Source organism: Cryobacterium algoricola (assembly GCF_004402485.1).
Taxonomy (GTDB): Bacteria; Actinomycetota; Actinomycetes; order Actinomycetales; family Microbacteriaceae; genus Cryobacterium; species Cryobacterium algoricola.
This window is the reverse complement of record NZ_SOFG01000018.1, coordinates 1-53,909: the sequence shown is the minus strand read 5'-3', so window position 1 is coordinate 53,909 and position 53,909 is coordinate 1. Positions and strand designations below refer to the sequence as shown.

Below are 53,909 nucleotides of genomic sequence, written 5' to 3'. Positions count from 1 at the left end.
GGCGGCTCGGGCCCTCGGGTCGTCGTCGTCGACGCCCTCGCGGTGTGCCACCAGGAGCGCCAGCACCTGCTCGCGCTCGCGGCCGAGCCCGATCACCCGGGAGAGCAGGCGCGGCTCCCGCTCGATCGCGGCGAAGAAATCGGTGTGCTCGGCCACGCCGAGCCCCGTCAGCGCCATCTGTTCGATGGCGAACTCAACGAGGTCGTCGAGCACGGCCGGCCACCCTCGGGAGCCCCGGGCGGTGAAGTGCTCGGCGAGCCGACGTGCCTCATCGGTCTCGTCCATGCCGATGACGGCTTCGTCCTTGGAGGGGAAGTAGTTGAAGAAGGTGCGCCGGGAGATCCCGACCTCGGCGCAGAGCTCCTCGATCGTGAAACCGTTGAGGCCGCGCTCGGCCGTGAGTCGGCGGGAGACGGCGGTGAGTCGCAGGGCCGTCGCCGCCATGCGGTCGGAGCGCCCCGGCGTTGTTGCACTATCAATCATAAAGTGCAGTATTGCACTATATGGCTCTGAGTGCAATATGTGACCGCGCGCGCGTCCTACCGGTCGAAAGAGTCCACGAAGGCGACGCTCGCCGCAGAGATTTCGGCGCGCGCAGCATCCTGGGAGGTGGACGGCTCGCCGTCGCCGGACTGTGGACCGTAGTCGCCGAAGAACGCGTGCACGCCACCCTCGATCGCCAGGAATCGCGCATCCGCCGGCAGCGACGCCTTCGACGCGGTGACCTTCTCCGGAGTCGCCAGGCCGTCGTTCGTGCCGGAGATCGACAGCACCCGGGCATCGAGCCCGCTCAGGTCGTTCGCCGGGTATGACGCGAAGAACATCAGCCCGACGACCGGGTCGGTCGAAGCGCCGGCGAAGGACTGGGCGTCCATCGCCGCGACCGTCCCGCCGAGCGAGTGGCCGCCGATGACCCAGCGGGTTACCGGCGGATGCCCGGCGCGCGCCGAACCGAATGCTCCCGTCGAGAGGAACGCAATCCCGACGGGCTGCTTGGGGATGACGACGACGTGGCCGGCTTCGGCGAGCGGGCGCAGGACGGCTGCGTAGGCGCGAGCGTCGACGCGCGCGCCGGACTGGAAGAACACCCCGACGTCGCTCGCAGCTCCCGTCGGTTGCAGCACGATCTGGTCGGCGGTCTCGGTCACGGTCACGCTGGTGTCCGAGTCCATCGCGGACAGGGCCGGCTCGACGGCCGTCGACGGCACGAGCCACCAGGCCAGTGCGATCACCCCGAGCGAGAGCACGACGAGGACGCCGCGAATTCCCTTCCACCGGCGGTGGCGCACCACTCGCACGAGCCAGGAGCGCACGGCGATCGCCAGGCTGACGGCGAAGGCGAGCACGAGCAGGATCAGGTATGCCGGGTGGCCGTGGATGAGCATCGGTCCCGTCGATACCGCCGCCCAGACCGTGACGACCACGCCGAGCGTCGCCACGACCCGGGTGATCCAGAAGAAGACCGCGTCGGCTCGGGTGGCCGCGGCCCCGTTCGCTCGCCGAATACCGCTCGCGTCGCTCATGGAGAAATTATCCCCCTGGCGCTCCGCGCGAAGTTACCTAATAGTATTAGGTAGAAGTCTAATGACATTAGTCACAAGGAGTAATGCAATGGCACGCGCAGGACTGACCGCGGAGCGCCTCACCCAGGCGGGCGCCGAACTCGCCGACAAGGTCGGATTCGACCAGGTCACGCTCTCGGCGCTGGCCAGGCTTTTCGACGTCAAGGTCGCGAGCCTCTATTCGCACGTCACCAACTCCCACGATCTCAAGACCAGGATCGCCCTGCTCGCGCTGCAGGAGCTCGCCGACCGGGCAGCGGATGCCGTGGCCGGCCGGGCGGGCAAGGACGCCCTGGTCGCGCTCGGCAACGTCTACCGCGACTACGCCCGCGAACATCCCGGCCGTTACGCCGCCATGCACTTCCGGCTCGACCGGGAGACGGCGATCGCCAGCGCCGGCGTCCGGCACTCCCAGATGACTCGTGCGATCCTGCGCGGCTACGACCTCACGGAACCGGACCAGACGCACGCCGTCCGGCTGCTCGGCAGCGTCTTCCACGGCTTCGCGACTCTCGAGCTCGAGGGCGGCTTCGGCAACAGCTCCCCCGATTCCCAGGAGTCCTGGACCCGCACGCTGGACGCCCTCGACGCCCTGCTGCGTGCCTGGCCGGCGCCCGAATAACGCCACGCACCTGCCGTCCGGCACCCGCACCACCTCCCCACACCGGCATTCCCCGACCAGAAGGCTTACAAGATGTCCACCCAGCACGACTGGATCAGCACCCCGATCACCGCCGATCTCCTCCGCGGCGCCCTCGATCTGGAACGGACCGGTCACGGTCTGCTCCCTCACCGCCTGCCGGCCTGGGCGCGAGCGCACGCGGACGCGCAACTGTCCGGCGCGGAGTCGCAGCCCTCCGGGGTCCGGCTCGCCTTCCGCACCGGTGCCACCGAACTCGAGCTCGACGTACTGCCCACGAAGCTCGTCTACCTGGGCGGCCCACCACGCCCGGTCGGTGTGTACGAGCTGCTCGTCGACGGCCGACTGTCCGGCCGGGCCAGCGCGACGACCGGCATCACGGTCACCGTCGACATGTCCACCGGCGCCACCACGAACCATCTCGGCCCGGTCAGCACCCTCCGGTTCACCAGCCTCCCGGACCACCTCACCAACATCGAGATCTGGCTCCCGCACAACGAACGAACCGAACTCGTCGCGCTCCGCTCCAACGCGCCCATCGAGCCCGCACCCGCGACAGGCAACCGGGTCTGGCTGCACCATGGCAGCTCGATCAGCCACGGCTCCAACGCGGAGAACCCCACCGAAACCTGGCCGGCGCTCGCGGCAGCCAGCGGCGCTGTCGACCTGGTCAACCTCGGCTTCGGTGGCAGCGCACTCCTCGATCCTTTCGTCGCCCGCACCATGCGCGACACCCCCGCCGACCTGATCAGCGTCAAGATCGGCATCAACCTGGTCAATCTGGACCTGATGCGCCTGCGCGCCTTCGCCCCGGCCGTGAACGGCTTCCTCGACACCATCCGCGACGGCCACCCCACGACACCGCTGCTGCTGATCTCCCCCATCCTCTGCCCCATCCACGAGGACACTCCGGGACCCGGCGCGTTCGACCTCACCGCGCTGGCCGAGGGTCGCCTGCAGTTCGTCGCCACCGGGGACCCGGCCGAGACATCCGCCGGGAAGCTCACGCTCACCGTGATCAGGGCGGAGCTGGCACGCATCGCACTGCAGCGCGTTGCGACGGATCCGAACCTGCACTACCTCGACGGACTCGACCTCTACGGCGAGGAGGACTTCGCCGAATTCCCGCTGCCGGACCGGCTGCACCCGGACGCCGCGACGCACCTTCGCATCGGCGAGCGTTTCGCCCGCCTCGCCTTCGGCCCCGAGGGGGCCTTCGCCGCCTGAGCAGCGCCTATCGGCCGGAACGGGAGTCGGAATACACTCCAGCCATGTACGCCGTGAGCTTCTACGAAGTGAATGAAGAGAACTTCAGTCGCGTCCGTGAGGTCTACCCGCGACATCGCGCGTATCTTGACGAGTTCGCGCTCGGGGGCGAGGTCGTCATGATCGGTACCTTCGCGGATCCAGCAAAGGACGGCTCGATGGCGATCTTCCGATCGCGTGCGGCCGCCGAACGATTCCGGGCCGATGATCCCTTCGTCCTGGAGGGCCTCGTCGGTGCATCGCGAATCCTCGACTGGGACCCGCTGGAATTCCGCGCGGTCTGACTGCGCAGGCCGGTCCGGGCCGAGTAGCCCGGACCGTGCCGGGCGCGTTACGCCTGGTCGTGGATCGTGACGACGTAGCCGTCCGGGTCGCTGAACGAGAACGTCAGGCCGAACGGGCCGGGGGCCGGGGCGCTGACGATCGGAACTCCCGCCTCGACGAGGACGTCGTGCACGGCCTGCGCGTCGTCGGCATGCAGCCAGAGCGCGACCCCGGCGCCGGCCCACGGCCGCACCGCAGTGGGGTCGAACCCCGGCATCGGTTCCCGAACGGCGAATGCGATCGGCTCGGTGGCGAAGACGACGGCGTGGGGCGGGCTCACCGGCGCGCGGCGCAACCCGAGCAGCGTCTCGTAGAAGTTCGCCGACCTTTCAAGGTCGCTCACCTGCAGGGCTAGAAAATCGGGTCCGGTGACAGTCATGGTTGCTTCTCCTCGTCGAATCCCGCGTGTCAGGATCCTTACATACCCATTGTGTGTCAGGATGCTGACATGAGTCAAGTGGAGAGAGTCGGCGATCTCGCCGAGTCGGTGGGTTACCTGCTCAAGCAGGCGGCGACGGCACTGCATGCCTCGATGGACGCGGTTCTGCGCCCGCAGGGCCTGACCGTGTCGCAGTACTCGGTGCTCGAGTTGCTCGGCCATGAGCCGGAGCAATCGAACGCGGGCCTCGCCCGGGGCGCGTTCGTCACCCGCCAGTCGATGAACGAGGTCCTGCGCGGCCTCCAGGATCGCGGCCTGGTCGCCCGCCCCGACGTCGCCGAACGCGGGCGAGCGCGGCCGACGCACCTCACCCCGGCGGGCCAGGCCGCGCTGGAGAATGCGAGCGCCGCGGTCGCCCGGGTCGAAAAACGGATGCTGTCGCCCCTCTCGACCACGGAACATACGGAACTCATCGCACGGCTGATCGCCTGCCGGGATGCCCTCACCGGCGACGGCGCTCCCACCGGTTGAGACGCCGCGCGGTAGCGTTGGACCATGGCTGAACTGTCCGAGACACGTGTCGCCGTCTACATCGATTTCGACAACATCATCATTTCCCAATACGACAACGTGCATGGTCGTGGCGCCTTCATCAAGGAGAAGGCCCGCACCGCAACGGGCAAGACCGCGGAACGGCTGCAGGAAGCCACCGTCAATATCGGCGCGGTGCTCGACTTCGCCTCGTCGTTCGGGGCCGTCGCGATCAGCCGCGCCTATGCGGACTGGGCGGCACCCGCGAACACGCGGTACCAGAAACAGCTCGTCGACCGCGCGGTCGACCTCGTGCAGCTCTTCAACACCTCCGGAACCAAGAACGGCGCGGACATCCGCCTCGCCATCGACGTCGTCGAGGACCTCTTCCGGCTGCAGGACATCTCGCACGTCGTGATCGTCGCGGGAGACTCGGACTACATCCCGCTCGCCCAGAGCGCACGCCGCCTGGGCCGCACGGTGATCGGAATCGGTGTGCAGGGTTCGACCAGTGCGGCGTTCAAGAACGCCTGCGACGAGTTCTCCTACTATCACGACCTCGTTGAGGACCTCGGGGAGGAGCTTGCCGAGGATCTCGTCGAGGACGTCGCAGAAGACGTCCCGCACTCCACTCGGACGGTGGCCGTCGAGCCGCCCGCACCGGACCTGGCGAAGGAGGCCCGCAAGCTCCTCATGCGCGCGCTTCGTGGACGGGCGAACGACGACGTCGACGGCTGGATGGCAGCATCCGCCCTCAAACAACAGATGAAGCGGCTCGACCCCGGCTTCGATGAGAAGAAGATCGGGTTCAAGTCGTTCACCGACTTCCTCAAGGCCCAGCGCTCCATCGCGGAGTTGCAGGAAGACGGCCAGGCGCGCCGCGCCCGGTTGCGCAACCGGGCCTGACGGTCGGGCGCGGCTGCGACTGCGACTGCGACCGCGACCGCGACCGCGGCGGCCTATGCGAACGTCGCGTCGAGGGCCGCGCGCAGGTCGGCGATCAGGTCGAGCGGATCCTCGAGTCCGACCGAGAATCGAAGGTGCCCGAACTCGCGGAATGGCGCAGGGTACGCCGCCACCCGCGGCCCGCTCGAGCCGACATGAACGATCAGGGACTCGTCATGGCCGAGCGACACGGCTGAGGTGATGACCCGAAGCTGGGCGACGAATCGATTCTGCGTCTCCGGATCGCCGGCGACGGCGAACGCCAGCATCGCACCACAGCCTCGTCCGGCGAACTGCCGCCTGGCGAGTTCATGCTGCGGATGGCTCTCGAGCCCGGGGAAGGCGACGAACGCGATCCGCGGGTCGGAGTCGAGGAACTCGGCGACCAGCTGGGCCGATTCGAGATGCTGCCGGAGCCTCAGCGGCAGCGTCACCGACCCGCGAGTGATCAGCCACGCATTGAACGGCGAGATCACCCCGCCGACGTCGACCATCGCATCCGCTTTGATCAGCTGGATCAGCTTCCGGGAGCCGATGACCGCGCCGCCCATCGCGTCGCCGTGTCCATTGATGTACTTCGTCAGGGAGTGCACGACCAGGTCGGCGCCGTCGGCGAGCGGGCGGTAGAACGGGGGCGGTGTGAAGGTGGAGTCCACAACGAGCAGGGCCCCGCCCTGGTGGGCGATCGTCGCCAGGGCCTCGATGTCGGCGACCCGGGTCGTCGGGTTCGCGATCGCCTCGGTGTGCACGATTCGCGTATTGGGCCGAATCGCCGCAGCGACCGCGGCCAGATCACTGATGTCGACGAACGTGGCCTCGATCCCGTACTTGTCGGGAAGCAGTTCCGTGAACAACCGCCACGTTGCCTCGTAGCTGACATCGGCGACCACGACGTGATCTCCGGAGCGCAGATAGGTGAAGAACACCGCGTGCAGTGCCGCAACTCCCGAGGCCAGGACAACGGCGTCCTCGCCGCCCTCCAGCGCCGCGAGCTTCGCCTGCAGGCCCAGTTGGTTCACCCCGGAATTGCGGGTGTAGAGCGGCACGTCCGTGCCGGACCAGCTCACTGCGGACGGGTCTTCCGGCAACGCATACGAGTTGGCCATCACGATCGGGGTGCGAATCGCCCCGGTCCCGGCATCGATCGTGTTGCCGGCGTGCACGGCCAGAGTCGAGTCCTTCAGGGTCAGCGGATCGTGCTTGTCGGGACGAGAGTTCACCATGGCCCCACGCTACGGGAACGCCCCGAACCACGGTGCCTTCGTGTCGTTGGACTCTGCTGAACTCGCCTGGGATCTGGCCGACCGGCACCGAGCCTGACCACGAAAGGTGATCATCCTCCGCTTTCTCTTGTCCTCAACAATGTGCTTCTGACCGGGTTTTCCACAGGCCAACTGTGGGCGTGTGGATGCCGGTGGAATGTCGGTGGTGGTCCGTAGAGTGCCCCCATGACAGTTGAAGAACCCTCAGAATCTCATCTGGACAGCCACATGGACAGCAGTGTGGACAGTCCCGTGTACAGCAGTGTCGACAGCACTGCGGAACCCCCTCCCGACACTCCTCCCGACACCTACCTCGACGCGCAGCACTTCAACCTGGTGGAGCCATCCTTGGCCGAAGTGTATGACGCGATCAAGGAGGCGGACCGGGAGATGAACCGGGCCGCCGCTCGCCGGGCGGCGGCGATCTATACCGCGCAGCGGGTCATCATCGACGTCGGCCGGGCCCGCGCGGAGGCCGCGGTGCAGGCCGGCGGGCGGCGCCCGCCGTGGTCGCCGGAGGAGGCCACGAAGGAGGAGTTCACCTGCGAGGTCGGCGACCTGCTCCGACTCCCGCGGCGCACGACGGAAACCCTGATCGAGGCCAGCCGCACTCTCGCCGAAGAACTCCCCGCAACCCGGGAAGCGTTGTCGAACGGGGCGATCAGTTACCGGCACGCGCAGGTGATCATGGACCAGGCGTGGGGCATCACCGTCGACGGCGACCAGGTTGCGGCCGCCCGGGCCCGCGCCGTGTTCGAGGACGTCCTCGTGCCCGATGCGGAGCTCCTGACCGTGGCGAAGCTCGCCGACCGGGCCCGCAGGGTCCGGGAACGCACCCACCCGGAGACCATCACCGCCCGACACCAGAAAAGCGTCGAGGACCGACACCTGGTGTTTCAGGCCCTCAACGACAGCATGGCGTCCCTGTATGTGACCGGCGACGCGGAGAAGATCCAGGCCGCCTACCACCGCACCCTCGACACCGCCCTGACCCTGCAGGGCCCGGACGAAACCCGCACGCTGACCCAGCTCGCCGCGGACGTACTCACCGATGTCCTGATCGGCGGGGTCACCCCGGACGGGACCGGTGCCGGGGTCGCCGCGCAGGTGAACGTCACCGTCCCCGTCCTCACCCTCCTCGGGAAGAGTGAGGAACCCGGGTACCTGGCCGGGTACGGGCCGATCGACCCCGATACCGCACGGCGCCTGGCGGCGGGGGCGCCGAGTTTCACCCGGCTACTCACCCACCCCGAGACCGGGGTCGTGCTCTCCATGGGACGCGACACCTACAAAGTCCCCGCGGCGCTCAAGAAGTGGCTCGAGGTACGGGACGAAACCTGCACCTTCCCCGGCTGCCGCCGGTCCGCGAAACGCTCCGACGTGGACCACAGCGTCGAATGGCAACACGGCGGTCAGACGGACGCGATGAATCTCGCCCACCTGTGTCCGTATCACCACGCGGTCAAGAGCTACACGAGATGGACACCCCGGCACCTGGGTGACGGTCGTATCGAGTGGACGTCACCGGCCGGGTACCGCTACATCGTGGAACCCTCCGCCGACATGCGACCACCCCGGAAACCCCAACCGCAGCCTAAACCGCCGGCCCCGGCCGTCGACGTCTGGAACCTCAACCCCGAACCCGACGACCCCGACAACCCGAACCCGTTCTAGGGAACTAGGCGCCTCATCTCACAGGGCGTCATACTTCGCGCTTCGCCCCCGCGCCTTGTCCACCGGATACTTCTCTCGCGTCACTGCGAGCTTGTCGAGGATGATCTGGTTCGGATCAGCGCCGATCCGGTCGGCAAGAAGGAGGCAGTAGGTGAGCACGTCGGCCAGTTCTTCCCGAACGCGCTCGGGGCTCGCCTCGGCATCCCACTGAAAGCACTCCAGCAGCTCAGCCGCCTCGATGGAGATGCTCTTCGCGAGGTTCTCCGGAGTATGGAACTTCGCCCAGTCGCGCTCGGCCACGAATGCCGCGATCTCGTCGCCGACGGAAAAGTCCTTCATGTCGTCAACGTATCAGCGATGCCCCGCCCTTCGACGAGGGCTCAGCGGACATGATTCGCATCAGCAGCGTGCCGAAGGTCTCGAGTTCCGTCTCGCTCAGTGGTGAGAACGATTCGCGGAGGACACCTTCGACAAGCTCGCCAGCCTGCACGCGCAACGCCTCGCCCAGAGGAGTCAGGCGATGCCGGGTCGCGCGACCGGGTCCGGCGACTCGCTCGATCAGGCCGCGATCGATCATTCGGCCTGCCAGGGAACCGAAGGCCTGGTCCGTTTGAAATGTGAGCACCGCGAGGTCGTGCAGCGATGCCTCCGGGTTCTGGGAGAGATGCCTGAGGGCGTCCCATTGCACGAGAGTCATTCCGAGCGGGGCGAGGACGGCATCCGCCGTGCGGTGGTGCCGAACCTGGAGCCGCTTGACCGCAAGTCCGATGTCCTTCAACTGGAAATCCATCTCATCATGCTAACCCAGAGAAACAGCTTGTTTATATAAACATGTTGATATAGGTTGACCGACATGACACTCATGCCGGACTCCGCTCCAACGATCACCACTCACACCATCGCCACCGACACGATCCCAGCTGTCGAAGTGACGATCCGTGAGAGAGGCCACGGTCGCATTATTCTCCTTCTCCATGGCGGCGGCGGGCCGCTGACAGTCGCCAGGTTTGCCGACCTCCTCGCCGAACGGAAACCTGCCCGAGTACTGACGCCGACCCACCCCGGCTTCGGCGGCACTGTCCAGCCCGATACGGTGGGCTCGATCAGAGCGCTTGCGGAACTCTACGTCGCTCTCCTCGAGGATCTGGACGTCCACGATGTGACCGTCGTCGGAAATTCCATCGGCGGCTGGGTTGCCGCCGAGATGGCGATCCTGAACAACCCCCGGATCAGCGGTATTGTGCTCGTCGATGCCGTGGGGATTGACGTGCCCGGCCACCCGGTCGCGGACTTCTTCGCGCTGACTTTCCCCCAGATCGCGCAGCTGAGCTACTACCACCCCGCAGCGTTCCAGATCGATCCGAGCACGCTCACGCCTGCGCAACAGGCCCTGATGGCCGGCAATCGAGCCGCACTCGCACGATACGTGGGGACCGAATCGATGTCGGACCCGACTCTCGCCACCCGACTGGGAGAGATCACCACGCCTGCACTGGCGGTCTGGGGCGCAGCCGACCGCATCGTCGACACCGAATACGGCCGCGCCTTCGCGCGGGCGATGCCAACGGCGACCTTTTCGGTCATAGAGAAGTCAGGGCACCTGCCGCAGCTCGAGTCACCCGACGAACTGCTCGCGCACCTCTGGGACTTCGCGACCAGAACACGTTAATGCCAACGTGAGGCTCGGGTTCCCGCCGGAATGACAACAACGAGCTTGCACCGCGGACACCGATGGCAGGATTCGAGACCCTCGGCCGTGTCCACGCCGTCGGCGAGCATCTCGATGCCGCACACGGGACAGAGCGGGCCGTCCCCGTCGAACTCCCACTCACTCATGCGCGGCGGCCGGGCTGACCACACACCACTCGTTGCCCTCGGGGTCCTGCAGCACCTGGAACGATCCGGCGGTGTCGTGATGCGCCTCACCGATGCGGCGCGCTCCGAGCCGTTCGGCCAGGTCTGCGGCCGCCGCAATGTCGTCCACGCGCACGTCCAGGTGCACCCGGTTCTTCACCGTCTTAGTCTCGGGTACCTTCTGGAACGACAGTTGCGTCCAGCCAGGAGGCAGGATGTACCACCAGGCGCGTCACGCCCCCGTGGCTCGCCGCCGAGCACGCTCGCCCAGAACGTGGCGAGCGCCTCGGGGTCCCTGCAGTCGATGACGACCTCATCAATGTGTCCGATCACCCCTCGATCATATTCAGCGGCGTCGCTCGTCTCTCTACGATGGGAGCCATGGCGCACAACGCGGGCAAGCCCATCATGCTTTTCACCACGGTGCAGGATTGGGAGACCTGGCTCGAGGAGAACGTCGACCACGACGGCATCCGCCTGCAACTCGTGAAGAAGAACTCATCCGCACCGGGTATCAGCTATGACGAGGCCCTCGAGGTGGCCCTGTGCTTCGGCTGGATCGATGGCCAGGCCGGCACCCACGACGATGACTATTTTCTGCGCGCCTTCACCCCGCGTCGGGCCCGCAGCCTGTGGTCGCAGCGCAATCGCGACCTCGTGGCCCGGCTCATCGAGACCGGGCGGATGCGACCGGCTGGATTCGCGGAGATCGAGCGCGCCCAGACCGACGGACGGTGGGAAGCCGCCTACCGCCAGAAGGACAGTCCCGTCCCGGAAGACCTTCAGGCCGCCCTCGATGCGAGCCCAGTGGCCGCGGAACTGTTCTCGCGACTCTCGTCGCAGAACCGCTTTGCCATCCTGTTCCGCATCAGCGGTGTGAAACGACCCGCCACCCGCGCCGCGAATATCGCGAAGTACGTCGCCATGCTCGAACGCGGAGAGACGATCTACCCCCAGAAGCTCTGATTCGGGTGCAATCAGCCGAAGAAACTACCGAGTTGGTGCCACCGCGGACCGGACAAACACCAGGGTTCGCTCGGTGACCACGGGCAATGAGGCGCCCGATTCGATCGCGGCCATGGCCGCCTCGAGCACACCCCTGAGCAGACGGGCGGTGATGGTGAGCTCCGGCACCTCGAGGTCGCGCAGTGCCTCGAGGAACGGCGCCGCCTGCTCGCGGTGCAACTCCGAAAGACGCGCCAAGCATTCTGCAGGCAGCTGGGCCGCGGCGAGCGCGGCCGCCGGACGATGCACGCCCTCTGCCGCCAGCCGCAACGTCACCCGCACATAGACGTTGAGCCGTTCCGCCGGAGACGTGACCGAGTCCAGAGCCGACTGGAGCTCGGCATTGCCCCGCGGGAAGGCATCCTCGATCACGGCGGTCAAGATGTCCGCACCGGAGGAAAAGTACTCATAGACGCTGGGACGCGACAAACCGGCTGCAGCGCCGACGGCTGCGGGCGTGACGGCACTGACTCCTCCCTCGATCAGGAGTTCCTTCGCCGCGTTGAGGAGGGCTTCACGTTGTCGAACGCGATGCTCGGCAACGGTCGGGGCTTTGATCCTGGGCATACCCGTCCTCTCGCTCGGCGCCTCGTGACTCTCCAGACTACGAGGTCTGCGCTCACGGGTGCGGACACTGAGAGTAGCGTCAGTGCGTCTTGGCCCCAGCCGGGCCACACACCGGCCGCCAGGACCGGACAACGGATCGCGGGCAGCCCCGGCCCCGGTCGACACCTGCGAGAATCCTGTGATTTTTTGCGTTGCACGCAATAATGCAACTACGCAGCATTGCGCACCGTGCAATAATGCATTCATGAACAATTCTTCCGGCCTTGGGCTCCGCGAGCGCAAGCGTGCGCGGACGTCCGAAGTCATCCACGTCGCCGCGGCGGAACTCGCCCTCGAACGCGGGCTCGACGCCGCGACCATCGAAGCGATCAGCGACCGCGCCGGCGTGTCCACCAGGACGTTCTTCAACTACTTCCCGACCAAGGAAGATGCGGTCCTGGGCATCGACGAGGTCGCCGTCTCGGCCGAGCTCGACAAAGTGCGCGGATGCGACGGGGACCTTTTCCTCGCCCTGTTCGACCTGATCACCGCGCTGTTCGAAGCCACAGGCGGCGGGATCAAGTCCGATCTGAAGCGCGACGTCATCCGGAAATACCCGCACCTGATGACGCGCCAGATGGTGCGCGTCGCCGAACTCGAAGACCGCCTCAGTGCGATCGTCGCGGGCTGGCTGGCGAAGGACGCGCGCTTCGCAGAGCAGACCGAGGCCGAGCACCTCGAAGCGGCTCGCATCATCCTCGGCGTCTCCCTCGCCACCGTGCGAATCACCATGAAGAAATGGGCGAGCGATCCCGATCCGGCCACCGGACCACCGGCATCCGCTGCCCCCCGAGAAACGTACGAGCGCGCCATCGCGACGCTCGGAACTGTAATGGAGAAACTCAGATGACGACCGTCCTCACCCGCCCCAGGCAAGTCGAAGAAGCAGGTGTTCCGTCGACCCGCAGCGTGCTGCTCGTCTTCGCCGGCCTCATGGTCGCGATGCTCCTGTCGTCGCTCGACCAGACCATCTTCAGCACCGCGCTGCCGACCATCGTCGGCGAGCTCAATGGTGTCGAGCACATGCTCTGGGTCACCACCGCATACATCCTCGCCTCGACCATCGTGATGCCCGTCTACGGCAAGCTCGGTGACCTCGTCGGTCGCAAGTGGCTGTTCGTCGGCGCGATCTCGATCTTCCTGGTGGGCAGCGTCATGGGCGGCCTCGCCGATTCCATGGGCACGCTCATCGCCGGCCGCGCCGTTCAGGGCCTCGGTGGCGGCGGGCTGATGATCCTCGCGCTGGCCATCATCGCCGACGTCGTTCCCGCCCGCCAGCGTGGCAAGTACTCCGGCATCATGGGCGCCGTCTTCGCCGTCTCCAGCGTCGCCGGCCCGCTGCTCGGCGGCTACTTCACCGACGGACCCGGCTGGCGCTGGGCGTTCTGGATGAACCTCCCGCTCGGACTCATCGCCATCGCCTCCGCCGTCTTCTTCCTGAAGCTGCCGAAGCGCGAATACTCCAAGCCCCGCATCGACTACCCGGGCATGATCGTCCTCGCCCTCGCCGCGACCAGCCTGGTGCTCTTCACGACCTGGGGCGGCAACACCTATGACTGGGATTCGCCCGTCATCATCGGCCTGATCGTGGCCACGGTCGTGCTTTCCGGTCTCTTCGTGTTCATCGAGAGCCGGGCAGCAGAGCCCGTCATCCCGCTGAAGCTGTTCAGGAACCGCAACTTCAACCTCACCACCGCGGCCGGCCTCATCACCGGTGTCGCCATGTTCGGGGCGCTGGCCTACATGCCGACGTACCTGCAGATGGTCACCGGGGTCGGTGCAACGGATGCCGGCCTGCTCATGATCCCGATGATGGGCGCCCTGCTCATCTCGTCGATCGGCTCCGGCCAGATCGTGTCCCGCACCGGCAAGTACAAGGTCATCCCGATCATCGGCATGTTCATCACGGCCTTGGGTCTGTTCCTGCTCTCCACCCTCACGGCGACCACCGCGATCTGGATCATGTGCGCCTTCCTCGCCGTAATGGGCTTCGGTCTCGGCCTCTCGATGCAGATCCTCACCCTGGTCGTGCAGAACTCGTTCCCGCGGGCCATCGTGGGAACGGCGACGAGCTCGAACAACTTCTTCCGCCAGATCGGCTCGTCCCTGGGCGCCGCGATCGTGGGCAGCCTGTTCGTCTCCCGGTTGACCGACATCCTCTCGGCGAACCTGCCGGCCGGTGGCACGGGTAGCACCGGAACCAACTCGCTCACCCCGGCGCTCGTCGCCGCCCTGCCCGACGCCGCCCGCACGGTCATCGTCAACGCGTACAACGACGCGCTCGCCCCGATCTTCCTGTTCATGGTGCCGCTCGTGCTGGTCGCGGCCGTGCTGCTGATGTTCGTGGTCGAGAAGCCGCTCGCGACCCACATCGACGAGGGCGAGGGCGAGCAGTCGCTGAACAAGGAGATGCTCGACGAGTCACTCTCCGTGGGCGCCAACCCCACCGCGGAGCCGGTCCTCTCGGTACGCACCGGGCTGATCCGGGTCATCGACCCGAGCGACGGCTCCGCACAGGCGACCCGCATCTAGGAGCCGTTCCCAATCCGGGGTTGTCGGCCCTTCGCACCACGCGCTTCTCTGGCTGGGCGAGGGGCTCCCCCGCGTCGAGAACGGCGAGAGCGCGAGCGCTGCGTCGCACCACCGCCGCGGTCCGATTCAGGCGAAGGATGCCTGGATCGCGACGGCCGCCGCTCCCCGCGCCCACGCGGTGAAGCCGGAGCGGTCGACGAGGATGCGCACGGGTGCAGCATCCGGGTCGCGGTCGGCACGCACGGCCTCGAGGATACGCGGCAACTGCCGATCGGCGAGGCCGACTCCTTCGCCGGACAACACGATGGTCTGAACCATGGCGAGGTTGGCGGCTGCGGCGATCAGGCGCCCGAGCGCCCGGGCCGCTGACCCGACGACCTGCGCAGCAACAGGTTCACCGGCATCCGCCAGGTCGAGGAGTTCGTCGTACCCAACGTCGCGGGAAAGCCCGACACGCGCGCTCGCCGTCATGCTCGGGATCGACAGCATGGCCGTCGAGCACCCCCGATGTCCCTCTGCGCACAGCGGGCCGGTCGGGTCGAGGGGAAAGTGCCCGCCTAAGCCAAGACCGGTGTCGCTGTTGACGACGGGTCGGTCATGAATGACGAGCCCATAACCGACCCCCGCGCCGATGGTCAGTACGGCGAAATTCTCCATCCCCTTGGCGATCCCGAACCAGTGCTCGGCCGCCGTAAGCGCAACGACGTCGTTCTCGACGACCACCGGAACACCCAGTGCGTCGTGGAGCATTCCGCCCAGATCGACACCCTTCCAGCCCAGGAAGGGCGCCCGCTCGACCCAGCGCGACCGGCCCACCTGGCCTCCGACCGTCACGCCGATGGCCGTCACGCCGTCCATGCCACCGAGCTCCACCGTGGCCCGCACAATGTCCGCTACGACCTGGAACGGCTCATGGCCGTTGAGCTCGATGACGCATTCGGCTCCGAGGTTCGCCCGGAGATCGGTGGTCACGGCGAAGACCTCTCCGGCGGTGAGCTTGACGCCGATGAACCGCTGGGAATCGACACTCACGTCGAGAGGGCGCACGGGTCGACCGATCGAGCGTTCGATCGTCTCGGGAGCATCGACCAGGAGCCCCTCATCCAGCAATGGCTTGCTGAGGCGCGTGAGCGTCGCCGGCGAGAGCCCGAGCCTGCGGCCGAGTTCGCTCCGAGTGATGGGACCGTGAATAAGCACTTCCCGTGCCAGGTCCCGTGCGGGACCGGTGAGGGCGTCACCCCGATGCGCAGCCGTCACCGCGCCCTCCACTCAGAATATGCAGCCGTCTCAACTGGCTTGTTATTTCCATTATGAATCATAATGATCGGCATTTTCTCTTCCGAATGGCCCCAATTGGAGATCCGATCTCGAATGACCCGGCGCACTGAGCGCAAAACTTGATCTTGACACCTTGTTATTTCCACTATAGAAATAACACATGCACCGCGACAGCACTGTCCTTCACCTCCGCAATGGCGGCACGAGCGTCATCCTCGATTTCGACGGAGGCGGGTTCCCTGCCGTCGTGCACTGGGGCGAGGATCAGGGCGACCTCTCCGAGTACGAGGTCCAGGCGATCGTCGTGGCCTCACTTTCGCAGCGGGTTTCCGGTGGCCTCGATCAGCCGGCTCGACTCACGGTGCTGCCGCAAGAGTCTGCGGGGTGGCAGGGCACCCCCGGTCTTCGCGGCAGCCGGCAGGGCCGCTCGTTCTCGCCGGATTTCGGTGTGACCGGGGTGGAAAGCGGCCCGTCTACGCTCGTCCTGCTGGCGATCGACGCCGATGCCGGCCTGACGATACGTCTCGAACTGGATATCGACTCGGCGGGCGTGCTGAGCCAGACGCTCACGCTGACCAACGCCGGCCTCGATGACTACCAGCTCGAAGACCTCTGCGTCACCGTGCCGTTACCGGCCACAGCGACCGAGATCCTGGACACGAGCGGTCGGCACCTGCGTGAGCGCACGCCGCAACGACACTCCTTCACCATCGGACGGCACGAGCGCGAAAGCCGGAAGGGGCGGCCGGGCGCCGACGCGACACTGCTGCTGAGCGCGGGATCCGCCGGTTTCGGCTTCGAAGCCGGGCTTGTGCACGCGGTCCATCTCGCCTGGAGTGGCAATCACAGGCTCGCCGCGGAAAAGCTCGTCACCGGGTCCGTCTTCCTCCAGGCCGGCGAGCTCCTCGCTCCCGGCGAGATCCGACTCACGCCCGGTCAGAGCTACACCACGCCCACGGTCATCGCGGCCTGGGGCCACGGCCTCAACGAACTGAGTGCCCGCATCCACACCCGGCTCCGTGCCCGCCCCACGCACCCGGCCACCGCGCGTCCGGTCACTCTGAACACCTGGGAGGCCGTCTACTTCGACCACGACCTCGATCGCCTGCTCGGGCTCGCGGATGCCGCCGCCCGGGTCGGCGTGGAACGGTACGTCCTCGACGACGGCTGGTTCCGCGGGCGTCGCGACGACACGAGCGGACTGGGCGACTGGTACGTCGACGACGGAGTCTGGCCCGATGGACTCTCCCCGCTCATCGAACGGGTGACCGGACTCGGCATGCAGTTCGGGCTGTGGGTGGAGCCGGAGATGGTCAATCCCGATTCCGAACTCGCCCGAGCGCACCCCGAGTGGATCCTGCAGCCCGGCGGCCGCTTCCCGGTTGAGGGGCGTCAGCAACAGGTCCTCGACCTGTCCCACCCGGACGCCTATAGGTACATTCTCGAGCGTCTCGACGCCCTCCTGTCCGAATACCCGATTCGGTACCTGAAATGGGATCACAACCGGGACCTCGTCGACGCGGGAAGCAGCCGCACCGGCCGGGCCGCGGTGCACGAGAACGTGGTCGCCCTCTACCGTCTGCTGGACGAGCTGAAGGCGCGCCATCCCGGCTTGGAGATCGAAAGCTGCGCCTCGGGCGGAGCCCGCGTCGACCTCGGCATACTCGACCACACCGATCGCATCTGGACGAGTGACTGCATCGACCCGATCGAACGGCTGACGATCCAGAAGTACACCGGCCTCCTGGTGCCCTACGAACTGATGGGCGCCCACATCGGCGGTCCGGCCTCACACTCCACGGGTCGCCGTCACGACCTCTCGCTCCGGGCCGGTGTCGCCCTCTTCGGCCACCTCGGCATCGAGTGGGACATCACCACGCTCTCGGAATCGGAGGCGACGGAACTGAGCGCGTGGATCGACCTCTACAAGGAGCACCGACCGCTGTTCCACTCCGGCACGGCTATCCACGTCGACCACCCCGATCCCGCCGTCGACCTCCGGGGAGTGGTGTCCGACGACCAGCGCACCGCGCTCTTCGTCTTCACCCAGGTCCGCACGAGCTCCTTCTACCCGGTCGGTCCGCTCCGGTTCGCCGGCCTCGACGACGATTCGAGATACCAGGTGCGGATGCTCGCCGAATCATCGACCGGTCCGGACGCGGGTCAGTCGCCCCTGTCCTGGTCCCACCAGCCCCTGACCCTCACGGGCCGGGCCCTGCGCACCATCGGCGTGCAAGGACCGGTCCTCTTTCCCGAACACCTCGTCGTCATCGAGATCACTTCCGCCTAAGGCGGAACCAAGCGCAAGGAGGCGCAATGAGAAACACCAACCGCACCGGGCTACGGCCAAGCAGACGGATCAGGGCAACCGCCGTGGTGGTCGCAGCCGCGACGCTCGTCGGACTCTCCGGATGTTCCGCGCCCGATACCGGCATCGTCACCCTGAACTTCTTCCAGTTCAAGCCGGAAGCCGTCACGGAATTCGCGTCCATCATCACCGATTTCGAGGCGGAGAACCCGGGAATCCGGGTCATCCAGAACTCGGTGCCGGACCCGGACACGGCCATCCGCACCCTGCTCGTCAAGGACAAGGTGCCCGACGTGCTCACGCTCAATGCCAACGGCAACTACGGCGAGCTCGCCCGGGCCTGCATCTTCGCCAACCTGGCCGCCACTCCCGTCGCCACGACGGTCAACCCCGCCGTGCAGAACATCGTCCAGGCCCTCGGAACCTGCGCGTCCGACGGCTCGAAGGAAGTGAACGCACTTCCCTTCGCGAGCAACGCCTCCGGCATCCTGTACAACCCGACCATCTTCGCCCAGAACGGCGTCACCGTACCCGCCACGTGGACCGAGCTGGTTGCGGCGGCCGAGAAATTCAAGGCCAACGGCGTTTCGCCCTTCTTCTGCACGCTCAAAGACGCGTGGACAGCGTCACCCGCGTTCGTGAACCTCGGCGGAACGCTGATGCCCGAGGGGTTCTTCGATGCCCTCCGCTCCGAAGGCGCGAACGTCTCCTCGGGCACAGTCTCGTTCCAGAAGGACTTCGCCACCGCGGCCCAGAAGGAAGTCGACTTGTTCAGGTATTGCCAGGACAATTTTGCCAGTCGCGACTACAACGCCGGCAACAAGGCCTTCGCGAACGGCGAGTCCGCGATGTACCTGCAGGGCTCGTACGCGATTCCCGCCATCCGGGCCAATAACCCTCAGGCGAGCATCGGGTCCTTCCCCTACCCGGTCACCGATGATCCCGACGCCCGCGTCGTGGTGTCCGGCGTCGACGTCGGCATCGCCATCGGCCGGAACACCGCGCATCCCGCCGAGGCGCAGAAGTTCGTCGACTACCTCATGTCACCCGCGGTCGTGACCGGATACTCCCAGGCACAGAGCACGTTCTCGCCGCTGGCGAACGCCACGCCGAATACGGACACCGCCCTGGCGGGACTCGAACCCTATTTCACCGCCGGAAAGATCGTCGGCTTCATCGACCATCAGATTCCCGCAGCGGTGCCGCTCGTGAACCTCCTGCAGTCGCTGGTGATCAGCGGCGATGCCGGAACCTTCCTGAGCGATCTGGACTCCGAATGGAGCAAGGTCGCCGCTCGCACAACCACTCAGAGACAGGGGAAATGACAATGACGTCACCAACATCGGTCCGGACCAGTAAACACCGGCCGGAACCTGCAGTATCGGCGCCGGCATCCGCCCGGTCGTCATTCGCCCGCACCCCGCGCACCTTCTACTGGATGGTGGTGCCGGCCGTTGTGATCTTCTTCGGCCTGCACACCGTCCCGGTGCTCTCCGGAATGTTCTTCAGCCTGACCAACTACGCCGGCTATGGCACCTGGGATTTCGTCGGCCTGTCCAACTACGTCAACCTGTTCCAGGACGACCGCGTGCTCAATTCCTACGGGTTCACGTTCGGCTTCGCGATCGTGTCCACCGTTCTGGTCAACGTGATCGCCCTGGCCATCGCCCTCGGCCTGAACTCGAAGATCAAATTCCAGGCGGCCTTCCGCGGGGTTTTCTTCATCCCCTATGTGCTGGCCATCCTGATCATCGGGTACGTCTTCAACTACCTCTTCGCGAACTCCTTCCCGGCGATCTTCACGGCGCTCGGGATGCCGGGCCTCGCCACGAACCTGCTGGCCAGCCCGGACTGGGCCTGGGTCGGCATCGTGATCACCACGGTGTGGCAGGCAGCGGCGTTCAATGTCATCCTCTACCTGGCCGGCCTGCAGACCATCTCCGCGGACCTCTACGAGGCGGCGTCCATCGACGGCGCTTCCGGGTGGCGCCGGTTCCGATCGATCACCTTCCCGCTCATCGGCGCGTACTTCACCATCAACATGGTGCTGTCGTTCAAGTCGTTCCTGCAGGTCTTCGACCAGATCGTCGCGCTCACCGCCGGCGGTCCGGGCACGTCCACAGAATCCATCGCCCTGGTCATCTTCCGTGGCGGCTTCCAGGGCGGAGAGTACGGGTACCAGATGGCCAACGCCGTCATCTACCTCTTCGTCATCATCATTGTTTCATTCGTCCAGCTGCGCTTCCTGCAGCGCCGGGAGGCGAGCTTCTCATGACCGACACCCTGATCACCCCGACCGCGCCATCGTCGAACGTGCCCGATCCGGGCTCCGCGAAGCCCCGCACCCGCCGACGCCTCGACGGTGGCAACGGCGGCACCAACTGGTGGCTGACCGCACTCATCGCGGTGTGCTCCCTCACCGTACTGATCCCGCTGTACTTCACCGTCGTCACTGCACTCAAGACGCCGGACCAGCTCGGCGGCACCGGGTTCGAACTGCCCACGAGCATCCGGTGGGAGAACTTCGCGGATGCCTACGAGCTCACGAACTTTCCCCGCGCCCTGCTCAACACCGCCTTGATCACGGTGGGCGCGGTGTTCCTCACCTTGCTCACCAATTCGCTCGTGGCCTACGTGATCGCCCGCAACATGCACAAGAAATTCTTCAAGGGACTGTACTTCTACTTCCTCGCTGCGATCTTCGTGCCGTTCCCGATCATCATGCTCCCGGTGGTCAAGGAGACCGCGGTTCTCGGAATCGACACCCCCGTCGGCCTGATCCTGCTGTACACGGTGTATGGGCTCTCGTTCAACATCTTCATCTTCGTCGCGTACATCAACTCCATTCCGGTCGAGCTGGAGGAGGCCGCCCGCCTCGACGGTGCGAGCACCTGGACCGTGTTCTGGAAGGTGATCTTCCCGTTGCTCTCCCCCATGAACGCGACCGTCGGTATCCTCACCTGCGTCTGGGCATGGAACGACTTCCTGTTGCCGCTGGTGGTGCTGTCCGACCCCTCGGCGCAGACACTGCCGCTGGCGCAGTTCATCTTCCAGGGCCAGTTCAACACGAACTACCCTGTGGCCTTCGCCTCGTATCTGATGGCCCTCGCACCGCTCCTGGTCGTGTATGTGATCGCCCAGAAGTGGGTCGTGAGCGGGGTCACCCGCGGTTCGGTCAAGTAGCCAGGATCCGCCGGTAGCCCGGCGTGGCCTGCGGCGGTGTGGATCTACTGCGAACGCAGGAGATCCACACCGGCCGTCGCGCGTCCCGGACCGAGAGGATCGACAGGTGCCGGTGTCGGCCTCGTCAGGCTAGTTGGCCGCCTTCTCCAGCATCGCTACCAGCCGTTCCTGGTCGGCGGCGGTCAGCTTGGTCACGGCGTATGAGGTCGGCCAGAAGTCGCCCTCGTCCAAGTGGGCATCGGGCTGAAAGCCGATCGTCGCGTAACGCGCCTTGAACTTGGCGGCACTCTGGAAGAACACCACCACCTTGCCCTCCGCGTTTGCGTAGGCAGGCATCCCGTACCAGGTCTTCGCCTGCAGGGCCGTGTGGCTCGTCACCAGGCGATGGAGGGTCTCGGCCAGCTCTTTGTCCGTGCCATTCATATCGTCGATCGCAGCGAGGCACGCGGCCTGCAGGTCGGCGCCCGCTTGTGCGGCCTTCGCCTCGGCAGCTGCGGCCTTCATTGCTGCCTTCTCCTCTTTGCTGAAAGCGTTGCTCATGACTGCCCCATTCACTGGTCCGCTGACAGATATCGAATCAAGTAAAGCACCGGAAGCCGTCGTCGACTCGGTGGGTGATGTGGGCCCGATAAGCCACTCGTGCGCGCCCCTAGCCACCCACCAGGAACGCGCATACGGTCGCTCCATGACAAACCTCATCGAGAAACTGGCTGAATCAGTGCCCTCCTGGGGCGCGAAAGTGGCGTACGGGGAGAAGACGAGCATCAACGGGCAGGAACTTGTTCCCGTTGCGCTCGTCTTCTTCGGCTTCGGCGGGGGCGAAGGCTCCGGCGAGATGCCCCGTGGAGACGGGGACGGACACGAAGACGGAGCGCGCAAGGGCGAAGGCAGCGGAGGAGGCGGAGGGGGCTATTCGATTCCCATCGGCGCCTACGTGGGAGGTCCGGACGGTCTGGTGTTCCGTCCCAACTCCATCGCGCTGATCACCGTCGCCGCGCCCTTGGTTTCCGCCGTCGGTTGGGCCGTGGCACAGATCATTCGCGCGAACCGCTGAGTCGGCACCGCGCGCGACCGCACCGGAGCCGGGAGGGACAGTGAGCATCTCTGACGGCCACTATCGGCATGGACTCCGACGCGTGGTCGGGCGACGAACCGACGAGCAGAGCCGCGCCGCGACGCCTCTGGAGTTGTTGTTCGACCTCACGTTCGTTGCAGCGTTCGGTGTGGCGGGAAACCAGCTCGCGCACGGCACCGCGATCGGTCAGTGGCAGTCGGCGACGGTGGCGTTCCTCTTCGCTATGTTCAGTGTCGTCTGGGCGTGGATCAACGTCACCTGGTTCGCTTCCGGATTCGACAACGACGACTGGCTGTATCGGTTGTTGACCCTGGTCCAGATGACCGGCGTCATCGTGCTGGCGATCGGTCTGCCGCCACTCTTCGCCTCGATCGAGTCGGGCGACGCCCTCGACAACAGGTTGATGGTTGCCGGATACGTGATCATGCGGGTCGCGCTCATCCTGCAATGGTTCCGGGCGGTGCGGGCGGACTCACGGTATCGGCCTGCCGCGGTGACGTATGCAGTGTTCGTGGGCGGCGCGCAGATCGGTTGGCTGCTCCTGGCGGCACTGCAGTTGCACGCCCTGGCCGGGTTGGCCGTCGCGCTCGTACTCTTCGGGATCGAGGCGCTCGGACCGGTCGTCGCCGAGGGTCGTGGTGCGCGAGACGAGGATGGATCGACACCGTGGCATCCGCACCATCTCGCCGAGCGATTCGCCCTCCTCACGATCATCGCGCTCGGAGAGACCGTCTTCGGAACGCTCGCGTCGGCCACGGAGATCTCCGACGGTCAGGGCTGGACGCTGGAGACCGTCGTGGTCGTCGGAGCGGGTATCGCGCTGTCGTTCTCCCTGTGGTGGACCTATTTTTTGGTGCCGCACGCTCTCGCACTCGAGGCGAGACGCGAAAAGACCCTCCCCTGGGGCTATGCGCACGTCTTCTTGTACGCCGCAATCGCGGCCGTGGGAGCGGGACTCCATGTCATCGGTTATGCACATGAAACGGAGAACCACCTCAACGCGACAACGGTGGTGGCCTCCATCGGAATTCCGGTCGTGGTCTTCGCCTTGGTGCGGGATTTCCTGCAGGCCTGGCTCGTGTCAGCCCGCCCACCCAGCATGCTGCTTCAGATCAGTTCCGCCATACTCCCGGTGGCAGCGATCGGACTGGCAGCGGCCAACGTACCCGTCTGGGTCTGCCTGATCGTCGTGCTGGCCTCTCCCCTGTCGATCATCGTCTGGTTCGAGTTGGGCGGATGGCGCTCACTCGACACGCAATTGGCGCAGGTCGCCGGCGGCGCAGGTCGGCCAGGGCCAGCTCGCCCCGGCTGATGAGGTCACGGTCGAGTCTCTGCCTCGGCCTCTGCCTCGGTGGGCACGACATCGAGCATTACCTCGTTACGACGCAGGAACGAGGGCATGAACGGTGGATCGAAGCGGGCGAAACGGGGCTCTCCTGTCGCCGCACGTCCGGAGGCGACGATGGACGCCCGGAGCATCTCCAGATGGCGCGCGTACCCGGCCTCGTCCCAGCGGCCGCGATACCTTGCCGCCGCGGTGAGACTCCCCGGAACGCTCCTCAGCCGCACCTCCCGGCCGGTCGGTTGCGGAGCCGTCTCGATCGTGAAGCCTGCGGGGAGCACGAAGGCAACGCGGAACGTCCCCTCCACCTCACGATCACCCTGCTTCCCGCCGAGGGTCTCCTGGACGACGGGGGCGGTCATCGCGATCTTCGTCGACGCCCCGGCCTGCACGACAGGCGCAGTCATTGCGACCTTCTGGCGAACGGAATTCTCGCCACTGATATAGGCGAACAGGTACCGGAATGCACGATTGCCGGCATCTTCGAATGACCCCGTCGTGATGACCTCGGCGACGAGATGCTCCGGGTAGCGGCGCAACTCGAAACCATCGGAGTTTCCCACGACCGTATAGGGCTGTTGTTCGGTCATGCTCCCAAGCTACTCCGCGTTCAGACCTGGCTGACGATGAGGCTCGGGGTGACGTCGCGAAGCTGGCGGACGGTATCGCGGATGCACTCGGCCCAGTCCTCGGAAGGCGTACCCGTGATCCACCTCTCAAAACCGATCTTGAACACGGTCACGCCCGTCTCGGCGGCAAGAGTCGCCGAGGGCTCCGCGACTCCGCGCTCGCGCAGCGCCCCCGCGACGGATGCGGTCAGGGTGGAGAATTTCAGCAGTTCTCGCTCCTGGAGTGCAGGATTGGCCGCGATGATCGTCGCCCGCCGAACGGAATGTGCACGGTCGAAGACCAGTCCACCGACTGTGTCTATGGCCGCAATGACCGCGTCGACGGGGCGCACGTCTGCGGGCGTCTGCGCAATGGCCTCGAGGATGATGCGCTGGAGCTCCTGGGACCCCTGGAAGAGCACCTCCCGTTTGTCGGCGAAGTACCGGAAGAACGTGCGCTCGGTCACCCCCGCTCGTTCCGCGATCTCGAGGGCCGTCGTCTGCTCGAAGCCGCGCTCCGAGTAGAGCTCGAGCGCGGCGCGCGCGAGCCGACCATGCGCATCCGGTAGCCAGCGTCCCATGAGAAGCAGTCTACGATCCTCCCCCACGATGTCTGTCACTGACATGCTGTGCTAGCCTCATGTCTGTCACTGACATTGCCCATGAATGTCAGCACTCCACAGCACAACCCGATGCCTGGCAACCGACCGGGCGCGTCTCGAAGGAGAAGTCACTCATGCGTATTTTCATCACCGGCGCTTCCGGCTGGATCGGCTCTGCCGTATCCCAGGAACTCATCGCTGCCGGACACGAGGTCGTCGGCCTGGCGCGAAACGACGAGTCGTTCGCGAAGCTGCAGGCCGCCGGCGTCACTCCCCATCGCGGAAGTCTCGACGATCTCGACAGCATGCGCGAGGCGGCCTCGGCAGCGGATGGCGTCATCCATCTGGCATACAAACACGACTTTTCCGACATGGCGGGTGCCGGCGCGACCGAGCGGGCCACGATCGAGATGTTCGGGGACACCCTCGCCGGCTCGGATCGCCCGTTCCTGTTCGCGTCGGGTGTCGCGGGGCTCGCGCCCGACAGGCTCGCAAGCGAGGACGACGCGGTTCCCTTCAGCGGACCCGAGGCGCCGCGCGGGGGCGCCGAGGCGCTCGCGCTTTCCTACGCCGACCGCGGAATCCGCTCCGTCGCCCTCCGTTTCGCCCCGACAGTCCACGGTGAGGGCGACCACGGTTTCATGCAGGTGATCTCAGGGGTCGCCGGCGAAAAGGGTGTCTCCGGCTATGTCGGTGACGGTTCCAGCCGCTGGCCCGCCGTGAATCGTCGGGATGCCGCGAGGATGGTGGCACTCGCACTCGCGAAGGCGCCTGCCGGATCCCGCGTGCACGCCGTCGGCGAAGAGGGCATCTCGTCGCTCGAGATTGCCGCCGCAATCGGCGACGCTCGAGGCCTCCCACTGGTGTCGATTCCCCCGGAAGATGCCGCCGCGCACTTCGGCTGGATCGGTATATTCTTCGGCCTGGACGTCCCCACCTCGAGCGCCAGGACGCAGGACCTTCTCGGCTGGACACCGACGCACGCCGGTCTTGTCGCCGATATCCAGTCCGGCTTCTACGGCTCGAGTCAGCCCGACCGGTAACCCCTTCGTCCGTCGGTGCCTCATCGGTGACGGATGCGACGACGGCGTTCGAGCCGCCGTCGCATCCGCCCTAATCCTGTTTCAGCGAAGCCAGCTATCGCCGACCTTGCTGCCCCACCAGCGACCCAGACCGAACGTGTCGCCGGCCCTCGTGAACCAGAACACGAGAATGGCCAGGGCCTGGAACCAGTGATCGTCGACTAACGGGTTGGTGTACACCCCGGCATCCGCGCCGAGGGGAAACTCCGCCAGATACATGAGCCCGAGCAACAGCACAGCCGCGACCGCGGTGATCTTGAGGCCGCACCCGCTGATCAGGGCGAGGCCGATGGCCAGAAGACCGAACATGAATACGTAGTCGACCCACGGTGCGGCGATCGCAGTGAAGATCCCCGCGAACGGCCCGACCGTGTGTGTCAGGAAGCCCTGGGCGGGTGCTCCGCCATCGATCATGCCTTTTCCCGCGGCGGTCAGGAATCCGAAACCGAATATCTTGTCGATAAATGCCCAGAGGAAGTACCAGCCGATCACGATCCGCAATACGGCGAGAGTGATGCGCGCCGGTTTGGACCGCACGATGTCGGTCTCCCAGGTAGCCGTTTTAGCTAGAGCGTTCGCCTGGTCTGAACCGACCGTGAATGTTGTCATGGCGCTTCCCTTCGACCCTGAGGTCTACTGATCGGGCACGGCAGATGTGCCACCACAGATATGAAGGCAACCGCGCCTATATCATCAGCCTAGGACTTCTGTCAACTTCGACATAATTCACTGGTCAAAGGCAACAAAGCCCTCGTCCGCGCAAGCGGTGGGACTCGTCCCGGCCAACCCAGATCCACGATTGCACCGACGCATCCCCGAAAGCGAATCCCTCACCGGGGTTCAGCAGCTCCGATTCGCGTGGCCGCCCAACTGGCCAGGAGCCGCAGCCGCTCCGCGCTGGGTGACCCGGGTTCCGCGGTGTAGACCATGAGAACGAATCCCGGGTCGGCGGTAATAATGAGCTCTTCATAGGCAAGGGTGAGTTCGCCGACGACGGGGTGGTTGAAGCGTTTGGTGCCGGAGCCGTGGGTGCGCACATCATGGGCTCCCCAGAGCCGGCGGAAGGTGTCGCTGCGGGTGGACAGCTCGCCGACGAGGTCCTGGAGCACTTTGTCGTTGGTGTCGCGGCCGGCCTCTGCTCGCATGATCGCGACACACATTCCGGCGAAGAGGTCCCAGTCCGGGTAGAAGTCGCGGGATGCGGGGTCGAGGAATTGGAACCGGGCCAGATTCGGTGTGAGCCCACCGTCACCGATCAGTTGCGAGTAGAAGGCACGTCCCAGTTCGTTTGTGGCGAGAAGGTCCTGGTGCTGGTCGCGCACGAACGCGACGCCGTCGGTGATCGTGCTGAGTACCCAGTGAAGGCTGGGCCGGCTCACGGCGTTCTTCGTGGCGCGCCTTCGTGGACGTCCCGACAGCGGGACACCGTCGGCCGCGCGGGCGAGGTCGAACAGGTGGGTCCGTTCGGTGTCGTCGAGGTTGAGCGCACGGGCCAGGGCGTCGAGCACTGAGGAGGATGCCCCTCCGATCGCGCCACGTTCGAGTTTGGCGTAGTACTCGACGCTGACGCCGGCGAGCGTTGCCACCTCGGTGCGACGCAATCCCGCCACGCGCCGGTTGACTCCGGTGGGCAGCCCCACCTGTTCCGGAGCGATCTTCGCGCGGCGCGACATGAGGAATTCGCGTACCTCGGCTTGATTGTCCATGCCGACGAGACTACGTCTACGGCGCTGCGCCTGGGGTGCCCTGCTGGTACACCCCTCGACAGAGACTCCCTTCCGGGGCGCACGGCGCGTTGACTGGGGCATGCCCGACCCGGGACTCCGGACGGGCACAGCATGGGTCTCATGCTCCTTCGGGTAGCAGCCGCCCACGGTGAGGAGATTCTTGACTACCACCATCACGGTGTCACCACCGGCCGCCGTCGAGACGGTGAAGCGCCTGCCACTGGCAACCCTGATTGCCCTGGCCGTCATCGGCTTCGTGCTGGTTGCGATGGAAACCATGCCGGCCGGCCTGCTTCCGATCATTGCCACCGGCATGGGGACGAGCGAAGGCACCGTCGGGCTGTTTGTCAGTGCGTACGCGCTCGGCACGGTCATCATCACGATTCCGGCCATCACCCTGACCAGGGGGATGCGCCGAAAGCCCTTGCTCCTCGGCGCGATTGTCGGTCTCATCCTCGCGAACAGCGTCACCGCGCTCTCCAGCGACGTGACTCTTTCCCTGCTGTCTCGGTTCGTTGCGGGGGCATTCTCGGGAATCATCTGGGGGATGCTCGCAGCCTACGGTCGAAAGATCAGCCCGCCGTCCCGCGCCGGGCTGTCCCTGGCGATCGTCTCCGGCGGGGCACCGGTCGGATTCGCCCTCGGCACTCCCCTCGGATCCTGGCTCGGAACGACATTCGACTGGCGGTGGGCATTTGCCGGCCTCACCGCAGTGGCCGTCATCGCCGGTGCACTCATCGCCGCGATCGCGCCCGACGCCCGCGGGCAGAAGGGACGCTCGCGACTGCCCCTGGTCCGGGTGCTCCGGATCCCCGGGATCGCCATCATTCTGGCCGTCATCTTCACGTGGATGCTGGCGCACAACACGATCTACACCTATATCTCCCCGTATCTGAGGTCCACCGGCAGCAGTCTCACCGTCGACGTTCAGCTTTTCATCTTCGGAGTCGCCTCGATCGGCGGCATCGTCATCACCGGGGCCCTGCTGGACCGCTATCCGAGACCACTCCTACACGGCAGCGCGGCGCTGTTCATCGTGGCCGGTGTTGTGCTCCTCGTCGGGCACACCTCGACCGCGGCGATCGTCGTCGCATCCGTTCTGTGGGGAATCGCGTTCGGCGGGGTATCCGCCCAGGTTCAAGCCGCTCTCACCACAACGGGAGGCGACGACTCGGATATCGCCAATTCGTTCCTGCCGGTGGCGTTCAATCTCGCCATCTTCACCGCCGGCATCCTCGGCGCCGCCCTGCTGACAGTCTTCGACGGCCTCGTCCTCACCGTCGTGATGATCGTGTTCGGCCTCGCTGCGCTCCTGCTCACCGTCTACGGGCGGCGCACCGCTTTTCCCGTCCGCCTCTAGCAACCATTTCCCACGATTTCTCACCCATTCGACCATTCGACCGCAACACATCTGGAGATAACAATGAAAGCGATCTACATGTTCGGTGCCGGCGACGTTCGTCTCGTCGACGCCCCCGACCCCATCCTGAAAGACAGGACCGACGCCGTCGTCCGAATCGTTCGGGCCTGCGTGTGCGGTTCCGACCTGCACCCATACCACGGCATGCCGAGCACCCCGGGCGGTGTGTCGATGGGGCACGAATTCATCGGCGTCGTCGAAGAAATCGGATCCGACGTCCGCACCCTCGTGCCCGGCGACCTCGTCATCTCTCCCTTCGCCTTCTCCGACGGAACGTGCGAGTTCTGCCGCGAAGGCCTCTACACCTCCTGCATCCACGGCGGTTTCTGGGACATGCCCGGTATGGGCGGCGCCCAGGCCGAAGGCATCCGGGTTCCCTTCGCCGATGGGACCCTCGTGAAGGTCCCCGGCATCGACGAGACGTCCCTGCTGCTCACCTCTCTGCTGACCCTCTCCGACGTCTACGGCACCGGGTGGCATGCGGCCACCCGCGCCGGCGTCACGGCCGGAGACACCGTCGCGGTCATCGGCGACGGAGCGGTCGGCCTGATGGCAGTTCTCTCCGCCAGGCAGCTCGGCGCCGAGCGCATCATCCTGATGGGACGCCATACGGCGCGCACCGATCTCGGACGGGAATTCGGCGCAACCGACGTCGTCGCAGAACGCGGCGACGAAGGCATCGAGAAGGTGCGGGAACTCACCGGCGGTCACGGCGTCCGAAAGGTGCTCGAAGCCGTCGGGCACCTTCCCGCCTACGAACAGGCCTATCGCATCGTTCGGCCTGGCGGAGTCATCAGCCGCGTCGGCGTCCCCCAGTATGAGGACGCCCCGATCGGGTTCGGCAGCCTCTTCGGCGGCAACATCACCCTGACCGGCGGCCCGGCTCCCGTGCGCGCCTATATCGAACGGCTGATGCCGGCGATCCTGGACGGCACCGTCAACCCCGGAAAGGTCTTCGACCGTACCGTCACCCTTGACGCCGTCCCCGAGGCGTACCGCGCCATGGACGACCGCGAAGCCCTCAAGGTCATGATCGCCCTCTGAGCAGCAGGCTCCTGCCGCTCCCCCGCACCCTCCACCACCCCTGAAAGGAACATCATCATGATCATCGAACCTGCAGTACCGACCACGCTCAACCCGCCCGCCCAGTTCGCCGGTGACGTCTGGCTCGACCCGATCGCACTGCCCCACGAGCCCGACCAGCGGATGGTCGTCGTGACGGTGCGCTTCGCTCCCGGAGCCCGCACCGCCTGGCACTCCCACGAACTGGGCCAGTACGTCCGCGTCACGCAGGGCGTCGCTCGTTTCGGAGGGCGAGACGGCTCGATCATCGAGGTCCACCCCGGCCAGACGCTCTACACTCCGCCGGGCGAACAGCACTGGCACGCGGCAGCCCCCGGCGTCTTCATGGAGCACATCGCCATGGTCCAGTCGGGCGACGACCCGGCCACAACCACGACGTGGCTGGAGCACATCACCGATGACGAGTACAACGGCAGCTGACGGCCGTCAGCGCAGGGAGGGCTGGGCGCATCCGTTGCGAGCGCCCAGCCGTCCGCGGATGAGAAAGACCACTGCTCGCTAAACTTGAGTCGAGTCCACGACCTTTGGAGGGGCTTTGAATACCGAACAAGCAGCCAGGATGAACACCGGAGTCGGCTTCGTCGCAGCACTCGACCAAAGCGGCGGCAGCACGGGTGGTGCGCTGAAACGCTATGGCATCGACCCGGCCTCGTACGGTTCCGATGAGCGAATGTTCGACCTGATGCATCAGATGCGTGCCCGCGTAATGACGGCTGAATGCTTCACTTCCGACCGCATCCTCGCGGCGATCCTCTTCGAGCAAACCATGGACCGCACCGTTGGCGGCCAGTTGACGGGTGATTACCTCACGGCCCGAGGTATCGTGCCGATCGTCAAGGTCGACCAGGGCCTGGCCGCTGAGGAGGACGGCGTCCAGTTGATGAGACCCCTCACCAAGCTGGAACCCCTCCTCACCCGTGCGGTTGAACGCACGATGTTCGGCACGAAGATGCGTTCCGTGATCAAGGCAGCCAACCCTGCCGGAATCCAGGCGATCGTCGACCAACAATTTGCCGTCGGAAGGCAGATTCTCGCCCACGGCCTGGTGCCGATCCTGGAACCCGAAATCGACATACACGCCCCCGACAAGGCCGAGGCCGAAAACGTCCTCAAGGCCGACGTTCTGGCAGCCCTCGACGGGCTCCCCACCGACCAACCGGTGATCCTCAAGCTGTCGATCCCGACGGTGCCCGACTTCTACACCGACCTGATCGAACATCCGCTGGTCTTGCGGGTAGTGGCACTCTCCGGTGGCTACAGCCAGAGTGAGGCCTGCCGATTGCTGGCCGAGAACCACGGTTTGAGCGCCAGTTTCAGCCGAGCACTCCTCGAGGGTCTCGCTGTCCAGCAATCGGACGCAGCCTTCAACGCCGTGCTGGCCACGTCCATCGAGCGGATCTACGCGGCATCCACGACCTGAACCCGGCATTCCCAATGCGCGACATGCGTGGTAGACGTAGCTCATGACCCTTGGAAGCAAAGACGAACCGTGGATTCTGTCCACCGCGCCGGGTACGAGCCAGTACACGGTGTACCGCGACGCGTCGACGACCCCACCGAGCCTGGTCTGCCAGGTCGGATCGACCAAGCTCAGCTACGACGCCCGCGCCATTGAGGACCTTCACGCCTGGCTCACGGAACAGGGTGATTGGGTACCGCTGGGTGCCGCGGACGAGAAGAAGGTCCCGGCTGAGGGGAGCGTCGAGGCGTGGGGCAGGTCCGAGTCCAACCCGCTCGGCGGCTGGTATGGGCTCCGGAACGGCTACCGCGGGCGATTCGGCATGTACGTTCCGCCGTTGCTCGAAGCGCTCGGCCTCGCCGAACTCACCCACGACCCCCGCAACAACAGCATGCGCGCACTCTAGAACTCCCTCTCTTCGGTCCCGTATGACAACGGGCCGTCGGATCCACAGGACCGCAGCTTTCCCACGACATTCTGCTGAGGCTAGGCTCCGGACGCGAGAGCACGCGCAATGATCGCCTCGATGACGTCGGTCTTGGCTTCGGCGTATGCATTCATGTCGTCGAAACCGTCACTCAACAACGCGCTCTTCGTCGCTTCATACAAGGACCGGTCGTTCGCATCCGCACGAAGACGGTTGCGGAACAGGAGGTACCTGTCGATAGCAGGGTTTCCGCTTTGCAGGATGTGGATGTGTACATCGCGTGCTGACGTTCGCACCAGGCGATGTCCGGGCTCGCGAGCGCGCAACTCGTATCCCACGGATAACAGAGGTGCGAGATAGTCCTCCTCCGCGGTGATATCGCTGACCGTGACCAGGATGTCGATAATCGGCTTGGCTGCCAGTCCGGGCACCGAGGTCGATCCGATGTGCTCAACCTCGACGCCCGTCGTTCCGAGCGCCTTCCGCAGACGATTCCGGTGGGCACGAAAGATCACGGGCCAGCCGTCGTCATAGGCAACGAGTTCCAGGTCGCGCTTCTCTGATCCGCCGACAAGCTCGACCGTTACAACGTCTGGTCGACGCGGTACATAGTCCATGGTCATGCGATCATCGGCGCTTCGGGCTTGCCCGGACGACGTTTGAACGCCCAGCGGATGCCGCCTCGCGCAAGCATGAGGACGATGATGAGTGCCGTGACTTGAAAGAAGCCGCCGAGACGGACGGCGTCTCCGAATGCCAGGGCCACCAGTTCGAGCACCAGGAACTTGCTGCCCGGTAGCAGCAGCACCAGGGTGACCGCGTTGACGATTCGAACCCACCGCGTTTCCGCCGAGCGAATCCGCGCAACGATGTTCTTCTTGGCCCAGAGCACGATTTCAAGGACGGCTTTGAGCAGGATCGCCGTCAAGAGGGCAAGCAGGAAATTCTCTGAGATGACGACGGGAAACAGCTGGATGAACACCCCGAGCACGACGAGATAGACCAACACGTCGACGAGATCTATCGGACGGATCCGCATCCAGCGAGTATATCGATAGCGTCCGGACCGAGGAGTGTCGTAGCGTAGGCGATATGACGATTTCGCTCGGATATCAGATTCCCAATTTCACCTATCCGGGCGGCGTCGAGTCGCTGTTCGACACCGTCGCAGCTCAGGCGCGCGAAGCGGAGGCCAGCGGATTCGACACGGTTCTGGTGATGGACCACTTCTATCAGCTGCCCGGAATCGGCACGCCCGATCAGCCGATGATGGAGGCGTACTCGACGCTGGCCGCCCTGGCCGTGTCGACCAGCACCATCCAGCTCTCCGCGCTCGTGACCGGCAACACCTACCGCAACCCGACCCTGCTCGCCAAGACCGTCACCACCCTCGATGTCATCAGTCACGGCCGGGCGATCCTCGGCATCGGGGCGGGCTGGTTCGAGCTCGAGCACGAACAGCTCGGTTTCGATTTCGATACCTTCACGGAGCGCTTCGAGAAGCTCGACGAGGCGCTCCAGATCATCCACCCCATGCTGCGCGACGAGCGGCCCGAGATCACGGGCAAGTGGTACCGGGCGCACGGGGCCATGAACGTGCCACGGTTCCGCGAGAGCATCCCGATCATGCTGGGCGGCCAGGGCGAGCGCAAGACCTTCCGCCTGGCGGCGCGATACGCCGACCACATGAATATCATCTGCGCCATCGAAGACCTGCCACACAAGCTGCAGGCTCTGAAGCAGCGCGCCGAGGAGATCGACCGGGACCCGTCCACCCTGAAGACGAGCTATCTCGCCAGCGCGGTGATCGTGGAGACGCAGGCAGAAGCCGACGCCATTCTGCAGTCCCTGCCCGAGGAACGACGCAGCCGCGCCTTCGTGGGGACGGCGACCACGGTGGCGGACCGGATTCAGTCCGAGATCCTCGGTGCAGGTGTGGACGGTGTCATCGTGAACGCCCCGCTCAACGGCCATGTGCCCGGTGTCGTGACGGCACTCGGTGAGGCACTCGCCCCGCTGGTACGTCAGTAGTACGCGAATCCGCGGCTGTCGCGGCGTCCTGAGACGGAGTCAGGGATCTTCCGGGCATCCGCGATTTCGCGCCGACTCGGGTTGACAGCACCGCCGGCGCTGCGGAAAGCGCTGGCAGGCCTGCAGCTCAGCGAAGTGACCGCAGGTAGCGTCTGCGCACGATTCGTTGGGCGATGAGGAGCAGTGGGTAAAGGGCTCGCCACGGCTGCTGCGGCGCGGGGCTCGTGAGCGAGCGCACGGTGAGACGCACCTCGTCGCCACGTCGGTGCACGATGAACGCCTCTTCGCCGCTGACCGGGTGCCCCGGCAAGGTCCGGTAGGCGAAGCCGACCCGGTCGGATTCGTCAACTACGGACACGACCTGCACCGGCTCGACAATGGTCACCGTGAGCACGCGTGCGGTGACGATGACACGGTCGCCCGGTGACACCGGGCCGGTCGAGTCGACGGCAAACCCACTCTCTGTCTTCACCCGCCATCGGAGCACGTCCCTGGCGGCGCGCTCCCAGACGGCGTCACCATGCCCCACGAGTGCCGACACCTCCGAACGCCGGTATCTACGATCGCTCGCCGGCCATTCACGCAGTTCGGAACTGGTCATGGGTCACTCCTTCGCCACACTACGGAGGAGCCCCTCACGCTCCAGGGCCGCTCGCCGGACTGCGCTATCGGGCGTTGCGTAATCCGGCACCCAAAGCTCCACCTGCGTAACAGGATCAACCACCCATGCGCCCCCGGTCATGATCCTCAGCGTAACCTCCGCGCGAAGAATTCCGCATGGTTGCGGGCATGCCGGAGCGTACGGAACTGAGGTCACACGTCATTTGAACTCGGCGCGCATACCCGAGTCCACTCTGGCGTTCCACGCTCAGCAGGTCGCGAAGGAAATCGTTGTCAGGGACAGACTCTGCAAAACCACAAGTCGCATAGAAGGGCGCATTCCACGCAACGTCAACATAAGTTCGCAGCGTGACACGTGTGCGACCGAGCTGCGTTGACTCGGTCTTGACCGCTTCCACGAGCGCACGCCCATACCCGTGGCCTGTCTGGGACGGCACTACGGACAACTGCTCGAGGTGATTGCCGCCCGGGATCTCGATGACGTGGGCAAACCCGACAGGCCTGGAATCCGGCTCCGTACTGGCCACAAGAATAAAACCAGGATGTCGTGATCGCTCGACGCCAGAAGGAGCCGGCTGCCAGTCAGCGATCGAAAACACGGATGCGAAGAGACCGTCGGCCGCATCTTCGATCTCCTGGAGGGCGACCAGATCCTCGGCCGTCGCTCGGCGGATCATCGCAGTCCCCATGTCGTCGAGGCTAGTCTCCCCGGTGCTCTGTCGACGAGGCCAGAGAATCGTTCTTACCTTTCGACGGGAGCTGACAGTAGGGTGAGGCCATGCGCAATGATCGAGGGTGGTTCCCGTGGCGGGTCACGCGAGCTCTCTTCGCCCTGGGCACCATGTCGATCTTCACCGGCGTGTTCCCTTTATTGCTCCGATCAGCAACTGTTTACTCGTGGGTTCTGATTCTGGTCGGTCTCACTCTCATCGCGGTCTCCGTTCGCGGCCCTTGGGACAGCGAGGAGAGCGGTCGAAACCGGTCCGTTCTGGGATTCACAGCACGGCCCGGTCCCGACCAGAAGCGCTAACTGGCGTTCCGCAGGGCCTTGCTCAGGCGCGCGGCCTCCGTGCACCGAAGGAAGGACGCCTACCAGTCGCCGGCAGCGCGCATCGGTGGGAGAGCCGTCACTGTTCATCGGTGACCGCTGTGGCGCCGGCCCCGAGAAACCAACGTGAGCGTAGATCTCGACGTGCGGGTTCAGCGGGGCTGGCGGGCGAGGAGTTTCGACGCACCAACATCGGCGCTCTCGCCCGTGAGTACCAGTTCGATTCGGGTTTCGTACTCTCCGATTCCGGGATCGACCTCAATGACCAATATCGGCGTGACTCGCTTCCCGATGACCGCGTTTACGTTCTCCACGCTCACTGATCGGATCCGGTCCCATGGCAGAAGACCACAATCTACGATCTTGTGGCCACCTCGCCACAACGAAATGCCGGCCGCGTCAGCGGTCACCTCGACGGGAAAGCCGCGATAGTTCGTGTGGCGCAGCAGAGGACCGGGTTTGAGGAATGGGGAGAGGAGAGCCGAGCTCCAGTTTCCGCGGACGATCGTTGCCCCTGGCCTGGCCTCGAGGAGGGCTTTCAGCCGGGCCTTGCCAGTGAGGTTCACGTAGAGGATGGCTCCCGAGACGATAGCAACCACGGTAGCGACCGGTACGCCGACGACCACGACCGGAAACCATTGCGGAGTGTCACTTCCGAGCGACTGCGCTCCCGAGATCATGATCGCAAGCAGCATGACAAAGAAGATCCCGTGGGCGACCATTCCTCCGACTACCGGGTTCTTCATATTTCGTTGAGCCGGCAATTTCGCCTCCAGTGGTTGGTTAGAAACGAGTCGAACAGCGACTTCAATCCGGTCGAACGTGGTGGCAAATGAACACGGCCATCGAAGCCTGACTATCCCGGTCAAACACACCACCCATCGTGGGGCAGAATGACTTTCCTTGTCTGGCAGGCTCTCATCTTGCCGCTCCCGTGCCGGCATCTGCCCGAGGCTCTGACAAGACGCTTCGAGCTCGCGCTACATCTTCTTCTCGCGCCGGAGCCGGGCCTGGATCACAAATAACATGACCATGTTCAGTACCGCGCTGATCTGGAAGAGTGTCCGGGAAAGAGTCATTCCGGAGTCGAAGGCTTCGGATCCAGGAACAGTCCCGAAGCACGATACGCCGAGCACGGCCACTCCGAACAAGATCAGCATCGACGTGAAGACGAGCGTGGCCTTCAATACCGGACCCGATCGTTTCCAAAAGACACGTAAATTCTTCATTGTCCCATTGTGCCCAAAAACCCCAGCTCCGGTGGCATAACCGCGCTCCCGCATAGTGATCGAACTAGGTCGTCCCCATGCGGCACAACCTACTCTTTTCCATTGCGGAAAGTGCTACGTTTTCCATAGCGGAAAGTCCGCCACGGAAACTGGAGTGGAAATGCAGCACGACGAGGAGTTCCCAATTCCCGCAGCTGATGCCGTGGCAGCTGCCCGCAACGCCGAGGACGCGATGCGCCGCACCGCACGTTCGATCCGGCCATCCCTCGCTATCGTCGGGCTAGCTGGCGGTGCTCTCACCGCCGCAGTCCTCCTCCCCGACCCCTGGACTTTCGTGGTCGCAGTCTCCGCCTCCCTCGCCATCATCGCCTCGGCTGTCCTCTTCCAGCGTCCTGGAGCTCGCCGACTCGTTGCCCAACCGGGTCAGCACTATGCAGGTCGATTGATTCTGGTCGGAGTCATGGTGCTGTTTCCGATTGCCGGAATCCTTCTCGGGACATTTACCGAGCACTCAATGGTGGTTGTCGGATTGGCGATCGCCCTACCGCTCATAATGATCACGGTCCCCTGGTGGTGGGAGCGTAATCTGCACCTCACCGTTGCAGGACGCTAGACATGCGCCCGGTGTTCGATGTTTTGATCCACGCACCTACCAGGCTGCGCATTACCGCGGCTCTGGCAGCTGTTGACGGCGCTGATTTCTCGGCAATCCGAGACTCGTTGGGCGTCAGCGATTCGGCTCTCAGCAAGCACGTCAAGCCGCTGAGCGAAGCGGGCTACGTCAATGTCACAAAGACCGTGATCGACTCCCATGTGCGGACATCTCTCGCTCTCACTTCGAAAGGCCGGAAAGCGTATCGCGGGCATATTGAATCTTTGCGAGAGCTCACAGCGATGGGCGAAGCGGAAGCGTCTCCTGTCGGGAACGACGACGCGCTCTAGCCCCGAGGTCAGCCGCACGCGCAGTGCACCGGTCATCTTCTGACACGCGCAGAACCGCACGCCGCTGCCTCAAAACCATAGGGTCACAACACAGATCCTGATCGTGGGCGCGTCGCCTCATCGGGTAGCGCTGTTCTGGCGAGACGCGAAGGAGTCACCATGTGAACGCAGAGTCCGGCGCCAGACCACTCCCTCTTCAGACACCAACGCTGAACGTATGCTGGCCCGATGAGCGACGAGCCGAAACTCACGAGCCGAACCTTGCATGTCGAGGGCTTGGTGAATGCACGCGATCTCGGCGGTCTCCGACAAAGAAATGGAACCTTGACGCCGAGGGGCGTCTTCTTCCGGTCCGAGAACGTCGACTCGGCAACACCGGCCGGATGGGAGCAAATACGCGAAGCGGGCATCCGAACCATAGTCGACCTACGCCAGGCAGGAGAACGGGCACAGGACACCCAGCCGCGGCCCGATTGGCTCACCACCCTCCCTATTGATTTGGATGGACTCGACAATGCCACTTTCTGGAAGGATTTCTGGAACAACGGGCTTGCCGGTACAGCACTGTATTACTTGCCGCACCTGAACGCGATGCCCGAACGCAGCGTGTCGGTCCTGGCGGCCCTGGCTGGCGCGCCAGAAGGTGGCATTCTCTTTCACTGCATGGCAGGACGAGATCGAACAGGACTTATCGCGCTGCTACTCCTCACAGCCATCGATGTGGAACCCGAGGCAATCGTCGACGACTATCTCGAAACAGTCCGACTGGCGGACCGCCGGGCAAGAGCATCACAGCGCGAGAACGCCGAACCCACAATTGAGGCGCTCTGCCAGAGCCACGGCACAACGACAGAGGGCGCCTTTCGCGCCGCGCTCCGCGGCCTCGACTTGGCAGAACTCCTCGCCTCGCCTGGTCTGAGCGCCGCCGAACGGGAGGCCATCACGAGCTGGCGAGGCAATGCCTCATCCGTTCACATGAAGTCCATCCAAAACTGGAGATAGTGCAGACTACCGATTTGGATCGAACGAGCCACACCAAGGCAAGTGCCAGCGCGACAATTCCAGAATTCAGGACCGCCCATCGCGAAACGCGATCGTTACGTGATATCCGTTGCATCCCCCAGAGGTAGATCCTCGCAGAGTGACCACCGGAAGCGTCTAAAATTCCGACATTGACCATCCAGGCGTATCCCCTACGGCCCCGTCCGGATGTGATGCGGTTGCCCGCACACTCACCGCGTAGTTGCATCGGGCCCGATCGTTCGTTCTTGGCCGTTCGCATCCAGGACGCGGACGTCCAGGGGCATGCGATTGCGGCGGCGGAGTCGTCCGGTCAGAACGCTATGAAGACCGCGGGTCACCAGGGCCAACTTCGTCAGGCTGCGAAACTCGCCAGCGTCCGACGTGACAAGCTTCACGAGGGGACGCGCGGCCGCCTCCGGCGCCTGCCCCCACAGCCCAACAACGACCTGGAGTGCACTTAGACGTCCTTCGTATCCTGGCTGGGACGTGATGTGCCTGAGCAGGGCTGTCGTCACCAACCCGGGGTTCATACCGTGAACGCGGACTCCGGTTCCTTTGGTTTCGAGCCGTAGAGTCTCCGTGAACTGGCGGACCCAACGCTTGCTTGACGCGTATGCGTTCTGCATTGCGACCGGGCCTTGGTCGCCTTGGCCGTAGAGGTTGACGAGGTCGCCGTGGCCTTGGGAGAGGAACACCGGCAGTATGACCCGTGACCCGTGAAACGTTCCGAGGATGTTCGTACGCACCACGCGCTCGAAGTCGTCGATCGGCGTGGATGCCGTGGGCCCATAAACGCCAGATATTCCAGCGTTATTGACCCAGATATCGAGCATCCCGTGACGGAGGGCCTCATCACGAAGAGCCTCGACGTCGGCCAATTCCCCGGTGTCGCAGCGACACCCTGAGACCAAAATACCCTCCAGTCGAAGCATCTCGACAGCGGCTGCGACGTGGGCTTCCGAACGGGATGCCAGCACAACGGTTGCACCCTGCTGGCCCAACAGCCGGGCCATGGCGAGACCAAGGCCGCGAGTGGAACCCGTGACGACTGCCACGCGCCCACGAAGGGCGACCTGCTGGGCATCCATGCTTCTCCTCACGCCGCAAGCCTCAAGCCGTTACCGCAGGAGAACTAACGAGAGGTCTTTGGTCCTGCTCGTGACGCGGCGGTTAGTGCCCCTTTCGCGTCCATGATGGCACGGTTGTTCGGCCCGAGCAGGCTGCGAAGTCGATCGCGGAGATGGCTGCCGCAAGGGTCCGGCGGGCCACGATTCACAAGGACCCGCGCGACCTGTCCACAGGGGGAACTTGTGCCGAGCGACGGGTGCATCGGTCGAGGGTACGTTGGGGGACGTGACTAGTCGAAATGGGCGCATCGCCCTGATCACCGTCGGCGTGATCGCCGTGATCCTTGGTGGAGTGTGGGCCGGGCAGGGCATGAATCTGATCCCGGGAAGCTTCATGACAGGTAGCCGCATGTGGCTTTCCATCGGGCTCATCGTCGCCATCGTCGGCGTCATCCTGATCATGCTCGGCCTGCGCCGGCCAGAGCACGGCGGAACGAGCAAGTGAGACTCCAAAGCCTGGATGGCGCTCCAACGCACGCCAGGCAGCCCCACTGACCCTGGTGCTAGGCACCCGGGAGCGTCAGGAGCAGCTCGAGGTTCTGTGGACCCCGCTCGAGCTCGCCGGCTTCAATGCGGCGCGCGATCTCGACCGTGTGCGCGTTATACGGTGCGGACTGGCCGACACGGGCGAGCACTTCGACGACGAGGCCGTTGACCTCGTCGACCTCGGCACGGCGGCCCTTCATCCAGTCCTGCAGCACTGTCGTCCGCGTGTCCGGCAGGGAGTACTTCTCGAGCACTTCGCCCAGCAGATCCTTCGCGTACTGGTCAGGCCCGCTGACCTGGTCCTCGGTGAGCCCGAAGATCGGCACGAGCTTGCAGCCGTCCGCGACCGCGGCGCGGGCGGCCTCCTTGCCGCACTCCACCATGAACTCGTGCACCCCCGGCATCTTCACGGCGTCGGCGAGTGCTTCATCGAGGATCGCGGACGGCACGAGTTCGCCGGCGTTGGCGACGAGCTTCATCCACTTCGACGACCGAATGTCGGGGGATATCTCGACCGTGCCGGCGTGGCGCAGCACCTCCTGGACCTCGGGCTCCCGGCCGCGCGCAGAGTCGTCGAAGGCCCCCACGGTGAACCAGGAGTTCTCGGGGGCGTTTTGCCGCGTGACGATGCCCGGTTCGAACATGTTTGAAGCCATCTCGATGACCGCGCCGATGGTGCGCTCGGGGCCGACGATGTCGGCGACGTCGTTGAGGGACATCCCGTTTTGAAGTCCGACGACGAGTGCGTCGGGTGCGAGCAGGTGCTTGATGAGCTCGACGGCCCAGCGAGTGTCGTAGGCCTTGACGACGACGAAGACGATGTCGAATTTCTCACGCAGGGTCGCCACCTCGCATAAGTGCAGGGCGCGCACCGTGGTGACCTCGGTCTTGAGCGGCAGACGGATTTCGATGCCGTGCTCGCGCATGGCCTCGACGTGGGCCGGCCACTGCTCGATGCAGGTGACGTCAAGCCCGGCTCGCGTGAGGTCTGCGGCGATGCCGGCCCCCTGTGCTCCGGTGCCCACGAATGCGATTCTCTTACCCGCCATTGGGTTCCTCCGCTTCTGTACGTTCCTACTGTACAAATCGTTAAGCACTATAGATCAATTCGGTTCAGTCACCGATTTGGCGATGCAGCACCTCGACGACCTCCGGCGAGGGTCGCAGTTCTCCGCGCTCGATGCGATGGGCGACCTCGACAATCGCCGAATTGACGGGCGCCGAACGGCCCAGCCGCGCCGCCTCGGCAACGACCGTGCCGTTGATATCGTCCACCTCGCTGTGCCGCGACTTGCTCCAGTCCTGTAGCACCGTCGTGGTCGCGCCCGGTAGCACGAAGTCCCGGTAGAGAGTGTCGAGGAGTGTCTCCACGACCTCGTCGGAGCGCTCGAGATCCGCGGGCTGGAGGCCGAAGATCGGCAGGATCGGATGATCAAGGGCGGCGCCGACATCCAGCGCCTCCTGACCAGAACGCAGCATGATCGTCCGCATGCCCGGCACGGCGAGGGCGTCGAGCATCGGCAGCCCGAGGCTCGCGGTCGTCACGAGCGTCGTGCAGTTGCTGACGAGTTTCATCCATTTGGTGGCGAGAATGTCGTGGACGATCTCAACGCTGCCCGAGTGCCGCAGCAGAGCGGCGACCTCCTCCTCACGCCCGACCGGCCCGCCCTCGAGGGCCCCGACCGCGAACCAGGAGCGCGCGGGACCGGAGTGCCGCAGCACGAGGCCGGGTTCGTTCATCGTCGAGGAGATCTCGATGACGGCACCCATGGCGCGGTGCGCGCCGACGACTTCGGCGATCGTCTCCGTCGTCATGCCGTTCTGCACGCCAACGACGAGCCCGTCGTCCGCGAGGTGGGGCGCGATGAGTTGTGTCGCCCACCGCGAGTCATAGGCCTTCATCAGCAGCAGCACGATGTCGAATTTCTCGCGCAGCGTGGCGACCTCGCACAGATGCATCGTGCGCGGCCGCACGTGCAGTTGCTCGTCGGGCATCCGGATGGTGAGGCCCGTCGCCCGCATCTCCTCGACGTGCGCGGGCCATTGCTCCACGAGCGTGACGTCGACGCCGGCGAGCGTGAGGTCCGCTCCGATCGACGAACCGTTCGCGCCGGATCCCAGCACCGCGATCCGAGGGGTCATACGGGCTCTCCTTACACTCCAAGTGAACGGATGCTACAGCCTGATTCAACCTGTTGCCTAGTTTCCTATGAGTTAACGCGCGGACTTGCGAATTGACGGATTGAGCGAGATAGTGTGCAGCGTCGCTGGACATTCTCAACGAGGAGAGCCATGAGCATCAATACTGCCGCGCCCCATCCCGAGGACTTCGTTGCGGGCCGGCCCTTCGTCTTCCGCAATGCGATCGTCATCACCGTCGACACTCCCGGAGTACTCGAGAACGCCGACGTCCTGGTTATCGGCGAGACCATCGAGGCCGTGGGGTCGAAACTCCAGGTGCCCGAGGGCACGCTCGAGATCGACGCGAGCGGCGGCATCCTCATGCCCGGCATGATCGACACCCACCGTCACATGTGGCAGACGGCGCTGCGCGGCTACGGCGGCGACTGGGCGCTCAGCCAGTACTTCGTCTTCTACTACCTGCAGCACGGCGAAGTCTTCCGACCCGAGGACATCTACGCGGGGAACCTCCTGAGCGCACTCGAATCGGTCGACACCGGTGTCACGACGACGCTCGACTGGTCGCATGCGCTCCGCACCCCCGAGTACGCCGACGCGGCGATGAAGGCCTTCGAGGAGATCCCCGGCCGATTCGTACTCGGCTACGGCAATTACCTCGGAGCACCGTGGGAGTGGACCGCGGCGCCCGAATTCCGTTCCTGGGTCGCATCGCACTCCCCGACCGACATGCACGGGTTGCAGATCGCCTTCGACGTGCCCGATTCGGAGAACTTCCCTGAGAAGGCGGCATTCGAGTTCGCACGGGAGAACGGCCTGCGCGTGACCACCCACACCGGCGTGTGGGGCGCAACGACGGACAACGCCATCGACCATATGTACAGCGGTGGATTCATGACCGACCAGATCTGCTACGTGCACGGCACGACGCTTTCTCGCGAGAGCTACCAGAAGATCGCCGCCACGGGCGGAACGGTCTCGGTCGCCACCGAGAGCGAGCAGAGCGCCGGCCAGGGCTACCCCTCGACGTGGCAGCTCCGCAAGTACGGCATCTCGGCGTCGTTGTCAATGGACACGAGCGTCTGGTGGAGCGCCGACTACTTCTCCGCCATGCGCGCGACGCTCAGCGCCGACCGTTCACGCGAACACCTCGAGGCCCACGCCAAGGGCGAGACCGTCAACGCGAACCGCTTGCGCGCCGAGGACGTCGTCTGGATGGCGACGATGGGGGGCGCGAAGTCCCTCGGCATGGAGGACAAGATCGGTTCGATCACGCCCGGCAAGAAGGCGGACCTCCTGCTCGTCATGAACGACCAGTCACCCGCGATGACGCCCATCCTCAACCCGAACGTTCACGTCGTGTACCAGGCGGGCACAGCCGACATCCACAGCGTCGTCGTCAACGGTCGGGTGCTCAAATACGAGGGCAAGCGCATCGGTCTCGACCTCGCCCCGGCACGGGATGCCGTCGCCCAGTCGGTCGAGTTCGTGCGTTCCAAGCTCGGCGAGCAGGCATGGGTCGAGGGGATGCACCCCGCGCTCGCTCCGAACGAGCCGATCGACAACCCGTACCACTACCAGGACGACGACACCAAGTGATCCTGCACATCGCGACCTTCCGCTGGCGGGACGACGTGACCGAGGAGGATGTCGCCGAACTCACCACCCAGTTGCGCGACATGGCCGCGGGCATTCCGGAGTTGCGCTCATACGAGTGCGGCGAGAGCCTCCGGCTGCGGCCGGGCGGTGCCGACTTCGGCGTCGCGGCGATCGTCGACGATGAGGCCGGGCTCTCCGCGTACCTCGATTCCGAGGCTCATGCCGCCGTCTACGAGCGACTGCTCGGGCGCATGATCGCCGAGCGGGCCGCCGCGCAGCTGCCTGTCGGGCCCGGCGCGGCGCTGTGACCGCTATCCGCGCCGCCGTGCGCCACGGCGGCATCGAGGAGATCACGGGTCGCGACTACCGCTAAGCAGTCGCGTCTGGATCACATCAAGCAAAGGAGAACGAGTTGAGCGAGAAGACCATCGTCGTCATCGGCGGAACCTCCGGCATCGGTTTCGAGATCGCGAAGGACGTCGTCGCGCACGGTGATCGGGTCGTGCTCACCGGGCGGGACGCGACCAAGGCCAGGGAGGTCGCCGCGTCGATCGGGGACTCGGCGACCGGCATCGCGCTCGATATCTCCGAACCGGAGGGCATCGCGGCCCAGCTGGCGGGGATCGGAACCGTGAACGGACTCGTGCTTGCCGCGATCGAGCGGGATGCCAACACCGTCCGGGACTACAACATCGCCCGAGCGACCCGGCTCGTCACCCTCAAACTCGTCGGCTACACGGAGGTCGTCCACACCCTGCTCGATCGGCTCGACCCCTCCCCCGACACCGGCATCGTGCTCTTCGGCGGGCGAGCCAAAGACCTGCCCTACCCCGGTTCGGTGACCGTCTCAACGATCAACGGCGGCGTCGAGGGACTGACGGTAGCGATGGCGCTCGAACTCGCACCGATCCGGGTCAATGCACTGCATCCCGGCATCATCGGAGACAGCCCGTTCTGGGCCGGCAAGCCCGAGGGCGTGCTCACGGGCTACGAGGCCCGCACCCCCGGCGGCACGCTCGCCACGATGCAGGACGTCGTGGATGCTGCGCGCTTCCTGCTCGACAACCGCGGCATGTCGGGCACGAGTATCGCCGTCGACCGCGGCTGGCGCATTACCTGAGCGCTCGAGTGCAGCCGATGTCATCCGGAAGTTCTGCATGCAATCCACACATTGCACGAGTCGACGAGGATCTTCACCGGCCGCCGCCATGTGCGCCGGCTAGGCGGACTCGCGTACCACGAGCGTGAGCCCGGAACTCCGACTCTCTCGCGTTCCACCTGGGGCGCGCCCGGACAGGATGTTGTCGACGAGTTCAACGGCGTACTGCGCTAGCTCAACCTTGTCGATCGAGAGACTCGTCAGTTCCGGAGTGACGAGGGCACCAAGAGCTAGACCGTCCGTTCCGATCACGGCCATATCATCGGGCACAGAAACGCCGGACCGCGCGAATTCTTTCAGGGCGCCAATTGCCATCACGTCGTTATAGACGAGCACGGCATCCGCATCGGGATATCCGTGGATGAGTTCGGCAGCCGCCTGTACGCCACCCTGATGGGTCTCGTCGTCGCGAAACTCAGATCCTTCGGTCCAAGGCAGGTCGTGTTCGTGGAGGTACTCACGATACGCATGCCGCCGCGAAGACGCGATATGACTGGAGTCGATCATCGCAATGCGGTGTCTTCCGTTGGCCGTTAAGTGATCCAGTGCCGCGCGAACCCCGGCCTGATAGTCGATCTCGACGAACGCATCGACCCTATCCGCCGCGGAGCCATCAAGCATGATGATGGGGATGCCCAGGGCACGGCCACGGACAGCGTCATCGGGAAGCAACCCGACGGTATCCGTGCGGCACCCGGTGAGCACGAGCGCGTCAACACGATGCGTCAAAGACTCAAGCCGAGCACGAGCCTTTTCCTGATCATCACCGAGATCGGACAAGATGACACTCCAGGCGTGCTCCGAAGCGATCCGACTGAGCGCCGATGCGAGTTCAGGATAAAAAGGGTTGCTCAGGTCATCAACGACAAAGCCGATGGTGACATCGCGGCCACGTACCAAGCCCTGTGCCGCACGATTTGGCCGATAATTCAGCTGGCGCGCAACGCCGATGACGCGTTCCCGAGTGGCGGCACTGATATCGGGAAGGCCGTTGAGGGCTCTCGTCACCGTCTGCCGAGAGACTCCGGCAACACGCGCCACGTCCAGGATCGTGATCTGTGAACCGCTGTTTGCCATGACCACAGACTACTGGTAGCGTCGCCGTGAACGTTCACGTGAACGTTCACGGCACCAGGAAAGAAAGGAATCTCTCCCATCGTTTCTCCGACGAATGAATCGCAGCATCCACCTCGGGAGGCCGCCCGCGCTCGCGTTGGTGTGGCGATGTTGTTCTTTACGAACGGCGCAATCTTCGCCAACCTTCTGCCGCGGTACCCAGAGATCAAGGCCCAACTCGACCTAACCAATGGCGCGTTTGGTCTTGCAGTGTCGGCCTTTGCTCTGGGAGCGCTGCTCGCCGGGTTGACGGCCGGATCGTTGGTGCGGAGGTTCGGATCGGCCAGAGTAGCCATTCTTGCAACCGTGTTGTCGGCGGCTGGGATCGTGCTTGCCGGGGTAGCACCGGTCTGGACGGTTCTTGCTGCGGGACTCTTCCTCGCTGGCGCCATGGATTCGATCACCGACGTAGCCCAGAACTCTCATGGGCTGCGCGTTCAGAGGCTGTACAAACGGTCGATTCTGAACTCTTTCCATGCGGTGTGGAGTGTGGGTGCTGTTCTCGGAGGAATTCTCGGCGCAGTCGCCGCGCAACTTGCGGTGCCTGTTGTCACGCACTTGACCATTTCGGCCGTGTCTTTCAGTCTCATGGCAGCCTTCGCGTACCGTTTCTTGCTCCCAGGTGTTGAGCCGATCACTGCCGAGATTCCTGCTGAGGCGGGCGTGGAAGCAGGAACCGGTACCCAGAAGCTGGTGCGGCCTCCGAGGTTGTTGAGCCGCTACGGAATTCTCTTCGCTCTTGTTGTCATCGCAGCATCGGGTGCCATCGTCGAGGACGCGGGAAGTTCTTGGGCGGCAATCTACTTGTCAGGTTCGCTAGGAGCATCGGCTTTCATAGCCGGTGCCGGGTTTATCGCTCTGCAGGGGATGCAGTTCATCGGTCGGATTGTTGGCGACCGACTTGTAGACCGCTTCGGGCAGCGCTTGGTCGCACGCACGGGCGGCACCATCGCCTTCGTCGGGATGGGCCTCGCCCTGGCCTTTCCCACCGTTCTCGGCACCGTGATCGGATTCGGTCTCGCCGGTCTCGGCGTCGCCACGCTTATCCCGGCGGCGATGCACGCCGCAAACGAGCTGCCGGGATTCCGCCCCGGCACGGGACTCACCATTGTGAGCTGGCTGCTACGCGTCGGCTTTCTCCTGTCACCTCCCATTGTCGGCGCGATAGCCGACGCATCCACCGTTCGGTTCGGCCTGTTGATCGTGCCCGCCGCCGGAGTCCTCGTATTCGTCTTCGCTTCCGCGCTGTCCTCAAAACCATCGCCGAGCATCCAACACGAGACCGCACGCAACGAGGCGCCCAGTCATAAGTTCTCGACATGCGCCGAATGTGAGGCTGCCGCAGACCTTTACTTCCTCTCGGATACTCCCGTTTGGATGGCCGATGAGCATCGAGCATCGAGCATCCTGTACCGCCCGACTCTCATACGCAAAGGATCCAAGAAATGAATGACCACACCACAATCGGGACTGACGACGAGAACTTGGACCCCCGGGAACGCGACGTACGCGACCGGATGGACCACCACCACCTCTACACTGACTCCGGAGCCGGCCTCGAAAAGCTCACGGAGGAGCGCCTTCGCGGCAAGGATCTCGCCGACGATTTCAATGCAACTCGAGCACGCGACGATGAAGGTCGTCAGCTCATCCTGCGCGAACTATTCGGAAGTATGGGAGACGACGTTTGGGTTGAGCCGCCTATACGAGTGGCCTACGGAAACCACGTGCACCTCGGCGATTCCGTCTACGTCAACTTCAACCTCACCCTGGTTGACGACGTGGATATCCACATCGGTGACCGCGTCATGTTCGCACCCAACGTCCTCATCACCACGACCGGACATCCCGTGCACCCCGATCTTCGCCGCGACGGATCGCAATTCTCGGCGCCCGTGCACATCGACGACGACGTCTGGATCGGAGCGGGTGCCATCATCTTGCCTGGGGTGTCCATCGGTGCCGGCTCGATAGTCGGGGCGGGGAGCGTGGTCACCGCCAACGTACCCGCGGGAGTGGTCGTCGCTGGGTCGCCGGCGCGCATCATTCGGCATATCCAAGACGCTGATCTGCAGTACCAGTACCGCCCACCGCGCGGTCTACTCTGACCCAACCCGTCGAGCTGAAGGATTGGCTCCTATCTCTTCGAACAAGGAAACCCACGTCACCGCGACGACGTCGCGAGCGTGCAGGACAAGGTCACCGCCGTCCCATATCGTGCAACGCACTGTCACCGAAGCTGGTCGCACCGCGGGGGAATTACGCGCGAAGGCGCACTGCGGCGACCGCGCGGTCGTAGAGAGCCGCGAGATCGCCCACGCCGCCGCCGGTGACCCACAGCTCTCCTGCTGCATCCAGGCAGGCGATCGAGCTTGCGACGATCGCGGCGGGCGCCGGGTCGGACGCGTCATCGTCGGCCAGTCCGAGGCGCCTCCGGATGTCGGGTGCCAGCAGTGACTGCCAATGCAAGTGCTTCTCGATACTGCGTGACCGTAGCGACGGCGTCCCGTACATCATCGTCACTATCTTCAACGTGACACCGGGCTCGACTTCGAGCGCATCCACGGCGTGCAAGGCCTGACGAAGAGCCTCCCAAGGTCCAACGGTCAGTGGTACCTTCTCGAGCGCATCCCGCATGAGTTCGCCCTGGCTCGCCAGATCGCCCAGCACGATGTCTTCCTTGGTGCCGAAATAGCGGAAGAACGAGCGTCGCGAGATGCCGGCCGTCGACGCGATCTGATCGATCGTCGTCCGCTCGAAACCCTGATCCAGGAACAGCCGCATAGCGACGCTCGTGATCTCGGCATAGGCCGCCTGACGCGATCGCTGCCACAAGGTCGATTCAGTACTCATGTCAGAATCGTAGCCTAAATGCCTGCTTGACACCCAGTGCCAGATAGGCATACATTCTCTCCGGGCGCAGTTCGCGCCCCATCCTCACGCACATTGGAGCCGCTTATGCCCGCATTGGACTACCACAACCACACCATCCTGATCACGGGAGCGTCATCCGGCATCGGCGCGACCTTTGCCCGCGCTCTGGCTTCTCGAGGCGCCAGCCTGGTGCTGGTCGCCCGACGCCGGGATCGCCTCGACGCACTCGCGACCGAGCTGACTGCGGCCCACGGCGTGACGGCCACCGCGATCACCCAGGACCTCGGCTCGCCAGCGGTGGGCGTCGAGCTCGCAGCTGCGGTGGCAGCGGCAGGACTCCACGTCACGGGCATCATCAACAATGCCGGTTTCGGTACATTCGGCGACTTCGTCGACGAGGACTCCGACCGCCTCGCCCAAGAGATCGCCGTCGACATCAGCGCACCCGTCCAGATCAGCTCCGCCTTCCTGCCCGACATGGTCAAGGCGGGCACCGGCTTCCTGATTAACGTCGCCAGCATGGCCGCGTACACCCCCACCCCGAGGATGGCCGTTTATGGGGCGGCAAAGGCGTTCGTGCTGAGCTTCACCGAATCCCTCTGGGCCGAGACCCGCTCATCAGGAGTCACGGTCTTCGCGCTCTCGCCCGGCGCGACGAGCACCGAGTTCAACGCCGTCGTCGGCACCGACGACGCCACTGCGGGAGCGCGAATGCGCACACCTGAGGACGTGGTGGCCACCGCGCTCGCCCACCTCGACAGACGCAACCCGGGCCCGAGTGTGATCGATGGCTCCTCCAACCGGATCGGCGCGAGCATCGGCCGAGTGATGAGCCGACGCGGAACCGTCAGGATGATGCACCGACTCACCGATCCCGCACGCCGCAACCACACCGCCGCGGCGAGATAGCGCAAGGCAGTCAATTGCCCGGGTTGACGCTGCCGTATGGATCAAACCATTCTCTATTTCGCACACACACGGGTACGCACACAGATGTGAGTCGCCCCACCAAGTGGCCGACCGCTCGCGCCGGTCAATGGCCGATAAGCAAGGACTCCCGCACCGCGTCGACGACGTCGGGCGTCAATTTCGTCAGCTTGTCTTGTTCTCAGCGGTCAAACTCAATGGATTGCGAGATTGCTTGAACGCGCATTGTGTGTCACTCTTTGTCTTGACAATATGAGACAAAGACCAAACACAAAGGAGTCGCATGGACTGGTCACTGCTGATTAGTGATATCCCATTCGTCGCCACGTCTACCTGGATAACTCTCGGCGTTGGTCTCGGTCTCGGCCTGCTTTTCGTCTTGGTTGCACCCTGGTCCTCAACCTCCAAGGACATGTATGCGAAGTTGTGGAGAGTGTGGCGCCTACGAGGCCTCGGTGTTGGCTTGGCCAGTGGCGCTCTATTCGGTTCGCTCTTCGTCTTCTACGTTGGCGCTGACCGAGGCTCGCCTGCGACCGACTTCATCGTGCTACCTGCCGTAGCCGGCGGCCTGGTCGGGCAAGCCGTAGCAGGTGCCATCGCCGGCGAGATGGGACGCGAGCAGATCAATCGGCGAGTCGGACATTCGCAGGCCGTTTCCCTACGTGACTACGTGTCGTCGCCCGTAATGTGGGCCGCGCGGATTCTCGTCCTATCGGCCACGATTGCGCTAATCCTGCTGTACGTGATCGCGGCGCGGACGACAACATCTGATTCCCCAGCGGTTTATCCTCAGGTCTCCGCTTTTGTTGTTGCGCCCGCATTGCTCGTTCTCATCCTGACCGAGGTCGGAGCCCGGGTTCTCATCACCCGTCCTTCATCGGCCGGATCCGTTAATGCTCTGCGCCGGCAAGATCTTCAGCGAGTGAGTATCGTGCGCGACGGCGCCGGCTCCGCACTAAGCCTGGGAGTGCTGGCCTTCATCATCTCCATGCCTCAGCTCGTAGCGGCGATCGACCCTCGAGCCGAGGTTCTCGCCCTAGCGAGCCCAGCCATATCTGCGCTCATCGAGTCCGCGGCGGTCATCTGCGTCGCGATCTCAATTGTTTTCTCATTTCGCGCCAGGGTGTTGCCATCTCCGAAGATCCATCGCTCAAGCAAGCCGGGAGAAGCCGCGCGATGATTGAAGTCGACACTCAATCCGCGACCCCGCCTTTCGAGCAGGTTCGCGTGCAACTTCTTACCCAGATCGTGAACGGCGAGCTTGTCGCCGGAATGCGGCTGCCTACGGTCCGCAGACTCGCTGGCGACCTGGGACTTGCCATCAACACGGTCGCCCGGGCCTACAAAGAACTTGAAGAAGTCGGTCTCGTCCTTACCCGCGGGCGCGCGGGCACGTTCGTCGCGGCCAACGGAGACAGTGTTCGGCAAGAGGCGCATGCCGCCGCCCTCGAGTTCGCCACTCGTATGGCACAACTTGGTGTCAATCGCAGCAGCGCCATCGCCCTCATCGAGGCTGCGCTCGGAAACGGCATCCCGACTCATTGATCGTGTGAGGCCGAAACTCCGGCACTCGTGCCCACGGTGGCAATTTACGCGAGGCGCTACTCGGCGGATTCGTCTCGACGATGAAGTTCTCAAGTACGCCATCTATTGCTTCGCAAATTACGTCAGCAAGCGCCGCGGCGGACACACATAGACAAGGCGAGAGACGGTCCATGTTGACCGTCTAGGTAACCAAAAACGCCGATTAGGGCCGTTCCGACCCGAAAAAGTGTGCCCTTGGAGGGATTCGAACCCTAGTCACGGCCCAGTCAGGGCCTCGCACAGGGCCAACTTCCGCGTAATTTCAACGTTTTTCGGTCACTTCGCTACCATCAGAATCAGGGTGATTTCTTTCAAATGTGGGCAAAATGTGGGCACGAGGTCCTGAGACATAACACCTGTGATGTGTGGTGTATCAGGACATCGCTGACGTTTCTGCATCAGGACATCTCTGACAGTTCATGTATCAGAACATCGCTGACACTCATAGAGTTCTGGGCGGGCGTCCCCGGCCTCTGCCGCTGACGACGTACTTGGTTCCTGGCGGGGGCCATGGGTGCTCAATGAGCATCGTGCCCTCGTGATCGAAGACCAGCAGCGCGTCATCTTCCTCGACGAGATAGGCGATGGTGCCGGCGAGGGCGCGGCTGACGTGGAACCGTGTCTGACGAATGAAGACGGTGCCGTTGTCGCGGACCCGAGCCACTCGCAAGCCCTCCCCATCACCCAACGGTGCTGCAGGCCTCGGGGCCGGGCGGGGAGGTTCGACCTCCGGGGTGGCCTCCCACGCCTGCGCCGGTGTGATTCGGCCGGGCAGCCCCTGGTGGGGGCGTTCGGTGTTGTAGATCACGTCGAACATGTCGACCTGGGCCTGCAGCTGCGCGAGCGTCTCGGCCAGGGGTTGTTTGTTGAGGAACCGGAACAGGGTCTGGTGGAAGCGTTCGTTCTTGCCTTGCGTGGTGGGTTTGTAGGGTTTCCCGGTGATCGCCTCGACGCCCAGCGAGGTGACGTAGGTGACGAGCTGTCCGATGACGCCGCGCCGGGACGGGTTCAGTGCTGCCCCGTTATCGCTGAGGAGTCGCTGCGGAACCCCGTGCGCCGTGATGGCTTTCTTCACCACGATCAGGGCGCCCTCGGAGGTTTCTCCCCACGCGACGTGGGAGGCGACCGCGAAGCGGGAGTGGTCATCGATGAGTTGGAAGATCACGCATTTCCGGCCGCCGGTGGGGACGTATTCCGTCGCGTCCAGCTGCCAGCACGCATTCGGCGCCGGATAGACGAACCGCCGGAAGGAGGCCCGCGGTTTCTTCCGCGGCTCGACCCGGGCGACACCGGCATCGCGGAAGATCCTCGCCAGCGACGCCGTCGAGGGGACCGGGGTCATCCCCAGCGAACGCATCTTCTCGTGGACACTGATCGGCCCATGGTCCAGACCCGACCCCTCCAACACCGCCCGCACCCCGATTGCCTGTCGGGCCAGGTCGTCCGTGAGTTTCGACGGACTTGCTCTGGGACGTCTCGATCGAGGTTCCAAGGCCGCAGCCGGCCCGTCCGTCGCTGCCCGTTCCTGATCGCATAGAACGTCTCACGCGAGATCCCATGCTCGAGGCACAACGTGCTCACCGCTCCCCTCGGCGCATCGGGCGGCCACTGGACGATGGCGAGGCGGACACGGGGATCAACAGGTTCGACACGGCTCATCCCTCAAATACTGACGGAGAACTGTCAGGGCCAACCGCCACGGAAGCGGCAGAGATCTATTGATGCAGAAGAGTCTGTCAAGTTTTCGGTGTAACTGGGTTTGATTTTTTAGTTGTCTCGGATGGACAGTCGGCCGTTGAAGGTGATGTCGAAGGCGTTGAGGGCTGCCTT

Annotated in this window: 61 protein-coding genes and 1 pseudogene (1 of these 62 running past the window's edge); 35 read left to right on the top strand and 27 right to left on the bottom strand. The window is 64.8% G+C overall.

The genetic code is table 11. The annotated features are described in order from the left end of the window. Positions 1 to 483, bottom strand: the 5' portion of a protein-coding gene (locus tag E3O44_RS13940) for a TetR/AcrR family transcriptional regulator (RefSeq protein ID WP_134535384.1). Its footprint begins 150 nt before the window's first position; the window shows 483 of its 633 coding nt (coding positions 1-483); it begins with the start codon at positions 481 to 483; its stop codon lies off the left edge, out of view. 56 nt (positions 484 to 539) lie between these two features. Next, complete coding sequence (locus E3O44_RS13935) at positions 540 to 1,523, bottom strand: alpha/beta hydrolase (protein WP_134535383.1); 984 nt, start codon at positions 1,521 to 1,523, stop codon at positions 540 to 542. A gap of 88 nt (positions 1,524 to 1,611) precedes the next feature. On the opposite strand from E3O44_RS13935, the gene E3O44_RS13930 reads away from it, so the two are divergent. From E3O44_RS13930 to E3O44_RS13920, 3 genes are all read left to right on the top strand, one after another. Further along, positions 1,612 to 2,184 carry a TetR/AcrR family transcriptional regulator gene (locus E3O44_RS13930; protein ID WP_134535382.1) on the top strand — a complete coding sequence of 191 codons (573 nt, stop codon included), beginning with the start codon at positions 1,612 to 1,614 and terminating at the stop codon, positions 2,182 to 2,184. A 72-nt stretch (positions 2,185 to 2,256) separates the two neighbouring features. Next, complete coding sequence (locus tag E3O44_RS13925) at positions 2,257 to 3,429, top strand: GDSL-type esterase/lipase family protein (RefSeq protein ID WP_134535381.1); 1,173 nt, start codon at positions 2,257 to 2,259, stop codon at positions 3,427 to 3,429. Positions 3,430 to 3,473: 44 nt separating this feature from the next. Continuing rightward, entirely contained in the window at positions 3,474 to 3,752 is a 279-nt protein-coding gene (locus E3O44_RS13920) for a YciI family protein (protein WP_134535380.1), read from the top strand. A gap of 47 nt (positions 3,753 to 3,799) precedes the next feature. Here the strand turns inward: E3O44_RS13920 and E3O44_RS13915 are convergent, their stop codons facing one another. Next, complete coding sequence (locus E3O44_RS13915) at positions 3,800 to 4,171, bottom strand: VOC family protein (RefSeq protein ID WP_134535379.1); 372 nt, start codon at positions 4,169 to 4,171, stop codon at positions 3,800 to 3,802. Positions 4,172 to 4,240: 69 nt separating this feature from the next. Between E3O44_RS13915 and E3O44_RS13910 the strand changes: the two genes are divergently transcribed. Continuing rightward, entirely contained in the window at positions 4,241 to 4,702 is a 462-nt protein-coding gene (locus E3O44_RS13910; RefSeq protein WP_134535378.1) for a MarR family winged helix-turn-helix transcriptional regulator, read from the top strand. 24 nt (positions 4,703 to 4,726) lie between these two features. After that, positions 4,727 to 5,608 (top strand): NYN domain-containing protein, encoded by an 882-nt coding sequence (locus tag E3O44_RS13905; RefSeq protein ID WP_134535377.1) that lies wholly within the window; start codon positions 4,727 to 4,729, stop codon positions 5,606 to 5,608. A 53-nt stretch (positions 5,609 to 5,661) separates the two neighbouring features. Here E3O44_RS13905 and E3O44_RS13900 read toward each other — a convergent pair whose 3' ends face one another. Further along, complete coding sequence (locus tag E3O44_RS13900) at positions 5,662 to 6,870, bottom strand: trans-sulfuration enzyme family protein (RefSeq protein ID WP_198415925.1); 1,209 nt, start codon at positions 6,868 to 6,870, stop codon at positions 5,662 to 5,664. 225 nt (positions 6,871 to 7,095) lie between these two features. Here E3O44_RS13900 and E3O44_RS13895 point away from each other — a divergent pair, with 225 nt between their 5' ends. Further along, a complete protein-coding gene (locus E3O44_RS13895) occupies positions 7,096 to 8,583 on the top strand; it encodes an HNH endonuclease signature motif containing protein (RefSeq protein ID WP_134535376.1) in 1,488 nt (495 codons plus the stop codon). 18 nt (positions 8,584 to 8,601) lie between these two features. Here the strand turns inward: E3O44_RS13895 and E3O44_RS13890 are convergent, their stop codons facing one another. Together E3O44_RS13890 and E3O44_RS13885 are read right to left on the bottom strand one after the other, a co-directional pair. Continuing rightward, complete coding sequence (locus E3O44_RS13890; protein ID WP_134535375.1) at positions 8,602 to 8,922, bottom strand: nucleotide pyrophosphohydrolase; 321 nt, start codon at positions 8,920 to 8,922, stop codon at positions 8,602 to 8,604. A 4-nt stretch (positions 8,923 to 8,926) separates the two neighbouring features. Next, the gene (locus E3O44_RS13885) at positions 8,927 to 9,373 is read right to left on the bottom strand and encodes a MarR family winged helix-turn-helix transcriptional regulator (protein ID WP_134535374.1); all 447 of its coding nucleotides are present in this window, start codon (positions 9,371 to 9,373) and stop codon (positions 8,927 to 8,929) included. Between the two features lie 72 nt (positions 9,374 to 9,445). Between E3O44_RS13885 and E3O44_RS13880 the strand changes: the two genes are divergently transcribed. Then, positions 9,446 to 10,252, top strand: a complete 807-nt coding sequence (locus tag E3O44_RS13880; protein ID WP_198415924.1) for an alpha/beta fold hydrolase — start codon at positions 9,446 to 9,448, stop codon at positions 10,250 to 10,252. 159 nt (positions 10,253 to 10,411) lie between these two features. Here the strand turns inward: E3O44_RS13880 and E3O44_RS19800 are convergent, their stop codons facing one another. Next, a complete protein-coding gene (locus tag E3O44_RS19800) occupies positions 10,412 to 10,597 on the bottom strand; it encodes a VOC family protein (RefSeq protein WP_255454392.1) in 186 nt (61 codons plus the stop codon). Further along, the gene (locus tag E3O44_RS19795; protein WP_255454391.1) at positions 10,594 to 10,770 is read right to left on the bottom strand and encodes a VOC family protein; all 177 of its coding nucleotides are present in this window, start codon (positions 10,768 to 10,770) and stop codon (positions 10,594 to 10,596) included. The genes E3O44_RS19800 and E3O44_RS19795 overlap by 4 nt, the downstream gene beginning before the upstream one ends. Positions 10,771 to 10,818: 48 nt before the next feature. Here E3O44_RS19795 and E3O44_RS13870 point away from each other — a divergent pair, with 48 nt between their 5' ends. Next, positions 10,819 to 11,403 (top strand): YdeI/OmpD-associated family protein, encoded by a 585-nt coding sequence (locus E3O44_RS13870; RefSeq protein ID WP_174775083.1) that lies wholly within the window; start codon positions 10,819 to 10,821, stop codon positions 11,401 to 11,403. 24 nt (positions 11,404 to 11,427) lie between these two features. On the opposite strand, the gene E3O44_RS13865 is transcribed toward E3O44_RS13870, so the two are convergent. Then, positions 11,428 to 12,009 carry a TetR/AcrR family transcriptional regulator gene (locus E3O44_RS13865; protein WP_134535372.1) on the bottom strand — a complete coding sequence of 194 codons (582 nt, stop codon included), beginning with the start codon at positions 12,007 to 12,009 and terminating at the stop codon, positions 11,428 to 11,430. Between the two features lie 244 nt (positions 12,010 to 12,253). On the opposite strand from E3O44_RS13865, the gene E3O44_RS13860 reads away from it, so the two are divergent. Together E3O44_RS13860 and E3O44_RS13855 are read left to right on the top strand one after the other, a co-directional pair. Next, positions 12,254 to 12,898, top strand: coding sequence for a TetR/AcrR family transcriptional regulator (locus E3O44_RS13860; RefSeq protein ID WP_134535371.1), 645 nt, complete (start codon positions 12,254 to 12,256; stop codon positions 12,896 to 12,898). Continuing rightward, entirely contained in the window at positions 12,895 to 14,580 is a 1,686-nt protein-coding gene (locus tag E3O44_RS13855) for an MDR family MFS transporter (RefSeq protein ID WP_134535370.1), read from the top strand. Before E3O44_RS13860 ends, E3O44_RS13855 begins: the two co-directional genes overlap by 4 nt. A 126-nt stretch (positions 14,581 to 14,706) precedes the next feature. On the opposite strand, the gene E3O44_RS13850 is transcribed toward E3O44_RS13855, so the two are convergent. After that, on the bottom strand, positions 14,707 to 15,777 hold the full coding sequence (locus tag E3O44_RS13850) for an ROK family transcriptional regulator (RefSeq protein ID WP_241976336.1): 1,071 nt from the start codon (positions 15,775 to 15,777) through the stop codon (positions 14,707 to 14,709). A gap of 241 nt (positions 15,778 to 16,018) precedes the next feature. On the opposite strand from E3O44_RS13850, the gene E3O44_RS13845 reads away from it, so the two are divergent. Genes E3O44_RS13845 through E3O44_RS13830 form a run of 4 tightly spaced genes read left to right on the top strand, consistent with a single transcriptional unit; the run spans position 16,019 to position 21,349 of the window. After that, positions 16,019 to 18,148: an alpha-galactosidase gene (locus tag E3O44_RS13845; RefSeq protein WP_134535368.1), complete on the top strand. Its 2,130-nt coding sequence runs from the start codon at positions 16,019 to 16,021 to the stop codon at positions 18,146 to 18,148. A gap of 26 nt (positions 18,149 to 18,174) precedes the next feature. After that, positions 18,175 to 19,491 (top strand): ABC transporter substrate-binding protein, encoded by a 1,317-nt coding sequence (locus tag E3O44_RS13840; protein ID WP_134535367.1) that lies wholly within the window; start codon positions 18,175 to 18,177, stop codon positions 19,489 to 19,491. Next, positions 19,488 to 20,441 (top strand): carbohydrate ABC transporter permease, encoded by a 954-nt coding sequence (locus E3O44_RS13835; RefSeq protein WP_420897931.1) that lies wholly within the window; start codon positions 19,488 to 19,490, stop codon positions 20,439 to 20,441. The genes E3O44_RS13840 and E3O44_RS13835 overlap by 4 nt, the downstream gene beginning before the upstream one ends. Then, positions 20,438 to 21,349 (top strand): carbohydrate ABC transporter permease, encoded by a 912-nt coding sequence (locus E3O44_RS13830; RefSeq protein WP_134535365.1) that lies wholly within the window; start codon positions 20,438 to 20,440, stop codon positions 21,347 to 21,349. Before E3O44_RS13835 ends, E3O44_RS13830 begins: the two co-directional genes overlap by 4 nt. A 129-nt stretch (positions 21,350 to 21,478) precedes the next feature. Here E3O44_RS13830 and E3O44_RS13825 read toward each other — a convergent pair whose 3' ends face one another. After that, positions 21,479 to 21,889, bottom strand: coding sequence for a hypothetical protein (locus E3O44_RS13825; RefSeq protein WP_134535364.1), 411 nt, complete (start codon positions 21,887 to 21,889; stop codon positions 21,479 to 21,481). Positions 21,890 to 22,034: 145 nt separating this feature from the next. Here E3O44_RS13825 and E3O44_RS13820 point away from each other — a divergent pair, with 145 nt between their 5' ends. Then, on the top strand, positions 22,035 to 22,403 hold the full coding sequence (locus E3O44_RS13820) for a hypothetical protein (RefSeq protein WP_134535363.1): 369 nt from the start codon (positions 22,035 to 22,037) through the stop codon (positions 22,401 to 22,403). A 40-nt stretch (positions 22,404 to 22,443) separates the two neighbouring features. Next, positions 22,444 to 23,736 carry a low temperature requirement protein A gene (locus tag E3O44_RS13815; protein ID WP_134535362.1) on the top strand — a complete coding sequence of 431 codons (1,293 nt, stop codon included), beginning with the start codon at positions 22,444 to 22,446 and terminating at the stop codon, positions 23,734 to 23,736. A gap of 5 nt (positions 23,737 to 23,741) precedes the next feature. Here the strand turns inward: E3O44_RS13815 and E3O44_RS13810 are convergent, their stop codons facing one another. After that, the gene (locus E3O44_RS13810) at positions 23,742 to 24,356 is read right to left on the bottom strand and encodes an SOUL family heme-binding protein (protein WP_134535361.1); all 615 of its coding nucleotides are present in this window, start codon (positions 24,354 to 24,356) and stop codon (positions 23,742 to 23,744) included. Between the two features lie 20 nt (positions 24,357 to 24,376). Beyond that, positions 24,377 to 24,955, bottom strand: coding sequence for a TetR family transcriptional regulator (locus E3O44_RS13805; protein WP_134535360.1), 579 nt, complete (start codon positions 24,953 to 24,955; stop codon positions 24,377 to 24,379). A 155-nt stretch (positions 24,956 to 25,110) separates the two neighbouring features. Here E3O44_RS13805 and E3O44_RS13800 point away from each other — a divergent pair, with 155 nt between their 5' ends. Next, a complete protein-coding gene (locus E3O44_RS13800) occupies positions 25,111 to 26,019 on the top strand; it encodes an SDR family oxidoreductase (protein ID WP_134535359.1) in 909 nt (302 codons plus the stop codon). 81 nt (positions 26,020 to 26,100) lie between these two features. On the opposite strand, the gene E3O44_RS13795 is transcribed toward E3O44_RS13800, so the two are convergent. Beyond that, positions 26,101 to 26,667 (bottom strand): DoxX family protein, encoded by a 567-nt coding sequence (locus E3O44_RS13795; RefSeq protein WP_198415922.1) that lies wholly within the window; start codon positions 26,665 to 26,667, stop codon positions 26,101 to 26,103. A gap of 221 nt (positions 26,668 to 26,888) precedes the next feature. Then, positions 26,889 to 27,764: a helix-turn-helix transcriptional regulator gene (locus E3O44_RS13790; protein ID WP_134535358.1), complete on the bottom strand. Its 876-nt coding sequence runs from the start codon at positions 27,762 to 27,764 to the stop codon at positions 26,889 to 26,891. Positions 27,765 to 27,945: 181 nt separating this feature from the next. Here E3O44_RS13790 and E3O44_RS13785 point away from each other — a divergent pair, with 181 nt between their 5' ends. The 5 genes from E3O44_RS13785 to E3O44_RS13765 all read left to right on the top strand — a co-directional run bounded on the left by E3O44_RS13785 (position 27,946) and on the right by E3O44_RS13765 (position 32,153). After that, positions 27,946 to 29,145 carry an MFS transporter gene (locus tag E3O44_RS13785; RefSeq protein WP_241976335.1) on the top strand — a complete coding sequence of 400 codons (1,200 nt, stop codon included), beginning with the start codon at positions 27,946 to 27,948 and terminating at the stop codon, positions 29,143 to 29,145. 63 nt (positions 29,146 to 29,208) lie between these two features. Further along, positions 29,209 to 30,249 (top strand): zinc-binding dehydrogenase, encoded by a 1,041-nt coding sequence (locus tag E3O44_RS13780; protein WP_134535357.1) that lies wholly within the window; start codon positions 29,209 to 29,211, stop codon positions 30,247 to 30,249. A 57-nt stretch (positions 30,250 to 30,306) separates the two neighbouring features. Beyond that, complete coding sequence (locus E3O44_RS13775; protein ID WP_134535356.1) at positions 30,307 to 30,708, top strand: cupin domain-containing protein; 402 nt, start codon at positions 30,307 to 30,309, stop codon at positions 30,706 to 30,708. Between the two features lie 115 nt (positions 30,709 to 30,823). Next, on the top strand, positions 30,824 to 31,708 hold the full coding sequence (locus E3O44_RS13770) for a fructose bisphosphate aldolase (RefSeq protein WP_134535355.1): 885 nt from the start codon (positions 30,824 to 30,826) through the stop codon (positions 31,706 to 31,708). 43 nt (positions 31,709 to 31,751) lie between these two features. Continuing rightward, positions 31,752 to 32,153 carry a DUF6855 family protein gene (locus E3O44_RS13765; protein ID WP_134535354.1) on the top strand — a complete coding sequence of 134 codons (402 nt, stop codon included), beginning with the start codon at positions 31,752 to 31,754 and terminating at the stop codon, positions 32,151 to 32,153. Positions 32,154 to 32,233: 80 nt separating this feature from the next. On the opposite strand, the gene E3O44_RS13760 is transcribed toward E3O44_RS13765, so the two are convergent. Beyond that, entirely contained in the window at positions 32,234 to 32,797 is a 564-nt protein-coding gene (locus E3O44_RS13760; protein WP_134535353.1) for a GrpB family protein, read from the bottom strand. Then, entirely contained in the window at positions 32,794 to 33,213 is a 420-nt protein-coding gene (locus E3O44_RS13755; protein ID WP_134535352.1) for a hypothetical protein, read from the bottom strand. Before E3O44_RS13755 ends, E3O44_RS13760 begins: the two co-directional genes overlap by 4 nt. Positions 33,214 to 33,266: 53 nt before the next feature. Here E3O44_RS13755 and E3O44_RS13750 point away from each other — a divergent pair, with 53 nt between their 5' ends. Next, positions 33,267 to 34,205, top strand: a complete 939-nt coding sequence (locus E3O44_RS13750) for an LLM class F420-dependent oxidoreductase (protein WP_134535351.1) — start codon at positions 33,267 to 33,269, stop codon at positions 34,203 to 34,205. Between the two features lie 127 nt (positions 34,206 to 34,332). On the opposite strand, the gene E3O44_RS13745 is transcribed toward E3O44_RS13750, so the two are convergent. The 4 genes from E3O44_RS13745 to E3O44_RS13730 form a co-directional block, all read right to left on the bottom strand. Continuing rightward, positions 34,333 to 34,806, bottom strand: a complete 474-nt coding sequence (locus tag E3O44_RS13745) for a DUF1990 family protein (protein ID WP_134535350.1) — start codon at positions 34,804 to 34,806, stop codon at positions 34,333 to 34,335. Positions 34,807 to 34,921: 115 nt separating this feature from the next. After that, on the bottom strand, positions 34,922 to 35,515 hold the full coding sequence (locus E3O44_RS13740) for a GNAT family N-acetyltransferase (protein WP_134535349.1): 594 nt from the start codon (positions 35,513 to 35,515) through the stop codon (positions 34,922 to 34,924). A 511-nt stretch (positions 35,516 to 36,026) separates the two neighbouring features. Then, positions 36,027 to 36,620, bottom strand: coding sequence for a hypothetical protein (locus tag E3O44_RS13735; protein ID WP_134535348.1), 594 nt, complete (start codon positions 36,618 to 36,620; stop codon positions 36,027 to 36,029). A gap of 234 nt (positions 36,621 to 36,854) precedes the next feature. Beyond that, on the bottom strand, positions 36,855 to 37,103 hold the full coding sequence (locus E3O44_RS13730) for a hypothetical protein (protein WP_134535347.1): 249 nt from the start codon (positions 37,101 to 37,103) through the stop codon (positions 36,855 to 36,857). Between the two features lie 160 nt (positions 37,104 to 37,263). Between E3O44_RS13730 and E3O44_RS13725 the strand changes: the two genes are divergently transcribed. From E3O44_RS13725 to E3O44_RS13715, 3 genes are all read left to right on the top strand, one after another. Then, positions 37,264 to 37,716 carry a hypothetical protein gene (locus E3O44_RS13725; RefSeq protein ID WP_134535346.1) on the top strand — a complete coding sequence of 151 codons (453 nt, stop codon included), beginning with the start codon at positions 37,264 to 37,266 and terminating at the stop codon, positions 37,714 to 37,716. Between the two features lie 2 nt (positions 37,717 to 37,718). Next, entirely contained in the window at positions 37,719 to 38,045 is a 327-nt protein-coding gene (locus E3O44_RS13720; RefSeq protein ID WP_134535345.1) for a transcriptional regulator, read from the top strand. A gap of 228 nt (positions 38,046 to 38,273) precedes the next feature. Beyond that, the gene (locus E3O44_RS13715; RefSeq protein WP_134535344.1) at positions 38,274 to 39,047 is read left to right on the top strand and encodes a tyrosine-protein phosphatase; all 774 of its coding nucleotides are present in this window, start codon (positions 38,274 to 38,276) and stop codon (positions 39,045 to 39,047) included. Between the two features lie 230 nt (positions 39,048 to 39,277). Here the strand turns inward: E3O44_RS13715 and E3O44_RS13710 are convergent, their stop codons facing one another. Further along, a complete protein-coding gene (locus E3O44_RS13710; protein ID WP_134535343.1) occupies positions 39,278 to 40,156 on the bottom strand; it encodes an SDR family oxidoreductase in 879 nt (292 codons plus the stop codon). A 265-nt stretch (positions 40,157 to 40,421) separates the two neighbouring features. Between E3O44_RS13710 and E3O44_RS13705 the strand changes: the two genes are divergently transcribed. After that, a complete protein-coding gene (locus tag E3O44_RS13705) occupies positions 40,422 to 40,640 on the top strand; it encodes a hypothetical protein (RefSeq protein ID WP_198415920.1) in 219 nt (72 codons plus the stop codon). Positions 40,641 to 40,698: 58 nt separating this feature from the next. On the opposite strand, the gene E3O44_RS13700 is transcribed toward E3O44_RS13705, so the two are convergent. Together E3O44_RS13700 and E3O44_RS13695 are read right to left on the bottom strand one after the other, a co-directional pair. After that, positions 40,699 to 41,706, bottom strand: a complete 1,008-nt coding sequence (locus tag E3O44_RS13700) for a ketopantoate reductase family protein (protein ID WP_241976333.1) — start codon at positions 41,704 to 41,706, stop codon at positions 40,699 to 40,701. Between the two features lie 88 nt (positions 41,707 to 41,794). After that, a complete protein-coding gene (locus E3O44_RS13695) occupies positions 41,795 to 42,823 on the bottom strand; it encodes a ketopantoate reductase family protein (protein ID WP_134535341.1) in 1,029 nt (342 codons plus the stop codon). Between the two features lie 150 nt (positions 42,824 to 42,973). On the opposite strand from E3O44_RS13695, the gene E3O44_RS13690 reads away from it, so the two are divergent. The 3 genes from E3O44_RS13690 to E3O44_RS13680 all read left to right on the top strand — a co-directional run bounded on the left by E3O44_RS13690 (position 42,974) and on the right by E3O44_RS13680 (position 45,539). Further along, positions 42,974 to 44,419: an amidohydrolase family protein gene (locus E3O44_RS13690; RefSeq protein ID WP_134535340.1), complete on the top strand. Its 1,446-nt coding sequence runs from the start codon at positions 42,974 to 42,976 to the stop codon at positions 44,417 to 44,419. Next, positions 44,416 to 44,727 (top strand): Dabb family protein, encoded by a 312-nt coding sequence (locus tag E3O44_RS13685; protein WP_198415919.1) that lies wholly within the window; start codon positions 44,416 to 44,418, stop codon positions 44,725 to 44,727. The genes E3O44_RS13690 and E3O44_RS13685 overlap by 4 nt, the downstream gene beginning before the upstream one ends. 104 nt (positions 44,728 to 44,831) lie before the next feature. After that, positions 44,832 to 45,539, top strand: coding sequence for an SDR family NAD(P)-dependent oxidoreductase (locus E3O44_RS13680; protein ID WP_134535338.1), 708 nt, complete (start codon positions 44,832 to 44,834; stop codon positions 45,537 to 45,539). 99 nt (positions 45,540 to 45,638) lie between these two features. Here E3O44_RS13680 and E3O44_RS13675 read toward each other — a convergent pair whose 3' ends face one another. After that, a complete protein-coding gene (locus E3O44_RS13675) occupies positions 45,639 to 46,655 on the bottom strand; it encodes a LacI family DNA-binding transcriptional regulator (RefSeq protein ID WP_134535337.1) in 1,017 nt (338 codons plus the stop codon). 147 nt (positions 46,656 to 46,802) lie between these two features. Here E3O44_RS13675 and E3O44_RS13670 point away from each other — a divergent pair, with 147 nt between their 5' ends. Further along, positions 46,803 to 48,143 (top strand): MFS transporter, encoded by a 1,341-nt coding sequence (locus tag E3O44_RS13670; protein ID WP_134535336.1) that lies wholly within the window; start codon positions 46,803 to 46,805, stop codon positions 48,141 to 48,143. Continuing rightward, complete coding sequence (locus tag E3O44_RS13665) at positions 48,140 to 48,802, top strand: sugar O-acetyltransferase (RefSeq protein WP_134535335.1); 663 nt, start codon at positions 48,140 to 48,142, stop codon at positions 48,800 to 48,802. The genes E3O44_RS13670 and E3O44_RS13665 overlap by 4 nt, the downstream gene beginning before the upstream one ends. Before the next feature lie 151 nt (positions 48,803 to 48,953). Here the strand turns inward: E3O44_RS13665 and E3O44_RS13660 are convergent, their stop codons facing one another. After that, positions 48,954 to 49,547, bottom strand: a complete 594-nt coding sequence (locus E3O44_RS13660) for a TetR/AcrR family transcriptional regulator (RefSeq protein ID WP_134535334.1) — start codon at positions 49,545 to 49,547, stop codon at positions 48,954 to 48,956. A 105-nt stretch (positions 49,548 to 49,652) separates the two neighbouring features. On the opposite strand from E3O44_RS13660, the gene E3O44_RS13655 reads away from it, so the two are divergent. The 3 genes from E3O44_RS13655 (at position 49,653) to E3O44_RS13645 (ending at position 52,040) form a co-directional block, all read left to right on the top strand. After that, positions 49,653 to 50,477 carry an SDR family NAD(P)-dependent oxidoreductase gene (locus tag E3O44_RS13655; protein ID WP_134535333.1) on the top strand — a complete coding sequence of 275 codons (825 nt, stop codon included), beginning with the start codon at positions 49,653 to 49,655 and terminating at the stop codon, positions 50,475 to 50,477. Positions 50,478 to 50,778: 301 nt separating this feature from the next. Continuing rightward, on the top strand, positions 50,779 to 51,675 hold the full coding sequence (locus tag E3O44_RS13650; RefSeq protein WP_134535332.1) for a hypothetical protein: 897 nt from the start codon (positions 50,779 to 50,781) through the stop codon (positions 51,673 to 51,675). Beyond that, the gene (locus E3O44_RS13645; protein WP_134535331.1) at positions 51,672 to 52,040 is read left to right on the top strand and encodes a GntR family transcriptional regulator; all 369 of its coding nucleotides are present in this window, start codon (positions 51,672 to 51,674) and stop codon (positions 52,038 to 52,040) included. The genes E3O44_RS13650 and E3O44_RS13645 overlap by 4 nt, the downstream gene beginning before the upstream one ends. 481 nt (positions 52,041 to 52,521) lie before the next feature. Here E3O44_RS13645 and E3O44_RS13640 read toward each other — a convergent pair. Next, positions 52,522 to 53,738 (bottom strand): annotated as a pseudogene (locus tag E3O44_RS13640) (integrase core domain-containing protein). Positions 53,739 to 53,909 lie beyond the last annotated feature (171 nt).

Excerpts from the sequence above, each read along its gene's own strand:
- E3O44_RS13905 (WP_134535377.1), top strand. The coding sequence starts at position 4,727 with ATGGCTGAACTGTCCGAGACACGTGTCGCCGTCTACATCGATTTCGAC.
- E3O44_RS13690 (WP_134535340.1), top strand. The coding sequence starts at position 42,974 with ATGAGCATCAATACTGCCGCGCCCCATCCCGAGGACTTCGTTGCGGGC.
- E3O44_RS13920 (WP_134535380.1), top strand. The coding sequence starts at position 3,474 with ATGTACGCCGTGAGCTTCTACGAAGTGAATGAAGAGAACTTCAGTCGC.
- E3O44_RS13755 (WP_134535352.1), bottom strand. The coding sequence starts at position 33,213 with ATGCGGATCCGTCCGATAGATCTCGTCGACGTGTTGGTCTATCTCGTC.
- E3O44_RS13760 (WP_134535353.1), bottom strand. The coding sequence starts at position 32,797 with ATGACCATGGACTATGTACCGCGTCGACCAGACGTTGTAACGGTCGAG.
- E3O44_RS13845 (WP_134535368.1), top strand. The coding sequence starts at position 16,019 with ATGCACCGCGACAGCACTGTCCTTCACCTCCGCAATGGCGGCACGAGC.
- E3O44_RS13725 (WP_134535346.1), top strand. The coding sequence starts at position 37,264 with ATGCAGCACGACGAGGAGTTCCCAATTCCCGCAGCTGATGCCGTGGCA.
- E3O44_RS13800 (WP_134535359.1), top strand. The coding sequence starts at position 25,111 with ATGCGTATTTTCATCACCGGCGCTTCCGGCTGGATCGGCTCTGCCGTA.
- E3O44_RS13885 (WP_134535374.1), bottom strand. The coding sequence starts at position 9,373 with ATGGATTTCCAGTTGAAGGACATCGGACTTGCGGTCAAGCGGCTCCAG.
- E3O44_RS13935 (WP_134535383.1), bottom strand. The coding sequence starts at position 1,523 with ATGAGCGACGCGAGCGGTATTCGGCGAGCGAACGGGGCCGCGGCCACC.
- E3O44_RS13730 (WP_134535347.1), bottom strand. The coding sequence starts at position 37,103 with ATGAAGAATTTACGTGTCTTTTGGAAACGATCGGGTCCGGTATTGAAG.
- E3O44_RS13650 (WP_134535332.1), top strand. The coding sequence starts at position 50,779 with ATGGACTGGTCACTGCTGATTAGTGATATCCCATTCGTCGCCACGTCT.
- E3O44_RS13670 (WP_134535336.1), top strand. The coding sequence starts at position 46,803 with ATGTTGTTCTTTACGAACGGCGCAATCTTCGCCAACCTTCTGCCGCGG.
- E3O44_RS13830 (WP_134535365.1), top strand. The coding sequence starts at position 20,438 with ATGACCGACACCCTGATCACCCCGACCGCGCCATCGTCGAACGTGCCC.
- E3O44_RS13930 (WP_134535382.1), top strand. The coding sequence starts at position 1,612 with ATGGCACGCGCAGGACTGACCGCGGAGCGCCTCACCCAGGCGGGCGCC.
- E3O44_RS13795 (WP_198415922.1), bottom strand. The coding sequence starts at position 26,667 with ATGACAACATTCACGGTCGGTTCAGACCAGGCGAACGCTCTAGCTAAA.
- E3O44_RS13895 (WP_134535376.1), top strand. The coding sequence starts at position 7,096 with ATGACAGTTGAAGAACCCTCAGAATCTCATCTGGACAGCCACATGGAC.
- E3O44_RS13645 (WP_134535331.1), top strand. The coding sequence starts at position 51,672 with ATGATTGAAGTCGACACTCAATCCGCGACCCCGCCTTTCGAGCAGGTT.
- E3O44_RS13750 (WP_134535351.1), top strand. The coding sequence starts at position 33,267 with ATGACGATTTCGCTCGGATATCAGATTCCCAATTTCACCTATCCGGGC.
- E3O44_RS13745 (WP_134535350.1), bottom strand. The coding sequence starts at position 34,806 with ATGACCAGTTCCGAACTGCGTGAATGGCCGGCGAGCGATCGTAGATAC.
- E3O44_RS13740 (WP_134535349.1), bottom strand. The coding sequence starts at position 35,515 with ATGGGGACTGCGATGATCCGCCGAGCGACGGCCGAGGATCTGGTCGCC.
- E3O44_RS13855 (WP_134535370.1), top strand. The coding sequence starts at position 12,895 with ATGACGACCGTCCTCACCCGCCCCAGGCAAGTCGAAGAAGCAGGTGTT.
- E3O44_RS13735 (WP_134535348.1), bottom strand. The coding sequence starts at position 36,620 with ATGAAGAACCCGGTAGTCGGAGGAATGGTCGCCCACGGGATCTTCTTT.
- E3O44_RS13900 (WP_198415925.1), bottom strand. The coding sequence starts at position 6,870 with ATGGTGAACTCTCGTCCCGACAAGCACGATCCGCTGACCCTGAAGGAC.
- E3O44_RS13675 (WP_134535337.1), bottom strand. The coding sequence starts at position 46,655 with ATGGCAAACAGCGGTTCACAGATCACGATCCTGGACGTGGCGCGTGTT.
- E3O44_RS13865 (WP_134535372.1), bottom strand. The coding sequence starts at position 12,009 with ATGCCCAGGATCAAAGCCCCGACCGTTGCCGAGCATCGCGTTCGACAA.
- E3O44_RS13870 (WP_174775083.1), top strand. The coding sequence starts at position 10,819 with ATGGCGCACAACGCGGGCAAGCCCATCATGCTTTTCACCACGGTGCAG.
- E3O44_RS13890 (WP_134535375.1), bottom strand. The coding sequence starts at position 8,922 with ATGAAGGACTTTTCCGTCGGCGACGAGATCGCGGCATTCGTGGCCGAG.
- E3O44_RS13925 (WP_134535381.1), top strand. The coding sequence starts at position 2,257 with ATGTCCACCCAGCACGACTGGATCAGCACCCCGATCACCGCCGATCTC.
- E3O44_RS13775 (WP_134535356.1), top strand. The coding sequence starts at position 30,307 with ATGATCATCGAACCTGCAGTACCGACCACGCTCAACCCGCCCGCCCAG.
- E3O44_RS13915 (WP_134535379.1), bottom strand. The coding sequence starts at position 4,171 with ATGACTGTCACCGGACCCGATTTTCTAGCCCTGCAGGTGAGCGACCTT.
- E3O44_RS13715 (WP_134535344.1), top strand. The coding sequence starts at position 38,274 with ATGAGCGACGAGCCGAAACTCACGAGCCGAACCTTGCATGTCGAGGGC.
- E3O44_RS13835 (WP_420897931.1), top strand. The coding sequence starts at position 19,488 with ATGACAATGACGTCACCAACATCGGTCCGGACCAGTAAACACCGGCCG.
- E3O44_RS13825 (WP_134535364.1), bottom strand. The coding sequence starts at position 21,889 with ATGAGCAACGCTTTCAGCAAAGAGGAGAAGGCAGCAATGAAGGCCGCA.
- E3O44_RS13765 (WP_134535354.1), top strand. The coding sequence starts at position 31,752 with ATGACCCTTGGAAGCAAAGACGAACCGTGGATTCTGTCCACCGCGCCG.
- E3O44_RS13910 (WP_134535378.1), top strand. The coding sequence starts at position 4,241 with ATGAGTCAAGTGGAGAGAGTCGGCGATCTCGCCGAGTCGGTGGGTTAC.
- E3O44_RS13810 (WP_134535361.1), bottom strand. The coding sequence starts at position 24,356 with ATGACCGAACAACAGCCCTATACGGTCGTGGGAAACTCCGATGGTTTC.
- E3O44_RS13805 (WP_134535360.1), bottom strand. The coding sequence starts at position 24,955 with ATGGGACGCTGGCTACCGGATGCGCATGGTCGGCTCGCGCGCGCCGCG.
- E3O44_RS13665 (WP_134535335.1), top strand. The coding sequence starts at position 48,140 with ATGAATGACCACACCACAATCGGGACTGACGACGAGAACTTGGACCCC.
- E3O44_RS13820 (WP_134535363.1), top strand. The coding sequence starts at position 22,035 with ATGACAAACCTCATCGAGAAACTGGCTGAATCAGTGCCCTCCTGGGGC.
- E3O44_RS13710 (WP_134535343.1), bottom strand. The coding sequence starts at position 40,156 with ATGGATGCCCAGCAGGTCGCCCTTCGTGGGCGCGTGGCAGTCGTCACG.
- E3O44_RS13720 (WP_134535345.1), top strand. The coding sequence starts at position 37,719 with ATGCGCCCGGTGTTCGATGTTTTGATCCACGCACCTACCAGGCTGCGC.
- E3O44_RS13790 (WP_134535358.1), bottom strand. The coding sequence starts at position 27,764 with ATGGACAATCAAGCCGAGGTACGCGAATTCCTCATGTCGCGCCGCGCG.
- E3O44_RS13655 (WP_134535333.1), top strand. The coding sequence starts at position 49,653 with ATGCCCGCATTGGACTACCACAACCACACCATCCTGATCACGGGAGCG.
- E3O44_RS13695 (WP_134535341.1), bottom strand. The coding sequence starts at position 42,823 with ATGACCCCTCGGATCGCGGTGCTGGGATCCGGCGCGAACGGTTCGTCG.
- E3O44_RS13780 (WP_134535357.1), top strand. The coding sequence starts at position 29,209 with ATGAAAGCGATCTACATGTTCGGTGCCGGCGACGTTCGTCTCGTCGAC.
- E3O44_RS13660 (WP_134535334.1), bottom strand. The coding sequence starts at position 49,547 with ATGAGTACTGAATCGACCTTGTGGCAGCGATCGCGTCAGGCGGCCTAT.
- E3O44_RS13880 (WP_198415924.1), top strand. The coding sequence starts at position 9,446 with ATGCCGGACTCCGCTCCAACGATCACCACTCACACCATCGCCACCGAC.
- E3O44_RS13860 (WP_134535371.1), top strand. The coding sequence starts at position 12,254 with ATGAACAATTCTTCCGGCCTTGGGCTCCGCGAGCGCAAGCGTGCGCGG.
- E3O44_RS13840 (WP_134535367.1), top strand. The coding sequence starts at position 18,175 with ATGAGAAACACCAACCGCACCGGGCTACGGCCAAGCAGACGGATCAGG.